The sequence below is a fragment of the Streptomyces sp. NBC_00249 genome (genome assembly GCF_026342355.1).
Classification (GTDB): Bacteria; Actinomycetota; Actinomycetes; order Streptomycetales; family Streptomycetaceae; genus Streptomyces.
In genome coordinates this window covers 112,525-168,884 of sequence record NZ_JAPEMV010000012.1, presented here as the reverse complement: position 1 = coordinate 168,884, position 56,360 = coordinate 112,525, and the positions used below count along the sequence as shown (strand labels likewise).

Below are 56,360 nucleotides of genomic sequence, written 5' to 3'. Positions count from 1 at the left end.
ATCCGGCACGGCGCGAAGCTGCTGTACGCGTACTGCAACGCGACCGTCCCGCGGATCTCGCTGGTGCTGCGCAAGGCCTACGGCGGCGCGTACATCGTGATGGACTCCCGCTCCATCGGCACCGACATCGCCCTCGCCTGGCCGACCAACGAGATCGCGGTCATGGGCGCCGAGGGCGCGGCCAACGTCGTCTTCCGGCGGGAGATCGCCGCCTCCGACGACCCCGAGGCCACCCGCGCGGCGCGGATCGAGGAGTACCGCGAGGAACTGATGCACCCGTACTACGCGGCCGAGCGCGGCCTCGTCGACGACGTCATCGACCCCGCCGACACCCGAGCCGCCCTCATCGGCGCCCTCGAGGTGCTGCGCGGCAAGCACGCCCCCCTGCCCAGCCGTAAGCACGGCAACCAGCCTCAGTAGGACGGAGACCCCGATGGCGCTACGAGCGGTGCCCGACACCGGACACGACACCGGGCGGCAGACCTCGTCGGAGATCCTCTCCGCCCCGGCCTGGCGCATCACCAACGGCAACCCCGACGCGCACGAGGTGGCCGCCGTCGCGGTGGCCCTCTCCGCGGTCCTCGCGGCCCGTACGGCCGAGGCGATCCGCGCGGCCGAGGAGGAACAGGCACAGGCGGCCGCCCGCTGGACCCCCTCGGCGGCCCGCCGCCGCGCGGCCACCTCCTGGGCCGCCGGCGCACAGCCCACCTGGCGCAACGCGTCCTGAGGGCCTGCGCCCCGCACGAAGACCGGGCCCCGGTCCCACCGCTCAGGCGGCGGGACCGGGGCCCGGTCGTGCTGCGGGCGCGGGCCCGGATCAGGCGCGGACGCGGTCCGCGTCCACCGCGCGCGGCGCCGCCACCGGGGCCGGCCCCGCGGCGGCCGGCGCGGCCTGCGGCTGCTCCCCGGCCGTCCGCCCCCGGCGTCCCAGCGCCAGGGCGGCCAGGGTCACCGCGATCAGCGCCAGCGCCACGTACGACATGGCGTCCACCGGCGAGGCCGGCGGGTTGACCCAGCCGTTCAGGTACACCCACGCCATCGCCGCCCCGCCCAGCACCGCCGCCAGGTACGACAGCGGCCGGCGCGCCCGCTCCCGGACCAGCAGCACCACGTGCGCCGCGCAGATCAGCACGTACGGGAACACCCACAGGTACACGATCAGGGTCGCCAGCGCCGAGTACACCGACAGCAGCGAGTCCGGGTAGGCGATCACGGCGACCGCCAGCACCACGAAACCGATGACCGACAGGGTCGCCACCGCCGTCGCGGGCGAACCGTGCTTCGGATCCAGCCGCCCCACCCGGCGCGGCAGCAGGCCGTCGTCGGACAGGGTCGCCACGAACCGCGAACCGAAGTTGACGAAGCCGATCAGCCCGGCGAAGGTCGCCACCGCCAGCACCAGGTCGGTGGCGCTCGCGAAGGTCTCGCCCAGACCGGCGTTCAGGGCCAGCGCCGCCGCGGGCGACATCCCCTGCGCGAGGTTGTCCGCCGACGCGAACAGGCCCGGCACCTGAAGGACCGTCGCCACCAGGTACACCACACCGAGCAGCACCGGGATGCCCAGCACCGCGAACGGCACGTCGCGCTTGGGGTCCTTGGTCTCCTGCGCCAGCGCGGCGCAGCTCTCGAAGCCCATCAGGAAGGTGGCCCCGGCCGCCATGCCCTGGAAGACACCGCTGGAGGAGAAACCGCCCTCGAAGGAGAACTGCTCGGCCAGGTGCAGCCCCGTCGTGGTGGCGCTGGCCACCACGACCACGCCGACGACCGGGATCGCGACGGCCATCAGCACCACCGCGGCGCGCACCGACACGTCGACACCGCGCCGCGCGAAGAACACCGCGATCAGCAGGGCCACGGCGTACACCGCGAGCTGCACCGGCAGTTCCAGGCCGCCCGAGTACCCCTGCGAGAGCAGGAAGCTGCCGACGTACACGCCGATGACCATCGTGATGCCGGCGATCATCGCCGCGTAGCCGAGCAGCAGCGCGGCCGCCGCCACCAGCCGCGCCCACGGGCCGAAGACCAGCGAAAGGTACGAGTAGAGCGAGCCGTTGGCGACGTGCCGCCGCGCGAACGTGATGACCGACAGGCCGACGAAGGTGGTGACGGCAGCCGACAGCAGCGCCGACAGCCAGCTGGCGTTCCCGGCCGAGACGAACATCAGGGCCGGCACCGCGGCCAGCCCGACCGCGGGAATCATGCTGGCCACGGCCAGACCGACGATCTGACCTCTGGTCAGCTGCCGGGGTCCGGCTTCTGGGGTGGACGTACTTGACATGAGGACGGTCCTCCAAGGGAGGGAGCAGGAGAGGGGGAAGAGGCGCGCCGGAACCGGCGCGGAAGAGGGAGCGCGGGGAGTGGCGAGAAACGGATGAAGTCTGGCCAGGCCTTCTCACGGCACGGTAACCCGACGCCCACCGCCCGCTCGGGCCCGCGCCCCCACAACCGGACCACGCCGTCTGGACTTGCCGTCCGGTCCGTCTCGACCGCCGGTCCAGCGGCTCGACGGACTCTGGAAACCGAGTCGACAAGACGCTGAAGGAGAGAAGACACATGGCCAGTGACTGGTTTCGGAGGTTCGGTCCGGCACCCGACAGCGACACCCGTCTGATCTGCTTCCCCCACGCCGGCGGCGCCGCCAGCGCCTACCTCGCGCTGTCTCAGGAGCTGACCCCGGAGTTCGACGTCGTGTCCGTCCAGTACCCGGGACGCCAGGACCGTCGTATGGAGCCCGCCGTGGACGACATCGGCCGGCTCGTCGGAGCCCTCGCCGACGAGCTCGCCGCGGAGCTCGGGCCGGGGGGCGACGGGCGACCGTACGCTTTCTTCGGGCACAGCATGGGCGCGGTCATCGCCTACGAGCTCGCCCGTGAACTCGCCCGGCGCGAACTGCCCGCCCCCGAGCGGCTCTTCCTCTCCGGCCGGTTCGCGCCGACCCCGCTGGGCAGTGCCAGCGACCGGCTCGACACCGACGCGAAGGTGATCGCCATGATCCGCAAGCTCGGCGGCACGGTGGGCAAGGTCTTCGACGACCCGGACCTGCTGGAGATGGTGATGCCGCCGCTGCGCGCCGACTACAAGGCGATCGGCTCCTACGCCTGGCAGCCCGGCCGGCCCCTGGACATCCCCTTCACCGTGCTCGTCGGCGACCGCGACCCCGTCGTCCCCGTCGAGGACGCGGCCGCCTGGCGGGTGCACACCACCGCCCGGAGCGACCTGAGGATCATGCCCGGCGGACACTTCTACCTCGACCAGAGCGTCCCGCAGGTGGCCGGCGTCGTCCGCGCCGCCCTGCGCCGCGCCGGCGTCGACGTTCTGGGAGCGGCCTGATGCCGACAGGCCCCGGCAGGCTGCTGGCCATCAGCGACCTGCACGTCCGCCACGACGAGAACAAGAAGGTCGTCGACGGCCTGCGGCCCGAGACGCCCGACGACTGGCTGCTCCTCGCCGGCGACGTCAGCGAATCGGCCGAGGACTTCGAGTGGACCCTCGCCCTGCTCCGCGACCGCTTCGCCAAGGTGGTCTGGGCGCCGGGCAACCACGAGCTGTGGACCACCCCCGACGACCCGCTCCAGCTGCGCGGTGAGGCCCGCTACCGGCATTTCGTCGACATCTGCCGGCGCCTGGGCGTCACCACCCCCGAGGACCCCTACCCGGTGTGGGAGGGAGAGGGCGGCCCCGTCGCCGTGGCCCCGCTCTTCCTCCTCTACGACTACACCTTCCGGCCCGCCGGAGCGCGCAGCCACCAGGAGGCGATGGACATCGCCGACCGGGCCGGCGTCGTGTGCACCGACGAGTTCTACCTGCACCCCGACCCCTACCCCAGCCGCCAGGCCTGGTCCCGGGCCCGCGTCGAACACACCGCGGCGCGGCTCGCCGAGATCCCCCACGATCTCAAGACCGTCCTGGTCAACCACTATCCGCTGGTCCGCGAACCCACCCGGATCCTGCGGTTCCCCGAGTTCGCCCTGTGGTGCGGCACCGAGGCCACCGAGGACTGGCCGGTACGCTTCCGCGCGGCGGCCGTCGTCTACGGACACCTGCACATCCCCCGCCTCATCCACCAGGACGGGGTCCCGCACCACGAGGTCTCCCTCGGGTACCCGCGGGAGTGGAAGCAGCGCCCGGCCGCCCCGGCCGGCGCCGTACGGATTCTCGCGGAGCGCCCATGATCGAGGAACTGCTGGCCCCCGGGGCCGTCGCCGTCGAGTCCTTCGGCGACGACCCCGGCGCCCTCGGCGACCTCTTCCCCGAGGAACTGCTCCTGGTCGAAGGCGCCCAGGAGACCCGCCGCGGGGAGTTCGCCACCGTACGCCGCTGCGCGCGCGAGGCCCTCGGCAAGCTCGGCGCCGAACCGGCCCCGATCCTGCGCGACCCCAAGGGCGCCCCGCGCTGGCCCGCCGGGTTCGTCGGCGCCATGACCCACTGCGAGGGCTACCGGGCGGCCGTGGTGGCGCCCGCCGACCGGATCGCGGCCATCGGCATCGACGCCGAACCCAACCGGCCGCTGCGCAGCGCCGGCGTCGCCGACCTCGTCACCGTGGAGGCGGAGCGCGCCTGGCTGCCGGGACTGGCCGCCCGCAGGCCCGAAGTGCACTGGGAACGGCTGGTGTTCAGCGCCAAGGAGAGCGTCTACAAGGTCTGGTACCCGCTCACCGGGCGCTGGCTGGACTTCGCGGACGCCGAGATCACCGTCGACCCCGCCTGGTCCACCTTCCGGGCGCGCCTGCTGGTGCCGGGACCGGTCGTCGGCGGAGTGCGGCTGGACTCCTTCAACGGCAGCTGGCTGGTGCGCGACGGGCTCATCGTCACCGCCATCACCGTCGCGGCCCCGTCCGCCCCGGCGGGCTGAGCCCGGGCCCCGCCGGGCGGCGCCGGCGGTTGCCCGGCGGTGACCGGGCGGTGGGCGTCCCGGGGAACCATTCCGAAAGCCGCGCGCAAACCCGTACGCCCGCCGCGCGACCACCGCGCCCGGCCCCTCAGGCTGCGGCGCGCACACCCCCCGGCCGGCGCCGCGCGGCCCTCCCCGAGCCCCCGAGCCCAGGAGTTGACGGAGCAATGCCCGCCCCCGCGCACATCGGCGTCACCGGCCTCGCCGTGATGGGCCGCAACCTCGCCCGCAACCTGGCCCGCAACGGTTTCACCGTCGCCGTCCACAACCGCACGCCGGCCCGCACCGACGCCCTGCTGGAGGAGTTCGGCGCCGAGGGCGACTTCGTCCCCGCCCGCAGCGCCCGCGAACTGGTGGCCGCGCTCGCCCGCCCCCGCCGCCTCGTGATCATGGTGCAGGCCGGGGCCCCCACCGACGCCGTCATCGACGAGCTCACCCCGCTGCTGGAGCCCGGCGACGTCCTCGTCGACGGCGGCAACGCCCACTTCGCCGACACCCGCCGCCGCGAAGCCGCCCTGCGCGCCCTCGGCATCCACTTCGTCGGCGCCGGCGTCTCCGGCGGCGAGGAGGGCGCCCTGCACGGACCGAGCCTGATGCCCGGCGGCTCGAAGGAGGCGTACGCGGCGCTGGCCCCCGTCCTGGAGACCATCGCCGCCAAGGCCCCCGACGGCACCCCGACCGTCGCCCACATCGGCCCCGACGGCGCCGGACACTTCGTCAAGATGGTGCACAACGGCATCGAGTACGCCGACATGCAGCTCATCGCCGAGGCCTACGACCTGCTGCGCGGCGTCGCCGGCTTCGAACCCGCCGAGATCGCCGAGACCTTCCGCACCTGGAACAAGGGCCGCCTCGACTCCTACCTGATGGAGATCACCGCGGAGGTCCTCGCCCACACCGACGCCGCCACCGGACGCCCCTTCGTCGACGTCGTCGAGGACCGCGCGGGCCAGAAGGGCACCGGCCGCTGGACCGTACAGACCGCCCTCGACCTGGGCGTGCCCGTCTCCGGCATCGCCGAGGCGGTCTTCGCCCGCACCGTGTCCGGCCACACCGCGCTGCGCGAGGCCGCCCGCTCCCTGCCGGGCCCCGGGCGCACCGAGCTGCACCCCGAGGACGCGGCACGTTTCGCCGTACAGGTCGAACAGGCCCTGTACGCCTCCAAGGTGGCCGCCTACGCCCAGGGCTGGGACATGATGCGCGCGGCCGGCGAGGAGTACGGCTGGGACCTCGACCTCGGCGCCGTCGCCGCGATCTGGCGGGCCGGCTCCATCGTGCGGGCCGCCTTCCTCGACCGGATCACCGAGGCCTACCGGGCCGACCCGGACCTGCCCGGCCTGCCGGCGGACGAGCGGTTCGGCCGGGAGCTGGGCGAGGCCCAGTCCGCCTGGCGCACCGTGGTCGCCGCAGCCGCCCGCGCCGGCGTCCCCGTACCCGGCTTCGGCGCCGCCCTCGCCTACTACGACTCGCTCAGGGCCGAGCGACTGCCCGCCGCCCTCATCCAGGGCCAGCGGGACTACTTCGGTGCCCACACCTACCGGCGCACCGACCGCGAAGGGGCCTTCCACACCCGGTGGGCCGCCGACCGCGCTGAACAACCCGGCGCATGACGCAGAAGCGACCGCCGCAGCCGCACCCGCAGAAGAGGAAGAGGTAGCCGACGATGCCGTCGACACCCCGCACTGACCCCACCACGGCCTCCTGGCTCGCCACGCTGGAGGAGGACATCCAGCGCCGCAACCCCGGTGAGCCCGAGTTCCACCAGGCCGTGCGCGAGGTCATCGAAACCCTCGCCCCGGTCTTCGCGGCCCGCCCCGAGCTGCGCGAGGCCAAGGTGGCGGAGCGGATCGCCGAGCCGGAGCGGCAGATCATCTTCCGGGTGCCGTGGACGGACGACCGCGGCGCCGTCCAGGTCAACCGCGGCTTCCGGGTGGAGTTCAACAGCGCGCTCGGCCCGTACAAGGGCGGCCTGCGCTTCCACCCGTCGGTGAACCTCGGCATCGTGAAGTTCCTGGGCTTCGAGCAGATCTTCAAGAACGCCCTGACGGGGCTCGGCATCGGCGGCGGCAAGGGCGGCAGCGACTTCGACCCGCGCGGACGCTCGGACGCCGAGGTCATGCGCTTCTGCCAGTCCTTCATGACCGAGCTGTACCGCCACCTGGGCGAGCACACCGACGTCCCGGCCGGCGACATCGGCGTCGGCGGGCGCGAGATCGGCTACCTCTTCGGCCAGTACCGGCGCATCACCAACCGCTGGGAGGCCGGCGTCCTCACCGGCAAGGGCACCGGCTGGGGCGGCTCGCACGCCCGCACCGAGGCCACCGGCTACGGCAACGTCCTCTTCACCTCCGAGATGCTGAAGAAGCGCGGGGAGGACCTGGCCGGACAGCAGGTCACCGTCTCCGGATCCGGCAACGTCGCCCTGTACACGGTGGAGAAGGCGCAGGCGCTCGGCGCGCACGTACTGACCGTGTCCGACTCCGGCGGCTACGTCGTCGACGAGAAGGGTCTCGACCTCGCACTGCTCAAGCAGATCAAGGAGGTCGAGCGCGGCCGCGTCAGCGAGTACGCCGAGCGGCGCGGCGGCTCCGCCCGCTACGTCACCGGCGGCAGCGTGTGGGACGTCCCCACCGACGTCGCCCTGCCCTCCGCCACCCAGAACGAGCTGACCGAGGCGGACGCGCTGACCCTGGTGCGCGCCGGCGTCAAGGCGGTCTCCGAAGGCGCCAACATGCCCACCACCCCGGGCGCCGTACGGGTCCTGCGCGAAGCCGGCGTCGCCTTCGGCCCGGCCAAGGCGGCCAACGCGGGCGGAGTGGCGACCAGCGCCCTGGAGATGAGCCAGAACGCCGCCCGCACCTCGTGGCCCTTCGCCCGCGTCGAGGAGGAGCTCGCGCAGGTCATGCGCCGCATCCACGACACCGCGTACGAGACGGCGGAACGCTACGGCGCCCCCGGCGACTACGTGACGGGCGCCAACATCGCCGGCTTCGAACGCGTCGCCGACGCCATGCTGGCCCAGGGCCTCGTCTGACGCACGCGCGCGTGTCCCCCCGCCGGGGCGGCCCGGGTCAGGGAGCCGCGGCGTGGGGGACGTAGGCGGCCATCGTCATCTCGACGGTGACGCCGCCGTCGTTGCGGTACCCGTGCGGGACGTCGGCGGTCACCGCCGCCGAGCACCCGGCCGGCACGGGATGGCTCTCCCCGTCGACGACGAGCGTCAGTTCACCCGCTGTGACGTGGAGGAGCTCGGTGGTTCCAGGGGGGTGGGGGGTGGAGGTGCTCACGTCACCGGGCTCGATGCGCCAGAGCCACAGCTCGAAGGCGCCCTGGTCGCAGCGCCCCGTCAGGAGCGTGCTGGAGCTCCCGGCGTCCGTCGACCACACGCGCACGGCCCGCTCCCGGGAGGTGACCCGCACGCGCGGCGCGTGGTCGCAGTCGAGCAGGGCCGTCATGTCGATGCTGAGCGCGTCCGCGAGTCTGACCATGGTCTCCAGGCTGGGATTGGTGCGCGCCTGCTCGACCTGGATCACCATGCCCCGGCTGAGCCCGGCCCGGGCGGCCAGCCCGTCGAGGGTCAGTCCGCGCAGCGTGCGCCAGTGCCGGAGGTTGCGCGCGAGCGATTGTGCGAGCTGTTCGATGTCCACTGCGTGTCTCGTCCAATCCGTTAGACGGAGGAGTTCACTGGCGTGGTCTATGCTCTGGTGTACTGGAACGTTCAACTCAGTGTACTTCATGGCCAGTTGACCTCCCGGAGCCTGTGGCGGCCGGGGGACTCACGGGGAGTATCAGTGGCGATTCAGCAGCGAGCCGCACGGACGAGACAGATCATCCTGAGGGCGGCGGCCGGTGAGTTCGACGAGGACGGCTACGAGCGGACGTCGCTGAGCCGGATCGGCGCGCGCGCCGAGGTGACGACGGGCGCCGTGGTGTTCCACTTCGGGACGAAGGCCGACCTGGCCGAAGCCGTCCGGCAGATGTCCCGCAGGGTGACCCGCACGGCCGTCGAGACGGCGGCGAACGAGCAGTCGGGCGCCGTGTGCAAGCTGATGGCCGTCACCCACACCCTGATCAGCCTCTTCGAGAGCGACGAGGTGGTGCGCGCCGGCGAACGCCTGTCGCGGGAACTGAAACCGCAAGCGGCCGCCGAGCAGGAGTGTCCCTGGCGCCGCGAGGTCGCACGGCTGTCACGGGCGGTGGGCGACGAGGGCTTCCTGCGCCCGGGCGCGGACCCCACCGCACTGGCCGCGCTGGTCAGCTACGTGGTCAGCGGGGTCGAACTGGCCATGCGCCGCCCCCGCCTGCCCGCCGACGAACCCTGGCTCGGCGAAGCCGGCTCCCTGGACGGCGCGGCCCAACTGCGCCTGGAACGCATCTGGGACCTCCTCCTCCCCCTCCTGGGCGTACCGCTGCACGCCATGGGGGTCTAGGCCGTTCCTTCCGGCCACGTCCGATCAGTTCCGGGCCGGGTCCAGGAGGTTGCGGGCCAGCAGGGACAGGGCCGCCGCGATGCGTTCCTGCGGGATGCCCAGGGTCTGGCGCTGGTGGTGGTACAGCTCGGGGGCCAGGGGGCCCAGGGCGATGTCGGCGAGCGCGTCCGGGTCGTGGGCGCCGCCGGCCGCGAGGAGGGTGCGTACGTGCAGGCGCCAGAAGCCGTACGCACCGGTGACGTAGCGGGCGCGCCCGGTCTCCGCGCCCAGGGCGAGCGGCAGGTGCTGCTCCAGCAGTCCCAGTGAGGCCATGTAGAAGGCGGCCAGCCGTTCGGCGGGCGGCGCACCGGGCCCCAGGGGCGGGGGGCCGTAGATCATCTGGCCCTGCAGGCGCTTCTCGTGCTCGTCCAGCAGGGCGGTGGCCACGGCGGGCGGGTCGGGGAAGCAGCGGTAGAGGGTCGCGCGGCCGACGCCCGCCGCCTTGGCGATCTGGTCCATGGTGACGGCGCGCGGGTCCTGCGCGGCGAAGAGCTGTTCGGCGGCGGAGAGGATCTGGGCGCGGTTGCGCACCGCGTCGGCGCGCTGCCGGGGCCGGGGAGCGGCCTGCAGATCACCTCGCAGGACGACGGGCGGTGCGGGGTTTTCGGCGCCGTGGTTCATGAGGGTCACCCTACTTTCCCGACATCAAGTGGACGGCTTGTCCACTTAGGACGCTTGGGGTTATCTTAAGTGGGATGACTGTCCGTTTGAAGGGTGGGAGAACGCGATGAACGCTGCGCTGCTGGCGGCAGCACTCCTGGTCGGGTGCCTCCTGGCCGTCCAGGCGTCGGTGAACCTTCAGCTCAACAAGGCCGTGGGCACCCCCTACGGCGCCTCCACCGTCCAGCTGAGCGTGGCCACCGGCCTGCTGCTGGTCATTGCGGCGGTGACCGGCTCGCTCGGCGCATTGGGCAAACTCCCCGACGTCGAGTGGTGGCACCTGCTGGGCGGCCTGGCCAGCCCCCTCTACATCACCAGCGGCATCCTGCTCTTCCCGCGGCTGGGCGCCCTGGCCTCCGTCGGGCTGTTCGTGACCGGGCAGATGTTCTCCTCCCTGGTCCTCGACCTCGGCGGCTTCTTCGGCCTGGAGAAGAAGGGCCTCAGCCCCGGCATCGCGCTGGGCGCCGTCGCCGTCCTCGCCGGCATCATCGTGATCATCAAGGGCCAGAAGGCCTCCGCCCCGCCCGGAGCCCCGGCGATGTCCGGCGCCGGCCGGGCCGGCTGGGTCGCGCTGGGGATCGTCGCGGGCGGCGTCCTGCCCGTCCAGGGCGCGGTCAACGCCAAGCTCCGCCACGGCCTGGGCGCCCCGATCACGGTGGCCGCGTTCAGCTTCACGGTCGCCACCCTCACCATCGCCGTCGTCCTGCTGGTGCTGCGCCTGACGGGCCGGACCCCCAAGCCGCAGCTGACCCCGCTGAAGGCCATGCCCTGGTGGGGCTGGCTCGGCGGAGCCTGCGCGGCGGGCTACGTCACCGGCACCTTCCTGCTCATCCCGGAGATCGGCGCCGCGGTGACCGTCGGACTGACCGTGACCGGCCAGCAGCTCACCTCCGCCCTGATCGACCACCGGGGCATGTTCCGGCTGCCGACCCGGCTGCTGACGGCGCCCCGGCTGTCGGGACTGGGCCTGCTGCTCGCCGGATCGCTGGCCATCCAGCTCGTCTGACCGCGCCCTCGGCCGAGCCCCCGACCTCGCCCTCGACCTCTACAGGAAAGGCTGCTGACGGTGCTGAAGACCTACACGGCGGGACCGGAACTGCACGTCCTGCCCTCCGAACTGCCCATACCCGACCTCGGCCGGCAGCCGGTCAACGCCTATCTGCTGCGGGGCGAACAGCCGGTGCTGGTGGACACGGGGATGCCCGTCGACCGGGAGGCCTTCGAAGAGGCCCTGTGGTCCCTGGTCGACCCCGGGGACCTGCGGTGGGTCGTCGTCACCCACGACGACCGCGACCACACCGGAAGCCTCACCCGGATACTCGACCGCGCTCCGCACGCGAAGCTCGTCACGAACGGGATATCGCTCACCCGCCTCTCCGAGGAATTCGACATACCCGCCGACCGGGCGGTGACGGTCAACCCCGGGAGCCGGCTGTCGACCGGTGACCGGATTCTCAGCTTCCACCGGCCGCCCACCTTCGATTCCCCCGGAACTCTGGCGGTGTTCGACCACACCGACGGTACGCTTTTCAGCTCGGACAGTTTCGGTACCGTACTGGGCGAAACCGTCCAGCACTTCGGTGAAGCCGACTTTCGGGAATTCTTCGAAGGATTCGACGTCCTGAACCGGGCCATAGCCCCGTGGACCGCCCTCGTGGATCCCGTGAAATTCCACCGGACCGTCCAGGGCGTGGCCTCGCTCTCCGCCGCCCGGCTGCTGTCCGCGCACGGGCCCACGGTCGAGGGCCGCATGGTCACCTCCCTGATGGAGGCCATGGCCCGCATCCCCTCCCTGCCCGCCTGGCTTCCCGGCGCGGACATCGACCTCGAAGCCGCCCTGGACGCCCACGGAGTGCCGAGCGCCTGAGGCGCCGTACGCACCCCGCCCGCCCCACGCCCCACGAGAATCGGAGCCCCCGTTGAACGATGCATCCCTGACCCCGCCCCCCGGCGTCATCGTCGTCTTCTCGGACATCTGGTGTTCCTTCGCGCACATCGGCATCCACCGCCTGCACACCACCCGCGCCCGCCTCGGGCTGGAGAACCAGGTCAGCTTCGACCTGCGGGCCTTCCCCCTGGAACTGCTCAACGACGCGCCCAGCCCCCGCCCCGGCACCGACAGCGAGGTGGGCCGGATGGCCAGCCTGGCCCCGGCGGCCGGCTGGCAGCTGTGGCAGGCCAAGGACTGGCTCTACCCCTCCACGATGCTGCCGGCGCTCGAAGCGGTCCAGGCCGTCAAGGAGCAGTCCCTCGCCGCCTCCGAACAGCTCGACCTGGGCCTGCGCAGGGCGTTCTGGGCGGAGTCGCGGTCGGTGAGCAACCGCAAGGTCATCCTGGACGTCGCCGCGGAGACCGGGGTGGTCGACGTCGCGGCGCTCGCGAGCGCCCTGGACGACGGCCGGGCCCGCCGGACCCTCTCCGACCAGGCCGCCGTCGCCCGTACGGAACGGGTCAACTGCAGCCCGCACCTCTTCCTGCCCGACGGCAGCGACCACCCCAACCCCGGCATCGAGGTCCGCTGGGAAGGCGCCTACGGCGTCGGATTCCCGGTGATCGAATTCGACGACCCGAAGATCTACGAGGAAATCCTTCTGAAGGCCGCCACCGGGTGAATTGAGCCAGACCGACCGAGCTCCGCCGAGAGGTGGCCGGTAATCCCCGCACCACGGGATTACCGGCCACTTTTTTTGTGCCACACAAAACATTGCGGTGATTATTTTCCGCCCTGCTCCGAGGTAAAAGCATTACGGTGATTATTGAGTTCGTGACACGTGCGTGATCCGTGTAGCCGTGCGATTTCTGTAGTGTTTCTCCAGTGTTCTGAAAGGCAATTTCCAGCCCATGGACGGAGAATTCTCATGCCGGAGAACGCGGCCACCGCGAGCGCTGCCACGAAGGCGGACGTCAGCACGTTCGTCGACCTCACCCAGCACGAGATCGAGGCGCTGAAGACCCGCTACAACCTCGCCGACGCGCACACCCACCAGCGCCAGTCCCCCACCCAGGACCAGATCGTGGCCCGGCTCCCCGAGCTGTGGCACGAGTCGGAGACCAAGCAGCAGGCCCACTTCGAGACCACGTTCCTGGACGCCTTCTTCCGGCTGCACCGCCAGCCCACCGCCCGCGCGATGGGCCGCACCCTGCTGTCGTACTCCGCCAGCGTCGCCACCATGGTCGCCGGCATGTACCTCAAGAAGCGCGAGATGTCCGTCGCCCTCGTCGAACCCTGCTTCGACAACCTCGTCGACCTGCTGCGCAACATGCAGGTGCCCATAGCCCCCCTGCCCGAACAGGCGCTGCACGAGACGGCCACGATCTACGACCGGCTCGTGGAGAACGTCACGGCCGACGCGATCTACCTCGTCGACCCCAACAACCCCACCGGCTTCACCCTGCTCGCGCAGAAGCTGGAGGGCTTCCGCGAGGTGGTCCGCTACTGCGTCGACCACGACAAGGTCCTGGTCATGGACTTCTGCTTCGCCTCCTTCGCGCTGTGCGACCCCGAGATCGGCCGGGTCGACATCTACGAGCTGCTGGAGGAGTCGGGCGTCACCTACATGGTGATGGAGGACACCGGCAAGACCTGGCCGATCCAGGACGCCAAGTGCGCCATGATCACCGCCAGCCGGGACATCCACGAGGAGGTCTACAACCTCCACACCAGCGTCCTGCTGAACGTCTCGCCGTTCGTCCTGAACATGGTCACCCAGTACGTCGAGGACTCCATCACCGACGACTTCTCCTCCGTCCGCGAGATCATCACCACCAACGGCGCCGCGGCCCGCGAGGCCATGGCCGGCACCGTCCTCGCCTTCCAGGAGCCGGTGGTGCACACCTCCGTGGCCTGGTTCGAGATCCTCGACGAGAACCTCACCGCCACCGCCCTCCAGGCCGCCCTCTTCGACGAGGAGGTCTACGTCCTGCCCGGCACCTTCTTCTACTGGGACACCCCCGCCCGCGGCGAGCGGTACGTCCGCCTGGCACTGGCCCGCAACCCCGAGGTCTTCGCCGGGGCCATGGACCGCATGCGGAAGGTGCTCGAGCGCTATGCCCGCTGACCCGTCGCGCGTCTTCATGGACGCCACCGTCTTCATGGGCATGCACAGTTCGGACCAGGCCGTCCGGCGGGCGTGCAAGCAGTTCTTCACCAGCCGGATCAACGGCCGCGTCACCATGAGCTGGGAACAGGTGGGCCGCTGCGACGACCTCGTGTGGGGCTACGGCAGGGAGGTCCAGGACGCCTACTACCCGTTCATGGACACCCTGCACACCGACATGACCATCGCCCGGGTCGGCTACACCGAGGAAGACACCCGCCGCGCCTTCACCACCCCCGAACTGGCCGGCCTGCCCAGCCACGAACGCCTCCTGCTCGGCCAGGTCCTCTCCCACTCCGGGGTGCTGTACACGGCGAGCCCCCGCCTGACCGGCCGCGCCGACCTCCCCGTCGCCACCGTCCCGGCCGCCGACGCCGAGGACCTCTTCCCCGGCAGTCTCGAACAGCTCTACCAGGACTCCCTGGTCCTGACCGTCGCGTCCCACACGCTGTGAGGAGTCCGGCCATGTCTTCCACGCATTCCACGCACCCCAGGTACTCCGGCACCATCGTCCCCCTGATCACCCCCCTCAACGAGGACCAGAGCGTCGACGGGGCAAGCGTCAGCCGCCTCATCGAGCACGTCCGCGGCGAGGTCACCGCCCTGATGCCGGCCCTGACCTCCGGCGAGGGCTGGAAACTCGACGAACGCCAGTGGACGGACGTCGTCACCCACACCGTCCGCCACAGCGGCGGCCTGCCCGTCCTCGCCGGGATCCAGCTCCCCGAGACCGCACAGGTCGTCGCCCGCGCGCTGCGCGCCGCCGAACTCGGCGTCGACGCGGTGGTGGTCACCACCCCCTTCGGCGACGACGTCACCCAGGACGGCATCGTCGAGCACTACCGCGCGCTGCGCGCCGCCACCGACGTCCCGATCTTCCTCTACAACGAGGAAGCCCTCTCGGGCAACCGCATCGAGTACGACACCCTGCTGACCCTGTGCCGGATACCCGGCATCGTCGGCATCAAGGAGTCCAGCGGCGACGCGGCCTTCACCCGCAAGACCGCCGAGGCGGCGACCGGCGTACCCGTCTTCGAGGGCTGGGAGAACCTCATCTCCGCCGCCACCGGCATCGACGGCTTCATCGGCCCCCTCGCCAACCTCGAACCCGCCCTGTGCAACGCGATCCTCGTCGACCCCACCCGCGAACGCCAGGCCGAGGTCGACGCGACCTGCGAGAAATACGGGGTGTTCAAGGACGACTGGTACCGCTGGGTGAAGAAGGAACTCCACCACCGCGGCATCATCTCCACCCCCGAGGTCCACGAGGCCCTGCGATGAACCCGGCCGTGGTCGCCGCCCGGCTGCACCGGGCCACCTCCCACAAGGAGCTGTACGGCCTCTACCAGCAGGTTCCCGACGTCGGACGCTACGCGGCCATGGTCGGCCACGAGGAGCGGTGGATCGTCCCCCTCGCCCGCGACCACGAGGCCTCCGCCCCCGCCTTCGCCTCCGCCCACGAGCTCCTGGACGCGCTGAAGGACTTCCTGGCCGCCGAGGAGGCGGAGCTCTCCGACAACCACCGCTTCCTGGCGAACGAGGCCGGCCCCGCCCAGTTCAGGTCCCTGGTGGCGGAGTTCGCCCTCGACGGGCTGACCGAGTCCGAATCGCTCCTGCCGGTCGTGCCCCGCCTGCCCTACCGCTCCGGCATGGCCGTCTTCCGCGTCCTGATCGACGAACTGGGCTGCGGCAACGACGAGAAGTCCCACTCCCAGCTCTACCGCGACCTCCTCGACGAGCTGGGCATGAGCACCGACCCGGACTCCTACCTCGACGCCACCCCGCCCGAGATCTACGCCTACGTCAACATGTTCCACTGGCTGGCCAGCCGCGCCCCCTCGCCCCAGTACTTCCTGGGCGCCTACGCCTACTTCGAGTCCAGCGTCCTGTACGGGTTCCAGAGCTTCGCCCGCGCCGCCAAGCGCCTCGGCATCAGCAAGGACGCCTACTACACCGAGCACCTCTACATCGACGCCTACCACAGCACCCACATGAAGACCGCGATCCGGTCGCTGGAGGAGCCCGACCTGGCGAAGATCTGGGCCGGCGTCCGGCTGGCCAGCGACATCGTGGGCACCGCCACCGAGTCGGCCATCACCCGGGCCCGGAGAGTGACCTGATGGCCTCCGACGGATCGATCCGGGAGGTCAGCGAGGACCTCGTGCTCATCGAGCTCGCCGGCCGCAAGGTCCTGGCCGCCGCCCGGTGCCCGCACCGGCAGGGCAAGCTGAAGTTCGCCCACCTCGACGGGGGCCGGCTGCGCGTCAGGTGCCCGCTGCACCAGGCCACGTTCGACCTGACCAGCGGGGAACGCACCTCCGGCCCGGCCTGCGGCTCCCTGCGCATCGTCGACGCCCTCCCGCACGCGGACGACGACGAGGCCGGGGTATGAGCCTCCTCCACAAGGGCGCGGCGGCCGACGCCCCGCACCGCCCGCCGCACCCCGCCGTCGACGGCATCGAACCGGTCCCCGAGGCCGAGCGCACCTCCCGGCCCGCGGACTTCGGATGGATCTGGCCCTCGGCCCAGTTCTCCTTCGGCACCGTGGTCCTGGGCGCCCTGCCCGTCGTCTTCGGCCTGGGCTGGTGGGCCTCGGTCGGCGCCATCCTGGCCGGGGTCGCCGTCGGCACCGTCCTGCTGGCCCCCCTCGCCCGCTTCGGCGCCCGCACCGGAACCAACGACCCCATGTCGTCCGGCGCCCACTTCGGGGTGCGCGGGCGGGTCGTCGGCAACCTCATCACGATCGTCACCGCGCTCGGCTTCTTCTCCATCGCGGTGTGGACCGGCGGCAGCGCCGTCATGGTCGCCGCCCACCGGCTGCTGGGCACCCCCCAGGGCCCCGGCGCGCTCACCGCGGCCATGGCCGTCACCGCCGCCGTGGTGGCCCTCGTCGCGGTGCGCGGGCACACCGTCCTGGTCCGCACCTACCGCGTCACCGCGGTCCTCGGCGCCGTGGTGCTGGCCGGCACGGTCCTCGTCCTGTGGCCCCGCTTCGACGCCGGGTACGCGGGCGGCGACCTCGCCCTCGGCAGCCCGCTCCAGACCTGGCTGCTCGCGGCGACCGCCTCCGCGACGGTCCCCCTCTCGTACGCCGCCTTCCAGGGCGACTACACCCGCTACATGCCCTCCGCGACCCCGCCGCGGAAGCTGGTCTGGTACTCGGGCACGGCGATGTTCCTCAGCAGCGTCGCCGCCCTGGGCACGGGCGCCTACGTCAGCACCCTGCTCGCCGGCCCGCAGGCCCCCTGGCTGCAAGGACTCACCGACGCGGTGCCCGGCTGGTTCGCCGTCGTCGTGGTCCTCTTCGGCTTCGCCGGCACCGTCCCGCAGGGAGCCCTGTGCCTGTACGCGGCCGGCCTGTCGGCGAACTCCGTCTTCTGGCGCGCCTCGCGCTCCGCCGTCACCGCCGCGGTCGCCGCCCTGGCCCTCGTCGTGCTGTACCTGGGCGCGGTGGTCTACGACGCCATGGACTCCATGGGCGCCTTCGTGACGCTGCTGCTGACCGTCGTCGCCCCCTGGGCCGCCGTCCTCCTGGTCGGCCACCGCCTCCACCGGGGCGACTACCGGCCCCAGGACCTGCGGGCCTTCACCGTCGGCGGGGGAGGGCTCTACTGGTACACCCGCGGGGTCAACCTCCGCGCGCTGGCCGCCTTCACCGCCGGAGCCGTCACGGGGGCCCTGTGGGTCGACAACCCCCTCTACACGGGCCCGCTGACCCGCACCACCGGCGGCTTCGACCTCAGCCTGCCCGTCTCCTTCGCCGTGAGCGCGGCCCTCTACGCCCTGCTCTGCCGCAGGTGGCCCGAACCGGGCCAGTCCCGTCCGCCCCGCTGATTCATTCGCGCCACGTCCGAAAACCCGTGACTCCAGGCCCAGTTGGATGCCAGGATCGGCTGCCCGCACCGCACGGCGGGGAATGCGCCGACCCCTGACACCAGACGAGGACGCGTCACATGACCCCGAACCAGGCCCCCAGACCCAGCGACACGGCCGCCGCCACCGCCACCGGACCGACCACCGTCCTGCTCACCCTCTCCACCGTCCTCGTGGGCCTGATGGCAGGCCTCTTCTTCGCCTTCGACGTCTCCGTCATGCCCGGCCTCGCCGACACCGGCGACGACCGCACCTACGTCACCGCCATGCGCGCCTTCAACTCCGCCATCGACGGCAACGCCCTCTTCGGCAGCGCCTTCCTCGTCGCCCTGCTCGCCCCCGCCACCGCCGCCGTCCTGGAGTTCCGCCGGGGCCGCCGCGCCACCGCCCTGTGGACCGCGGCCGCGGCCGCCGCCTACCTCGTCGTCCTCGTCGTCACCTTCACCGTCAACATCCCGCTGAACAACGAGCTCGCCGCCGGCGGGGCCGTGGAGCAGCTCACCGACCTCTCCGTCGTGGACCGCTTCAAGGGCACCTGGGTCGCCACCAACATCCTGCGCACCGTGCTCTGCACGGCCGCCCTCACCGCCCTGTCCCGCGCGCTGCTCCTGCACGGCCGCACGACCGCTCGTACGCCCTCCCACTAGGCCGGACGCCGCAGCTCCTCCTCCGGGTCGACGGGCGCCGCCGGTCGTTCCCGCGGCCCTGAGGAGAACGTAGGAGCTCGGCTTCACTTGAGGTCGAGGGGCGTTCCCCGCTCCGCCCGGACCCGGGTGAAGAGCCGCCCCGCGAGGTCGGCCCCGATGATCGCGCCGGCCGCGTCGCGGGTGAAGAACCCGCGCTGTCCGGCCAGGCCGCCGCCGGTCACGATGTACTCGTCGCCGTCCCCGGGCAGCAGGCCCAGGGGGGCCGGCGCGAGGTCCGGCGGCAGCTCGGTGCCGGACGCCGCGCGGACCTCCGGCTTGATGACGACGCCCAGGGTCAGCGCCTGGCCGTCGGTGGCGATGGTGACCGTCATGGCGTCGACCTCGTAGTCCCCGGCGGCCTCCAGGGCCCGCCCGTGGTCGTACGGCAGCGGCTCCGGGTCCGCGTCCACCACGCCGAGGTAGTGCTCCAGGGCCCAGCGGACGACGGCCCGGTTGAGGAGCAGCCCGCTGTCGGGCCCGGCGTTGGACATCACGACGACGGCGAAGTCCCGCTCGGGCACGGTCAGCAGCTCGGCGAACTGGCCGATGCCGGAACCGCCGTGCCCGACCGTGCGCACCCCGTCCACGTCGCGCAGGAACCAGCAGACGCCGAAGGCGTCGCCGAGCGAGCTGCCGCGCAGTTGGACCGTCGGCTCCTTCATCCGCTCCAGGAGCCCGGCCGGCAGCAGGCGTTCGCCGCCCTCCGCGCGCCCGTCGCCGAGGTGGAAGCGGGCCCAGCGCAGCTGGTCCGCCACCGAGGAGGCAAGGCCCCCGCCGGGGTTGTTCGCGCGGCTGCCCGCCCATTCCCGGGCCACGGTCAGGACGCCGTCCTTGCCGGTGTCGTGCCCCACGGAGAAGCGCCGGGTGATGGCCTCGGCGGGCCCGAACACGCTGTTCGTGAGCCCGAGCGGTGCGAGGACGAGCGAGGCGACGGCCCGCTCGTACGTCAGACCGGTGACGTTCTCCAGGATCCGCCCGGCCAGGTTGAAGCCGGCCTGGCTGTACGAGGCCCGGGCGCCGGGCTCCCCGATCATCGGCAGTCCGGCCATCCCCGCCACGAAGGCGGCCAGGGCGTCGTCGCCGGCGCCGGTGTCGGCGACGAGGTTCCAGTCCAGCCCGGCGGTGTGGTTGAGCAGGTTCAGTACGGTGATCCCGGCGGCGGCCCCCTCGTCGGGGAGCACGAGCTCGGGCACGTAGCGGCGTACCGGCGCGTCGAGGTCCACCCGCCCGTCGGCGACCAGCCGCATCAGGGCGGTCGCCGTGACGGTCTTGGTGACCGAGCCGAGGGTGAACATCGTGTCCCGGTCCACGGGCAGCGGGTTGTCCACGCTGGTCACCCCGTGGCAGGCGAACACCTCCCGGCCGTCCGCCCACACCCCGACGGCGACCCCGGGCACCCCGGCCTTCGCGGCGGCCGCTCCGACGAACTCGGCCAGCGTGTTGTGCGACATGGTTCTTCTCCCTCGAGTCACTTGCACTTTGTTCAAGCAGAACGTTAGGGGCGACTTGAACAAAGTGCAAGTGCAGGGCGCGGTGAACCCTCCCCGAGCCGGGGAGGGTTGCCGGACCGGACGCTAGTGCTGTGACCGGAAAGGTTCACCGTGTCGCGGCGCCCGGCACGGCACCTCGCCGCGTTGTCGGGCCACCCGAGTACGTCCAGTACACGCGGCGGCCCTCCGCCTTGCGAGGTACCGCACCGGACACCGCGACCCGGCAAACCTTCCCGGCCACAGCACTAGGCGGGCAGGTTGCCGTTCAGGACCAGTGCCCAGGCCAGCAGCCCCGTCGCCACCGTGCACAGCAGCGTGCGCCACACGTTGGCCCGGACCCACGGCCCCTCGAACGCACCGCGCACCGCCGCCGGATCCGCGATCCGGTCCACCGGGCCGGCCTTCTCCAGGGCGTTGTTGAGCGGGATGTTCACCCGCCCCGTGACCACCATCGCCAGGACGTACGCCACGAACGCCCCGATCAGCGGCGGCAGCACCGCGCGCCCGTCGGCCGGGAGGTGCAGGGCCAGGGCGAGCCCGGTGAACACGAGCGCGCCGAGGTAGCCGAGCAGGAACCAGCCGTTGAGGATGGCGACGTTGATGCGCTGCATCACCTCGACGACCGTCCGGTCGCCCGTGCCGCGCAGGCCGGGCATGACGGCCACCGAGAAGCCGTAGAACAGGCCGCTGACCAGGCCCATGGTGATCGTCGCCGCGATCAGTGATGCGAACCGTGCCGTTTCCATGAAGGTGTCCCCCGCCGGTTGGTCGTCGCGCCCGGGCCGATCCTACGGGCGGACCCCGGCCGTGTCCCGGCAGAAACGGCTTCGCCAAATCCGGCCCCGCCGGCGTTTGAGGCGCGGGGTCTGGGGCGGAGCCCCAGGTCTGTGAGCCGCGCCGGCGCTTGAGGCGGGAACGGAGGAAGGGCGGGGCGGGGAGCAGCTCCGCGCAGCGGCACCCCCGCCCCATCCCCGCCCCCACTCCCACCCATCCGCACCCGGCACGGGCCCGGCCCCCGCCCAGCCCCGGCCGGAAACCCCCCGCGTAGCCTTGGCCTCCCACCACCGAAAGGGAGTTGCCGCGTGCTGACCGCCCTGGACGGGACGTACGGCGACCGCGCGGACGCCATCGGCGTCGCCGGCCGTACCGCCTCGTACGAGCAACTGCTGGGCGCGGCGAGCGCAGTGGCCGCCGACATCGCCGGCGCCCCCGCCTTCGCCGTCACCGCGACCGCCTCCCTCGAGACGGTCGCCGCCGTCGTCGGCGGACTCCTCGCCGGGGTGCCCTTCGTACCGCTGCCCCCCGACGCCGGCCCCGCCGAACGCGCCCACATCCTCCGGGACTCCGGCGCGACCGAGATCCCGGTCGACTTCACCCGCCGAGCCCCCACCCCGGCCACCCCCGCCACCCCCACCCGGCAGTCCGCCCAGGACCCGGCCCTGATCCTGTACACCTCCGGCACCACCGGCCCCCCCAAGGGCGTGCTCCTGACCGCCGACGCCCTCGCCGCCGACCTCGACGCCCTCGCCGACGCCTGGCAGTGGACCGCCGAGGACACCCTCGTGCACGGGCTCCCGCTCTTCCACGTGCACGGCCTCGTCCTCGGCGTGCTCGGCGCCCTGCGCACCGGCAGCCGCCTCGTGCACACGGGCCGCCCCACCCCACAGGCCTACGCGGCGGCGGGCGGCAGCCTCTACTTCGGGGTGCCGACCGTCTGGTCCCGGATCGCCGCCGAACCGCCGTCCGCCATCGCCCTGTCCGGGGCCCGCCTGCTGGTCTCCGGCAGCGCCGCCCTGCCCGCGCCCGTCTTCCGGGACCTGGAGCGCCTCACGGGCCACCGCCCCGTCGAGCGGTACGGGATGACCGAGACCCTGATCACCGTCAGCGGCCGGGCCGGCGGAGAGGTCCGCCCCGGCACCGTCGGCACCCCGCTCCCCGGCGTCCGTACCCGGATCGCCGCCGAGCCGGGCGCGGAGATCGGCGAACTCCAGCTGACCGGCCCCACCCTGTTCTCCGGGTACCTGGGCCGCCCGGAGGCCACCGCGGCCGCGTACACCGAGGACGGCTGGTTCCGTACGGGCGACATCGCCGCCGTCGACCCGGACGACGGCGTGCACCGCATCGTCGGCCGCGCCTCCATCGACATGATCAAGTCCGGTGGCTACCGGATCGGCGCGGGCGAGATCGAGAACGCCCTCCTCGACCACCCCAAGGTGAGCGAGGCGGCCGTCGTCGGCGTCCCCGACGCCGACCTCGGGCAGCGGATCGTCGCCTTCGTCGTCGCAGAGGGGGTGACGGGCGCCGAACTGACCGAGTTCGTCGCCACGCACCTGTCGGTGCACAAGCGCCCGCGCGAGGTCCGCTTCATCGCGGCCGTGCCGCGCAACGCCATGGGCAAGCCGCAGAAGAAGCTGCTCCTCGCCGACGAGCCCGGAGACCAGGGATGACCACCGCACGCACCGCACACCCCGCCCCCGACCCCGCCGGCCTGCGCCAGAGCCCCTGGCTGCGCCGCTTCCACCAGCCGGAGCACCCACGGCCGCAGGCCGCGCCGGTCCTCGTCGTCTGTCCGCACGCCGGCGGCAACGCCTCCTTCTACTTCCAGCTGTCCAGGAGCCTGGCCGCGCACGCCGAGGTGCTCACCGTCCAGTACCCGGGCCGCCAGGAGCGGTTCGGGGAGCCGGTACCGCCGACGCTCGCCGCCTTCGTCGAGGGCCTGGAGCAGGCGTTGGCGCCGTGGCGGGAACAGGGCCGCCCCCTGGTGCTGTTCGGGCACAGCATGGGCGCGCTGATCGCCTTCGAGCTGGCGCGCAGGCTGGAACGGGCGGGCGAGCCGGCGCGCGGCCTCGTCCTGTCCGGGCGCCGCACGCCGCTGATCGAGCGCGAGGAGAACCTCCACGCCCTGGGCGACGAGGCCCTGATCGCCCACCTGAGCGAGCTGGCCGGGACCGAGCCGGACCTGCTCGGCAGCCCGGAGATGCGGGAACTGATCCTGCCGGCGCTGCGCGGCGACTACCGGGCCGTGGAGACCTACCGCTACGAGCCGGGACCGGTGCTGGGAACTCCCGTGAGCGTGCTGTGCGGGGAGTCCGACCCGCGGGCGGGCGCGGCCGAGGTCATGGGGTGGCGGGAGCTGACGGACGCGGCCTTCACCTTCCGCAGCTTCCCCGGCGGGCACTTCTACCTGGTCGAGCAGCACGAGGCCGTGGTCAGGGCGGTCATCGAGGACCTGACCGTCTTCACGGGGGCCTGAGCGGCCTGAGCCGCCGGGCCGCCGGGCCGCCTGAGCGGCCGGGCCGCCTGGGCCGTCGGTGCGGTCCGGGCCGTCAGTGCGGTCCGCGCACGGCCAGGTGCCGGGCGAGCACCTCGAGCGCGTCCCGTACCTCGGCCAGGCTCCCGGCGTCCTCCTCGCCCAGCGCCCGGGCGAGGGCCTCCTCCACCTTGGAGGCGCCCGCGGCCCGTACGGCGGCCACGCGCGCGGAGGCCCCGGGCGCCTGGCGGACCAGGGTGCGGCGCCGGTCGGCGGGGTCGGGCGCCGTCACCACGGAGCCGGCCTCGCGCAGCCGGGCGACCGCGCCCGAGACCTGACTCTGCGGCAGGCCCGTCCGCTGCGCCGTCTCGCCGACGGTGGTGTCCGGGTGCGCGGCGACGTCCCCGGCGACGATGACGACCGAGCGGGTGCCGCCCGCGTACTGTCCGGAGCCGCCCGGGGGTTCGGGGAGGGCTTCCTCGCCGAGCTTCATCAGGGCCCGGCCCAGCAGGAACAGTTCGATTCCATCCACCCGCCCCACGCTACATCACAATTGATTCATCGAAATCGATCCATCACTCTTGATGGATCGATTTCGATGGAATAGGCTGGTCGCAGAGCAGCGGACGAAGGGCCCGCGCCGAGCGTACGAAGGAGAGTCACCATGTCCGGCCTCATGTCCACCCTCACGGTCCCCGGCGCCACGCTGCACTACCAGCTCATGGGCTCCGGACCGCTGTTGCTCGTCTCGCAGAGCGGCGACGGCAACGCCGACCGCACCGTGGACCTCGTCCCGCACCTCACCGACGAGTTCACGGTCCTGACCTACGACCGGCGCGGCCTCTCCCGCAGCCGGCCGGCGGAGAGCGGCCGGACCACCTCGCTCGCCGAGCACGCCGAGGACGTCCACCGGCTGCTGGCCGCCGTCACCGACGAGCCCGCCCTCATGCTCGGGTGCAGCCTCGGCGCGGTTATCGGCCTGCACCTGGCCGTCCGGCACCCCGGGCAGCTGTCCACCCTCGTCGCCCACGAGCCCGTCGCCCCGCGCCTGTTGCCCGAGGCCGAGCGCCTGCGGCACGAGGCGGAGCTCGCCCACCTCCGCGACCTCTACCGCACGGCGGGCCTGGCCGCCGCCCTCCCCGAGGTCGCCCGGTCGCTCGGCATCGACCCCGCCCGCCAGGAGACCGAGCCGGGGCTCACCCCGCAGCCGATGGACGAGCAGCGCCGGGCCGACTTCGGCTACTTCATGGAGCACGACGTCCTGGCGATCCTCCAGGACACCATCGACCCGGCCGACCTGCGCCGCACCGCGACCCGCATCATCCCGGCCGTCGGCGAGAGCACCCCGGCCACCGTCTTCGACCACGGGTGCGTCATGGGGCTGGCGGACCTCCTGGGCGAAGGGATACGGACCTTCCCCGGCGGGCACAACGGCAACACCACCCACCCCCGCGCCTACGCCGCCCGCCTGCGCGCCCTGCTCTCGAACCGTTCCTAATCAGTGAGCAGCAGTGAGTCTTGGACCCACTGCCCGGCACTGCGCGCATCCCGAACGGTTTTGGATGCGCTGGTCTCCCGCGTTCCCTTTTGGTGACCCGGTCGGCGGCGTGCATCGTGTGCACGCTCCGTGACGGGTGGGCGGGTTTCCTCACGCTCCCGGTCACCTGGTCCGGCCTGGACGGTCCGATGCCCAGCACCATCACTCTGGTGATGCCGGGGCGGTGCCGTCCGTCGCCGGATCGGGTGTCCGAGGGCGCGTCGCCCGATCGCGATACCAGCGGCATCGTGACGGGACATCTTTCGGCGCGGGGCGGTCAGCGGCTTGCGCCAGTGCTGATCGCCCCACATCGAGGTGTAGGCCGGGTCCACGGCCACGATGGACATGTCGCTCTCGGCGGCCATCGACACGAGCCGGGTTTTGAGTTTGCCGGTGGGGATGCCGGAGATGAGCTGCCGGAAGCGCTTCTTGCGTCCGTGCTTCTCGCGGGTCTTCTCGGCGGTGAAGTCGAGGTCCTCGATCGCGATGGCAGCCACACCGCAGGACTTGGCCCAGTGCAGGACTTGGGTGATGGCGTGCCGGATCTGTGCGTCGCGGTGGTTCGCCGAACCACTGAGGTCGTAGGGGAAGCGGTGCGGGTCGCCGATCGGGTTGCCGTGGGCGTCGAGGCGGTAGGCGGCGAAGTGGTCGGCGTTCGTGTCCACGCCGATCACGCCCTTGGCGCGGGCCGTGGCCAGCGGCATGGTCTGGACGACGGGGCGTTGCCAGGACGCGGTGAGGTACCAGCGCCCGCGTTCCACGTCGAGGTGGATGCGGTAGGCGACGGCCCGGTTCGCTTCCACACGGTCGGCCCACTCCTCGCCCCGGTGCGCGAACGCGGTCTTCGAGGCCAGGGCATACCGGCCGTGCTTGGCGTTCGCCAGGTGCGCGAGCGGCGCGGGCAGCTTGATGCTGACCTCGCCGGCGGCCGTGACGCGGATGGTCTCGTTCCCGAACGGCTTTCCAGACTCGCCGTCGGCGGCGAGGAACCAGCGCTCGGCTTCCCACCGTTCCCGCCACTCGGGCTCGGTGAGCTGCGCGGCGGACAGGTTGTGCCGGGTGTTGAGCAACTTCCGGCTACCGCGCACGACGTGCACGACTGCGGCCTCACGTTCAGCGCGAGCGACATCGAGGCGGTGTTCCAGCGTTGCCAGGCGTCGGGTTTTCTGGAACCACTCGCCCTTGGAGCGGTAGCCGCCCGCAGCGCGCTTGGTGCCCTTCTCCCCGAGCGGGAGGGACAGACGGTGCATCAGGGTCCGCACACCGGCTTCGAGGTTCTGGATGTGGGCGAGCTGGCACCGGCGCGAGAGCGCCCACTGATCGTGGGAGGTCTTCGTGATCGACCCGGCCCACCGCGACGACGAGGCGGCGGTCAGGCCCTGCTTCCGGGCCGCCCACGTATCGGTGGAGTGGTCGCTGCCGTCACGGCAGCGGGACGCCAGATCGCGGGATGCCAGGGAGCCGAGGTGCTCGCCGACCAGGCGCAGCACCTTGTCGTCCTCGGGTGTGAGGTGCTTGAGGCGGTCGCGTATCGCGACACCGGACGGACCGAGGGCGACGAACGGCGCGTCGATGGTGCGGAGCTGCTTCTTCTTCGGCTCAGTCATCGGCGGCAGCCGCCTCAAGAGCCTTCATTGCCCGGTTCTTCGCGGAGCGGCGCCCGTACAGGCGGGCACAGAACGAGGTCAGGACATCCACGATGTCCTGCACCAGGTCGTCATCGACTTCGCCTTCGTCCAGGACGACCAGGCGGCGTCCGGTCGCGGACAGCGCGGCCTCGACCAGCTCGACGTTCATCCGGCCGAGCCGGTCTTTGTGCTCCACCACCACGGTGGTCACAGCCGGGTCGGCCAGCAGACGACGGGCCTTCGTACGGCCGCCGTTCATACCCGAGGCGATCTCGGATTCGATCCGCACCACCCGGTGACCGGCCTTCGCCGCCCACTCGGACAGCCGGGCCGTCTGACGTTCCAGGTCGGCCTTCTGATCGTGGGAGGAGACGCGGGCATACAGACCCACACCGCCAGTCACAACCGGTGACGAGTTCGCCTCGATGTTCACCAGGATCGTGCGCGGCCCGACCCGCTCAGCGGGGACCGGCAACGTGCCCTCACGGAACCAGCGGTACGCGGTATGCGGATGCACACCGTTCACTTTCGCCCACTCCTTGAGGTTCGCGCAGCGATCGTAATACCCACTCAAAGGCGCCAAAGCACACTAGAGTTGACCTAATCTGGAGCAGTTCCGTACCCCTGAAGCCCGGTCAGCGCGCGCCGCGGCCCGCGAGTTCGGCTTCCAGCCCGCCCAGCAGCATCTGGAGACCGAACTCGAAGGTCCGCTCCGGACCGGAGGCGTACTCCAGGGACTCCGGGGCCTCCAGCCGGGCCCGTAGACGCGGGAAGCGCTGCGCGACCTCCGTCGCCTTCGCCATGGTCTGCGCGATCAGCTCGTCCGGGTCGCCCCCGTCCCGGCCCAGGCGCCGGTTCAGAGAGGCCGTCGCGGCGGAGCCCAGGGCGCTGCCGAGGACGAAGGTGAAGACGGTCGCCGCGGCCCGGTCCGCCTCGGGGCCCGTGAAGCCGGCCTCCTCGTAGACGGCGAGGCACAGGTCGTCGTAGCGCGCCTTGCCGGGACCGTAGAAGAGGTAGGTGCCGAAGGCCGGGACGAGCCAGGGGTGCCGGCCGAGCATCGCGTGCAGGCCGGTGGCGAGCGTCGTGGCGGCCGCGCGCCAGCCGACCGCCGCCGGGTCGGGCAGCGCGACCTCGTGCCACACGTGGTCGCCGCAGAGCAGGACCAGGTTGTCCTTGTTCTTGACGTGCCAGTAGACCGCTGTCGCCGCCGAGTTCAGGCGCTTGCCCAGGCTGCGCATGTTCAGCCCTTCGAGACCCTCCTCGTCGAGCAGTTCGATCGCGGTCAGGACGATGTGTTCCTGCGTCAGTGTGTCGCGTGCCATGGCCCTCACGATAGGCGGCCAACCTCGTCTTGCACAAAGTTCAGGAGGTTACTTGCACTTAGTTCAAGTCCCGGCCTACAGTCCTCTTGCACTGAGTGAAAGCCGAGGGCGCCGCAGGGCGCCGTACGAGGGGGAACCCGGTCATGAACGCTCTTGTCGCCCTGCTGCACCTGCTGGTCGCCACCGCCTTCCTGAGCATCCCGCTGGTGCGCCACCGCTTCGGCGCCGCCGCCACGCGGGCCGCCGAGGCGGAGCTGCGCGGCCAGGGCGTACGGCCGGGCGTGCTCGCCGAGAACGGCATGCGCTTCGACGCCGGAGGTCACGAGACCTGGGCCCCCGTCGCGATCGCCGCGACGATGGCGGTCGCGGCAGGCCTCAACCTCTCCGGCAGCTCCTGGGCCGCCACCGCGACCTGGATCCTCCAGTCGGCCGTCCTGCTCGTCAACTGCGTGATCCTCTACAGCAACCTGACCGCCGTGCCCTCCGTGACCGCCGCCTTCGCCCGCAAGGGCGACGAGGAACTGGCCCGGATCGACGTGGCCGCCCTGCTCAAGGCCGCCGAAGAGGGCTTCCCCGCCTGGGTCTGGATCCTGCAGAACGTCCGCCATGTGGTGGTCTTCGGCGCTTCGACAGCCGCCCTCGGCCTCACCGCCCTCGCCTGACCCCGGCCCCTGCACCCGGCCGCCCGGGCAACTCGTACGGGTGGTCGGTACGTTGGACCGATCCGCCGCCGCCGGGGCGCACCGGTCCACCTGTGAGGCACGCATGAGCAGCAGCACCAGCACCAGCACCGACGCCGTCGCCCGGCTCCGACGGGGCACCGCCTTCCGGGACCTGCACGCCGGCCCCCGCCCCTTCGTCGTCCCCAACCCCTGGGACGCCGGCACCGCCCGGATCCTGGCCTCCTTCGGCTTCGCCGCCCTCGCCACCACCGGCGCCGGCCTCGCCCACAGCCTCGGCCGCCCCGACGGCGCGAACCGGGTCAGCCGCGCCGAGATCCTCGCCAACGCCGCCGCGATCGTCGAAGCCACCGGCCTGCCCGTCACCGCCGACCTGGAGAGCGGCTTCGGCGAGCGGCCCGAGGACATCGCCGAGACCATCCGGCTCGCCGCCGGGGCGGGACTCGTGGGCGGCTCGATCGAGGACTCCACCGGCCGTGACGAGGACCCCCTGCGGCCCGTCGAGGAGGCCGTCGAGCGGGTCGCCGCCGCCGTCGAGGCGGCCAAGGGGCTCGGCTTCCCCTTCACCGTCACCGCCCGCGCCGAGAACTTCTTCCAGGGCCGCCCCGACCTCGACGACACCATCCGCCGCCTCCAGGCGTACGAGGCCGCCGGAGCCGACGTGCTCTACGCCCCTGCCCTCCCCGACGCCGAGGCGATCCGCGCCGTCTGCGCCGCCGTCGACCGGCCCGTCAACGTCCTGATGACCGGCGCCCTCAAACTGACCGTCGCCGACCTCGGGGCCCTCGGGGTACGCCGGATCAGCACCGGCTCCGCCCTCTCCCGCGCCGCGCTCGGCGCCCTCTCCCGCGCCGCCCGCGAGATCATCGGGTCGGGCACCTTCGACTTCGGGGCGGACGCCCTCCCGTACGCCGAGGCCAACGCCCTCCTGGCCCCCGCCCCCGAGCACTGACCCCGGGGGGCGGGGCCGGGCGTCAACCCCGACACCTGCCGCTCATCACTCGGGAGGGGGAATTCGAGGGGCTTCGGGTTCGGCGTGGCGGCGTACCGCCGCGCAGGTCACGCGTGTGTCCCCGGCCGCGCCGCCGCCGTCTTCGCCGGACCGCGCAGGGCAGGCTGGAAACACCACCGAGACCCCCCGCCTACCGCCCTCCGGCGAACACCCGCATTCCTGTTTTCTGAACCGCGACCAGGCGTAGGGGCCCGGCATCCCGACGCCTTCAGACAGGACACCCGCACGATGTCGGACACCACCCACCTCTGGATGCGGCACGAGGCCCGCCCCACCGAACGCCGCGCCCCCCTCACCCCCGAGGACGCCGCCCGCCTGGTGGGAGGCGGCATCCGGATCACCGTCGAGGACTCGCACCAGCGCGTGTTCCCCCTCGCCGACTACGCCGCCGCCGGCTGCGCCACCGCCCCCACCGGCTCCTGGCACGAACAGGCCCCCGCCGACGCCTACGTCCTCGGCCTCAAGGAACTCCCCGGCGGACCCGGCGCCCCCGCCCTGCGCCACCGCCACATCTACTTCGGCCACGCCTACAAGGGCCAGGCCGGCGCCGCCGAACTGCTCTCCCGCTTCGCCGCGGGCGGCGGGGCCCTCCTCGACATGGAGTACCTCACCGACGAAGCCGGCCGCCGCGTCGCCGCGTTCGGCTACTGGGCCGGCTACGTCGGCGCCGCCCTCGCCGTCCTGCACCACCGCGGCGCCCTGGCCGCCCCGCTGCGCCCCACGGACCGTCCCGCCCTCGACGCCCTGCTCGCCTCCGGCGCCGACGCCGTGGACCCCACCGCCGCCCTCGTCGTCGGCGCGCTCGGCCGCAGCGGCCGCGGCGCCTGCGACGCGCTCGTCCAGGCCGGACTGGAGCCCGCCCGCTGGGACCTCGCCGAGACCCGCGCCCTGGACCGTCCCGCCCTCCTCGGCCACGACCTGCTGGTCAACGCCGTCCTGACCACCACGCCCGTACCGCCGTTCCTGACCAAGGCCGACCTCGACGACCCCGCCCGCCGGCTCTCCCTCGTCTCCGACGTCACCTGCGACGTCACCTCCGACTGCAACGTCCTGCCGGTCTACGAGGAGACCACCACCTGGGACGAGCCCGTCCGCACGCTGCGCGCCGGCGGCAACCCCCTCGACCTGATCGCCATCGACAACCTCCCCTCCCTGCTGCCCGTCGAGGCCAGCACGGCCTTCTCCGCCGAACTCGCCCCGCAGCTGCGGAGTCTCGCCGCCTGGGACGGCGTCTGGGAGCGCGCCCTGCGCACCTACCGCACGGCCGCCGCGGCGCAGGAGCCCCCGCGCGTCCGCTGACACCGACGCCGACGCGCGCGGCCGCCGACCGCCCCCGGGGCGCCGGCGGCCGGCCGGCGCCGCCGCCCGCTCAGGGGATGTGGGCGACCGCGACCCTCGCCTCGAAGACGGGTGCCTCGTCCTGCGCGGCCGTCACCCGCAGCCCCTTGTCGCGGCCCTCGGCCTGCGGCGGGACCGGCTCGGCGGTGATCCAGCACGGGCTGGTGAACTCGACGTAGCGGCGGAAGGTGACGTTCATCGACGCGGGCCACCAGGCGCCGCCGTCGGGGGCGCTGGCGTGGGCGGCCTGCCGCGCCGCCTCCAGGAGCAGCATCCCGGGGACGTGGTCGACGGGGTGGTCGAACAGCACCGGGTGCGCGGTGTCGACGCGCAGCCGCCAGCGGTCCGCATCGGGGGTGGGGGAGAGGACCACGTCGTCCGGCCTGTCCCGCCCGCACCGTCCGGGGGGTAAGCCGGGGGTCGGCTCGGGCAGCCCCCAGAACTCCCGCGTCCCCGCCCGCCCTGCCCTCAGCCGTTGGTAGACGGCCGGGGTGTGGCAGTGGAAGACGGTGCTGGCCACGGCCAGCAGGGATTCCCCGCGGGTGACCTCGTAGTGCATGGACAGGGTCACCGGCAGTCCGCGCCGGTAGGTGATGTTCGTGCAGTTCACGTGGAGCTGGAGCTCGGCGGGGGTGCGCTCGACGCGCATCGCGTGCGGGTTGACCGCGTAGCGCAGCCGCGACCAGCTCAGCTGGTGCCCGATCGGCACCCCGTAGGCGGTGTGGGTCAGGAGCGGCAGCGTCTGGCGGATGGTCTCGCACAGCAGCATGGGGTCGTACAGGCCTCGGTCGCAGACGTAGAAGCCGTGGCAGCGGGGCCACTGCGCATCGATCGTGAACGCATCGGGCTCGTCCGGAGTGCATCCCGTGAGGAAGACGTCGGACAGGGCGGCGCGATGGACGTATTCCTTCGCAACGGTGGTGGTCAGTGCGCTGCGTGCAGGTGCGGGGAGTTCAGTCGATGTGAGCATGCCAATCCCCTCTGGCGTGCGTATGAGTGGCCATGTATGGCCTGGTCGGCCATCGGCGCGGACTGTAAAATAAAGTGCGTTCGCTTTGTTTGTCGAGAGGGGATGCACGAATGGTGGAGCCGCAGTTGAAGCAGGAGCGCGCGGTGAAGACCCGCCAGGCGATCATCTCGGCGGCCGCCGAGGTCTTCGACGAGAGCGGATACCTCGGCGCCAGCATGCGCGAGATCATGAAGCGCGCGGGAGTGACGCTCGGCGCGGTGTACTTCCACTTCCCCAACAAGGAAGCCCTGGCCACGGCGGTGATGAACTCCCAGCCGGAGACCATCATGCCGAGGCTGGCCTCGGACGGGCTCCAGCGCCTGGTCGACCTCACCCTCGTCTGGTCGCACCAGCTCCAGGTGGACAAGATCCTGCGCGCGGGCGTCCGGCTCGCCGTCGAGCAGACCGGCGCCGGGCTGCACGACCCCGGGTCGTTCCACGAATGGCAGCGGATCATGGAGGAATGCCTGCTGGTGGCCCGCGAGCGGGGGGAGCTCGACAGCGCCGCGGACGTGGTCAAGATCGCGGAATTCGTCGTCGGCGCGTGCACCGGCATGCAGCTGTACTCCGACCTGGTGACCAACCGCTCCGACCTGCCCCGCCGCACCGTCGCCATGTGGGAACTCCTCATCCCCTCCATCGCGAGCGAGAGCGGCCGGAAGTCGGTGCGGGTCAGCGTCCGCCGTGCCGCCGTCCTCATCGCGTAGGGGCCGGCGCGCGCGGGGGCCGCGGGGGCCGGCGGCCGGGTCCCGGACGGCGCCGGGCTGCGTAGAAGGGCGGCACCGATCGACGTAGCCGGACGGCACCCGACGGCGTAGGCGGTGTACGCCCCCTCCCGAGGGGGCGAGGCGTTGTGATAGAACGCCTCGACTCCAGGAGAACGCATGACCGGTTCCACTGGGACGCCGTGATTCCGCCGACTCGTCAGCCCCTCCGCTGCTCTGCCGAAGGAACGTCATGAGCGACTTACGCATGCTGGAGAACAAGGTCATCATGATCACCGGCGCGTCGAGCGGCATCGGAGCCGCCGCCGCCCGGCTGTTCGCCGCCGAGGGCGCCGCCGTGGTGGTGACGGCCCGCCGGGAGGGGCACCTCGAAGCGCTGGCCGAGGAGATCCGCCGGCGGGGCGGTCAGGCGACGGCCGTCGCCGGGGACGTCGCCCGGTGCGCGGACGTGGCCCAGGTGGTGGCCCGCGCGGTCGCGGAGTACGGACGGCTCGACGGCGCCCTCAACAACGCGGGCTGGGCCACGGCCGGAACGCGCATCCACGAGACCGACGGCGCCGTCTTCGACCAGATCGTCGACGTCAACCTGCGCGGCGTGTGGAACTGCCTCCAGCACCAGCTCCACGCCATGCTCGCGGCCGGCTGCGGCGGATCCATCGTGAACACGGCCAGCGTGGCCGGAGTGCTCGCCACCGGCGCCAACGCCTCCTACGTCGCCGCCAAGCACGCGGTGATCGGCCTGACGAAGGCGGCCGCCCAGGAGTACGCGCCGGACGGCGTACGGGTCAACTCCCTGGTGGTGGGCAGCACCAGGACCGAGCTGATGACCGACATCCTCACGCAGACCCCCTCGCTGGAGGAGTGCTTCACCGGGCGCTCCCTCCAGAAGCGCATGGCCGACCCCGTCGAGGTCGCCCAGGCCGCGGCGTGGCTGTGCAGCGACCGGTCCTCCTTCGTCACCGGTACGGCGCTGCCCGTGGACGGCGGCTGGACGGCCGCCTAGCGCTGTGACCTGTGCCGAAGGGACGAACCGGGCCGGGACGGCGGCCCGGGCCGGGGCGACGGACTAGCCGGCGCCCCGGACGGGATCCCACCGGGTGACGTCGCCGACGGTCTCCCGGTCGGCCAGTATCCCGACGAGGATCAGCCGCCAGGTGTTCTCCAGCAGCGCGACCGCGCCCTCCACCGACCAGGACGGCCCCGCGGGACGCCGCGAGGCCATCTCGGTCGCCGAGACCAGGCTCACCACCAGGGCGGTCACCGCCTCCGCGTCCGTCTCCCCGAACAGCCCGCCGTCGTCCCGGGCCTGCCGCAGCAGTTCGCGGGCGGTCGGCAGCCAGGTCGCGGACCACGGCTGCGCCCCGGGCCGCTCCCGCTCCAGCCGGATGGTGGCCCGGACCGCCGCGTTCCTGCCGATCTGGCGCGCCAGTTCCAGCGTCAGGTCGACGAGCTGGCGCAGCGCGGGTCCCGGCCGGCCGCGTACGCGTTCCAGGGCCGCCCGGGTGTCGGCGCGGCCCACCTTCTCGACGGCCTCGGCCAGTTCGGCCTTGGACTTGAAGTGGAAGGTCAGTCCGCCCACCGAGATCCCGGCCGACTTGCTGATCTGTGACAACGAGGTACCGGCGTAGCCGTCCTGGTCGAAGTGCGAGGCGGCTGCCCGCACGAGGGCGTCACGGCTCCTGACCGCCCTCTGCTGATTCGCCATGGGTTCTCCGAAAGCGCGTCGGGAGGTGCCCGGCCCGATCGGTGCGCTGTCCCAGGCACCTCATGCATGTGCGTCGTTGCGATCCGTCACAGTTTCCGCATGATCAGGTCGCCGGGGCAACGCAGAGTTGCCGAAGTCGCCCCGTCGGGGCCGCCGTGGGGACGGGTCCGTTCCGCCTACTGGAAAAAAAACGAACGATCGCTATGCTGTTTCGGAGCGGCTGGACGACCGATGGAGGAGGGATCGTGCCATGGCGGCGACCGACGTGAACCTCGCCCAAGCACCCGTCTCGGTGATGACGGAACAGCTCTTCGGGCACCTGCCCCGGGCGGACCAGCGCTACTGGGCGCAGGCCTATCTCCAGGGGCTGCTGACCACCGAGGGCAAGAAGTCCATCCGGCGGATCGCCGCCGCGGTCTCCGACTCCCCGACCGCCCCGCAGTCCATGCACCAGTTCGTCAACGCCAGCCCCTGGGACTGGGAGTTCGCCCGCGCCGAGCTGACCCGCTGGGTGGAACGCAGGCTGGAACCCCAGGCATGGGTGCTCGACACGGCCGTCCTGCGCAAGCGCGGCGAGCACTCCTGCGGGGTGCACCGCCGCTTCGTGCCCGCCACCGGACGCTCCGTCAACTGCCAGGTCGGTCTCGGCGCCTTCCTCGCCACCGAGACCGACGCCTTCCCCACCGACTGGGGCCTGCTCCTCCCGGGGGCCTGGGCCGGCGACGAACAGCGCCGCTCCCGGGCCAGGATCCCCGAGGGCGTCACCCACCGCCCCGTCGAACAGCACGCCCTCGACCTCGCGGACACCCTCGCGCGGCACACCCGCGCCGGCGCCCCGCCGATCGTCGCCGACCTCACCTCCTGCCCCGGCGCCGCCGCACTGGTCCGGGCCCTGAGCGCGCGCGGCCGCGACTTCGTCATGGCGGTCCCCGCCCGCATACCGGTCGTACCCGGCGTACGCGGCAACGGCCGGGCGGCATACGTGGGCGGCGGCGGCCTGCCGGCCGCCATGGAGGCCCGGCGCTTCTTCGAGCTCAAGCCCGAGAGCCACTTCCGCCTCGACACCCTCGGCGGCCACGAGGGACACACCGGCCGCACCTCCGTGGTCACCGGCCTGGTCCGGCTGCCCGAGCTGCGCACCGCCCGGCAGAACCCGCACCACACCTACCGGCTGTTCGCCGTACGCCAGCAGGCGGGCCGGCGCTCGCCCCAGCTGTGGCTCACCAACATGGTGTACCGCCGCTCCGACGAACTCGTCGCGCTGGCGCAGCTCCACCGCAGGGCGGCCATCACCGTCCAGCGCCTGGAGGAAGACTTCGGCCTGCTCGACTTCGAGGGCCGCTCCTACCCCGGCTGGCACCACCACATGACCCTCGTGTCGGCGGCCTACGCGTACAGCCGCCTCGCCCTCCCCGCGGGCCGTACGGCCTGACCCGCGAGGACCCCCCTCCCCGGGTCCGAGCCCCCCGCCCCTCCGCCTCACCCACCCCCGCGGCGGAGGGGCGGGGTTTTACGCGCGCGCGGGCGCGCGGCCCGGCCGCCGGACATGCCGGAGCCCGTACGGACCGGAGCCCGTACGGACCGGAGCCCGTACGGACCGGAGTCCGTACGGGCACAGAGGCAGGCGACCCGGCCTCAGCCGGTGACCGCGGGCCCCGCCGGCAGGGGCGGCGGCATCAGGTGGCGCCGGGCGGCCACGGCGAGCAGCGCGTACCCGCCCGCCAGCAGCGCGAAGGTGAAGATCCACTCGTAGGACCCCCCGGGCCGGTAGACCCGCCCCGGGTTGCCCACGTCCACGGCGGCCGCCGCCCGCCCCATGCCGAGGGAGCCGCGCCCCGTCCCGTACAGCTTGACGTTCTCCCGCAGCCCCGTCCCGTCGGCGGCGCGGAAGGTCCCCGACCACTCGCAGGTCTCGTGCCCGGGATGCCGGATGCACGACAGCCGGCTCGCGGTGAACGTGCCCGCGACCCCGTCGGCCGTCGCCGACCGCAGCGCGTTGCCGACGTTGGGCAGCGACAGGTAGAGCAGCAGCGCGCCGGCCAGCAGCACCAGCAGCGAGACGAACCCCGACGGCCTGCGGACGGACCGCGCGGCAGGTGCGGGCGCGGCCGCAGCGGGTGCGGGCGCGGCCGTCAGGGTCATGACGCCAGGGCGCAGTCGCAGCGGGCCGAGGCGTTGTCGGCGTTGGCCCGCGTGTGCAGCACCATCGCGACGATCATCGGGATGGTGACGATCGCGTTGTAGAAGAGGTGCAGCTCCACGCGCGGCGCCAGCAGCTGGATGATGCTCGTCGGCACCGTCTTGCCGAACAGGAAGGTGGCGGTCAGCGCCTGGAGCAGGAGCAGCAGGTGCTCGAAGTGGTGCCACACCTGGATGCCCAGGGTGAGGTTCCACCAGGTGCGGGAGCGGCCGGTGAACCCGCGCCGCAGCAGCAGGAACCCGACCAGCATCAGCAGGGCGTACCCGTAGTGCATCCACTCGGACTTCACCAGCCACGGGAACGGCACCCCGAGGACCCCCCGCGCCTCCGGCAGCGGCCAGCCCAGGACGTAGATCTGCGCGGCCTGCGTCAGGTGCTCGGCCCAGTGCGCCAGGACGACGACCAGGAAGACCCGTAACGCGGTCTTGTGGTAGCGGGTGTTGAGCGCGTCGATCAGTCCGGTCGTCTGCCGGGTCGCGGGGTGGGTTGTTCCAGCGGCCATCACGACACACCTCCATCGGTTGCGGATCCGCGCACCATCCCACCACCGGCGGCGGCGGGCGGTCTTCTTCCGGATTGCGCAACCGGCACCCGCCGGCCCGGACGGGTCCTTTCACGCAACCCTCCCGGTTACGGTGGGCCGCATGCTGCCACGGACGTACGAAGGCCAGGACTGCTCCCTCGCCCGCTCCCTGGAGGTGATCGGCGAACGCTGGAGCCTGCTGATCGTGCGCTCGGCGCTCCTCGGGGTGAAGCGCTTCGACGGCTTCCTGGGCAGCCTCCAGATCGCCCGCAACGTCCTCACCAACCGGCTGGCCCGGCTCGTCGACCTCGGGATCCTCGAACGCGTCCCCTACCAGGACAAGCCCGTGCGCTACGAGTACCCCCTCACCCCCATGGGCCGGGACCTGACCACGGCCGTGATCGCCCTGATGCAGTGGGGCGACCGCAACCTGCCCACCGCCGACGGCCCGCCGCGCCGGGCCGAGCACATCGGCTGCGACGGACACGTCCACGTCCGGCTCGGCTGCGACGGCTGCGCCCGCGAGGTGCACGACGAGGAGGTCGCGGTCCGCCGCGCCCGCTGACCCCACGCACCCCCGCCGCGAAACCCCAGCCGAGCCTGAACGGCCCCTGCCCGTAAGGCCGTTGCGCACACCCGAAGATGCCGCGCCCGAGCCCCCGCACCGACCCTGGGGCCCTTCGCCACCACCCCCGGTGGCTGCGCCGAGGAGGCACCGCGTGGCAACGGCACTGGGTTCACTGCGCAGGCTTCTCATGGCCCCGTCCCTGCGGGACGTCAGCTTCGCCGGCCGTGGCTTCCCCGTCACCGAGACGGCCGCCACGCGGCAGCTCGAGACCATCCCGCAGGCCGTCGTCAGCGGCTTCGAATGGGGCATCGAAGCCCGCGACCTGTGGGAGACCGAGCGCAGGCTGTCGCTGGTCGACGCCGAGCTGCGCGGCTTCGCCTACGAGGGCGCCACCATGGCCTGCGTCATCCGCGACACCATGGGCCCCGGCCGCGGCACCCGCACCGCGGACCTGCTCCAGGGCGGCGGCCGGCCGCACATCTTCCTCAACTACATCGGCATCGGCTTCGCCATGTCCAAGCTGCCCCGGCCGCTGTGGAAGAAGGTCGTGCCCGACCTCGAGGGCGAGGAGTTCTACCCGCCCATGACCTGGCTCGCGGTCGACGGCTACGGCTTCGACAAGGCCTACTTCGACACCCGCCGCTGGATCGACGAGCAGCGCCTCGACACCCCCTACCCGTGGGACGGACACCCCGCGTACTTCCAGCGGGCCGTCGACCAGGGCATCGGCCGCGCCCTGTGGTTCGTGAACGGCGCCCGCGTCGAACAGGTCGCCGCCGCCGTCCGCCGCTTCGCCACCGACCGGCAGCCCGACCTGTGGGCCGGAGTCGGACTCGCCGCCACCTTCGCCGGCTGCTCCACCGCCGAGGACCTCGCCGCCCTCGGCGCCGCCGCCGGCGGGCTGCGCGACCACGTGGCCCAGGGCTCCGTGTTCGCCGCGAAGGCCCGCCACTTCTCGCGGACCGTCCCGGAGCACACCCGTACCGCCGTGCACGCGCTGGCCGGCCTCACCGTGGAGTCCGCCGCAGCCCTCGCCGACGACAGCGCCCCCGCCCCGAGCGCCGCGGGCGAGGTCCCCACGTACGAGCACTGGCGCCGCGCCGTACGCGAAAAGGTGCTCGTCAATTCCGTATGAGCATTCTTGAAGTGGACCGTTCGACAGGGCACTTGGCAGATTCGAATTGAGTAGTGAATTCCAGGAGCAGAAACGAGGGGCGGTTACAACGTGTCCACCTTGCGTGCGCTGAGGCGCCGAGTCCTCACGCCCAATGTCCGGGAAACGCAGCTGGAAACGCGCGGATTCCACGTCAAGAACCCGGCGGCCAAGCACCAGCTGGAAACCGTCGGCGCGACCTTCCTCCAGGGGTACGCCTACGCGGTCGAGGCCCGGTCCGCGGCCCAGGCCGAGGAGTGGCTGGAGACCGTCCCCCTCGCCTACCGAGGCTTCGCCTACGAGGGCGCCGGCATGGGCGCCGTCATGCTCGACTCCCTCACCGGCGGGAACAAGCGGCTCACCGGCCTCCTCCAGGGCGAGGGCCGCCGCCACGACTACATGATCTACGTCGGGATCGGCTGGGCCATGGCCCGCCTCCCGCGCTTCCTGTGGCCCGACGTGAGCCGCTTCGACCCGGTCCTGCGCTGGCTGATCCTGGACGGGTACGGCTTCCACCAGGCGTACTTCCACACCGACGGCTACGTCCGCGACCCGCACGCCGACCACCCCTTCCACTGGAAGGGCGGCCCCGACGCCTACAGCGCCCGCGTCATCGACCAGGGCATCGGCCGCGCCCTGTGGTTCGTCGGAGGCACCGACCCCGACGTGGTCGCCGCCCTGATCGCGGCCTACCCCGAGCACCGCCACGGCGACCTCTACGCCGGATCCGGCCTGGCCTGCACCTACGCGGGCAGCGCCGACGAGGACGAGCTGCGCCGCTTCGCCGGCCTCGCCGGCCGCCACCTGCCGAACCTGGCCCAGGGCTCCGCGTTCGCCGCCGAGGCCCGCGTCAGGGCCGGCACCGTCATCGACCACACCGTCATGGCGACCCGTGTGCTGTGCGGCGGCCGCACCCCCGAGGAGGCCTCCCGGGTGTGCCTGGAACTGCGCCCCGCCCACTGCGACGGCGGTGAGGTCCCGGCCTTCGAGACCTGGCGGCAGCAGATCGCGGAGAAGATCACCTCCCCGCTCATCTTCCAGAAGGGGGTCAGCGCATGACGCACCCCATTTCCTGGATACGCCGGCAGGCTCCGGGAATTGTCGCGCTCACCCTGATGGTGAGCCTGTTCTACGCCGTGAAACCCGCGTCCCAGGCCGTTGCCGACGACGCGGAACTCGCGCGGGATTTCACCTTCGTGCCGATGTCGATCGCCATGCCCGCCGGATACCGGCAGCAGACCGTCCGCAAGGTGAACAAGGCCTACAAGCACATCGAGGGCTGGATCTCCTCGGTCGGCGCCGGCGTCGCCATGAACGACATCGACGCCGACGGACTGCCCAACGACCTGTGCATCACCGACCCCCGCATCGACCAGGCCGTGGTCACCCCCGCGCCGGTCCCCGGCCGCAAGAGCCAGGTGTACCAGCCCTTCGTGCTGGACCCGGCGCCGCTGCCGAAGAACGAGATCACCGCGCCGATCGGCTGCGTCCCCGGCGACTTCAACGAGGACGGCGCCACCGACCTCCTCGTCTACTACTGGGGCCGCACCCCCGTCATCTTCCAGGCCAAGAAGGAGGCCCGCGCGGACAAGGCACCGCTGGGCCCCGACAGCTTCGTCCCCGTCGAACTGGTGCCCGGCATCGGCGGCGCCGTCTACTCCGGCCCGCTGTGGAACTCCGACGCCGCGACCGTCGCCGACTTCGACGGCGACGGCCACCAGGACATCTACATCGGGAACTACTTCCCCGACAGCCCCGTCCTGGACGACACCGTCGACGGCGGCGTCACCATGAACGACTCCCTGTCCCACGCCCAGAACGGCGGCGGCGGCCACTTCTTCCGCTGGACCCCCAAGGGCTTCGAAGAGGTACCGGGCGTCCTGCCCGAGGGCCTCTCCAAGGGCTGGACCCTCGCCGTCTCCGCCACCGACCTCGACGGCGACCTCAAGCCCGAGCTGTACCTGGCGCACGACTTCGGCACCTCCGCCCTGCTCTACAACAAGTCCCGCCCGGGGAAGTTCGAGTTCGCCGAGGTCAAGGCCGCCCACACCGGGCTGACCCCGAAGTCCAAGGAAATGGGCCGCAGCTCCTTCAAGGGCATGGGCGTCGACTTCGCAGACCTGGACGGCGACGGCCTCTACGACGCCTTCGTCTCCAACATCACCACCTCCTTCGGCATCCAGGAATCCAACTTCGCCTTCATCAACTCGGCCCGCGACCAGGCCGACCTCAAGACCCGCCTCGGCTCCGGCGAAGCCCCCTTCACCGACCGCAGCGCCCCCCTGAACCTCGCCTGGTCCGGCTGGGGCTGGGACGTGAAGACCGGCGACTTCGACAACGACGGCACGCAGGAGATCACCCAGGCCACCGGCTTCCTCAAGGGCAAGCGCAACCGCTGGCCCCAGCTCCAGGAGCTGGCCACCGCCAACGACGAACTCGTCAAGCACCCCTACTTCTGGCCCAACGTCGAAGAGGGCGACGACCTCGCCGGCGACCAGTTCCTGCGCTTCTTCGCCAAGAACAAGGACGGCGCCTACAGCAACCTGTCCAAGCAGCTCGGCCTGGGCGTCCCCGTCCCCACCCGCGGCATCGCCACCGGCGACGCCGACGGCGACGGCCGCCTCGACCTCGTCGTGGCCCGCCAGTGGGACGCCCCCGTCTTCTACTGCAACATGAGCGGCTCCGAAGGCGCCTTCCTCGGACTGCGGCTCACCGACGAGAACGGCTCACCCCTCATCGGCGCCCAGGCCACCGCCCGCGGACCCGGCGGGAAGACCCTGCTGGGCCGCGTCGACGGCGGCAGCGGGCACTCCGGCAAGCGCAGCCACGAGATCCACTTCGGGCTCGGCTCCGCCGCCGGCCCCGTCCCCGTGCACCTCAGCTGGCGCGACCGCACCGGCCAGGTACGCACCCAGGACCTTCAGCTGACCCCCGGCTGGCACTCGCTCCAGCTCGGCGCCGAGGCCAAGGAGAAGTGACCGTGACCACCACACCGCAAGCCGCGCCCCCACGCCACGACGCGAAGGTGATCAAGGCGCTCCAACGGTTCGCCGTCTCCATCTCCGTCCTCAACATCCTCGGGTACACGGTCCTCGGCTTCGAACAGGCCTGGCTGTGGCCGTTCGTCGCGCTCGCCACCGGATACACCACGGAGATCGTCCTGGAGGCGATCGGCGCCCGCGCCGAAGGCCGCGCGCCCCGCTACGCCGGACGCGGCCGCAAGGGCCTCGTGGAGTTCCTCCTCCCGGCGCACATCACCTCCCTCGCCGTGAACATGCTCACCTACGTCAACGACCGCATCTGGGTCATGATCTTCGGCGTCGTCGTCGCCGTCGCCACCAAGTGGGTGCTGCGCTCCCCCCTCAAGGGACGCATGCGGCACTACATGAACCCGTCGAACTTCGGCATCGCGGTCATCCTGATGCTCTTCCCCTGGGCCAGCATCGCCCCGCCGTACCACTTCACCGAGTACCTCCACGGCCCCGGCGACTGGGTCCTGCCGGCGATCATCATCACCCTCGGCACCCTGCTCAACGCCAAGCTGACCGGCCGCATGTGGCTCATCACGGCCTGGCTCGTCGGCTTCGCCCTCCAGGCCGTCGTCCGCGGCCTGCTGCTGGGCACCGCCATCCCGTCGGCGCTCGGCATGATGACCGGCACCGCCTTCGTGCTCTTCACCAACTACATGGTCACCGACCCCGGGACCTCCCCCTCCAAGCGCTCCTCCCAGATCGTCTTCGGAGCCGGCGTCGCCGCGATGTACGGCCTGCTGACCGCCGTCGGCATCGCCTACGGCATCTTCTTCGCCACCGCCCTGGTCTGCCTGATCCGCGGCGGCTACCTGTGGGGCCTGCACCACCTCGACAAGCGGCGCGCCGACGCCAACGGAGCGTCCGCGGCCCCCGCCCCGCGCCCCGCCGAGGGACTCACCGTCCTGCCCACCGCGGCCCCGGCCCCGGCGTCGGCACTGACGGCCGCCCCTCCGCCGCCCCCGGCCCTCGCGCCGGCCGGCGCACCCGCCCCGGCCGCCACCGCGGTCCTCGCGGTCCCGGCCCCGGCCGACGCCTGCGCCGCCGGCACCTGCCAGCACGGCAAGTGCGCCTCGATGCGGGCGGCCAGGGAGAAGAAAGAGGTCTCCGTATGACCAGAATCGCCATCGTCGGCATGGCGGCCCGCTACCCCGACGCCACCAGCCACCGGGAACTGTGGGAGAACGCGATCGCCGGACGCCGCGCCTTCCGCCGGCTGCCGGCCGTACGCATGAACCTCGACGACTACTACGACCCCGACCCGACGGTCCCCGACCGGTTCTACGCCCGCAACGCCGCCGTCATCGACGGCTACCGCTTCGACCGCGTCGCCCACCGCATCGCCGGCAGCACCTACCGGTCCACCGACCTGACGCACTGGCTCGCCCTGGACACCGCCACCGCCGCCCTGTCCGACGCAGGCTTCCGGGCCGGCGAGGGACTGCCCCGGCCGCGCACCGGAGTCGTCGTCGGCAACACCCTCACCGGAGAGTTCTCCCGCGCCAACGTGATGCGGCTGCGCTGGCCGTACGTACGGCGCGTGCTCGCCGCCGCCCTCAAGGGCCAGGACTGGGAGGACGAACGCCTCGCCGACTTCCTCGACGGGGTCGAGGACGCCTACAAAAAGCCCTTCCCGGCCATCGACGAGGACACCCTCGCCGGCGGCCTCTCCAACACCATCGCCGGCCGCATCTGCAACCACTTCGACCTGGGCGGCGGCGGCTACACCGTCGACGGGGCCTGCTCCTCCTCGCTCCTGTCGGTCACCACCGCCGCCGGATCCCTCGTCGGCGGAGACCTCGACGTCGTCGTGGCGGGCGGCGTCGACCTGTCCATCGACCCCTTCGAGATCATCGGGTTCGCCAAGACCGGCGCCCTCGCCAGGAAGGAGATGCGGCTCTACGACCGCGGCTCCAACGGCTTCTGGCCCGGCGAGGGCTGCGGCATGGTCGTCCTGATGCGCGAGGAGGACGCCCTCGCCCAGGGCCGCCGCGTCTACGCGACCGTCGCGGGCTGGGGCATCGCCTCCGACGGCCAGGGCGGCATCACCCGCCCCGAGGTCAGCGGCTACCAGCTGGCCATGAGCCGCGCCTACGACCGGGCCGGCTTCGGCGTCGGGACCGTCCCGCTCTTCGAGGGCCACGGCACCGGCACCGCCGTCGGCGACGCCACCGAACTCCGGGCGATCATGGGCGCCCGCGCCGCGGACGACCCCACCGCCCCCCACGCCGCCATCACCTCCGTCAAGGGCATGATCGGGCACACCAAGGCCGCCGCCGGCATCGCCGGACTCATCAAGGCCACCATGGCCGTCGACGCGGGCGTCCTGCCCCCCGCCATCGGCTGCGTCGACCCGCACGAGCTCCTCACCGCCGACGGGGCCAACCTGCGCGTGCTGCGCAAGGCCGAGGCCTGGCCCGACGGCGCACCCCTGCGCGCGGCCGTCACCGCCATGGGCTTCGGTGGCATCAACACCCACGTGGTCCTCGACAAGACCCCGCCCAAGCGGCGCACCGCACCCAGCCGGCGCACCACGACCCTCGCGGGCTCCCTCCAGGACGCCGAACTGCTCCTGCTGGACGGCGACTCCCCGCAGGCCCTGCGCGCCCGCGCAGCCGAGGTCGGCGCCTTCGCCGCCGGACTGTCCTACGCCCAGCTCGGCGACCTCGCCGCCACCCTCCAGCGCGAACTGCGCGAACTGCCCTACCGCGCGGCCGTGGTCACCACCTCCCCCGACGACGCCGAACTACGGCTGCGCCACATCGTCGAAGCCCTCGACGAGGGCGCCCTCACCCTCCCCGCCGGCGACGGCCGCACCCTGCTCGGCAGGGCCACCGACACGCCCCGCATCGGCTTCCTCTTCCCCGGCCAGGGCTCCGGCCACGGCACCGGCGGAGGCGCGCTGCGCCGCCGCTTCACCGAGGCCGCCGAGGTGTACGAGCGGGCCGCACTGCCCGCCGCCGGCGACATGGTGGCGACCGGCGTGGCCCAGCCGCGCATCGTCACCGGCTCCACGGCGGGCCTGCGCGTCCTGGAATCCCTCGGCATCGAGGCCGACGTCGCCGTCGGCCACAGCCTCGGCGAACTCTCCGCCCTGCACTGGGCGGGCGCCCTCGACGCCCCCGCCCTGCTGGAGGTCGCCCGGGTCCGCGGCCGCACCATGGCCGAACACAGCGCCTCCGGCACCATGGCCTCGATCGCCGCCGCCCCCGACACGGCCACCTCCCTCGCCGAAGGCCTGCCCGTCGTCATCGCCGGGTTCAACAGCCCCGGCCAGACCGTCCTGGCCGGACCCGTCGACGCCGTCGAGGCCGTCGCCGGGCGCGCCGCACGGGCCGGGGTCACCTGCACCCGCCTCGCCGTCTCGCACGCCTTCCACTCGCCGCTGGTCGCCCCGGCCGCCGACTCCTTCGGGGACTGGATCACCGGCGTCCCCTTCGGCGCCGTGGACCGCCGCATCGTCTCCACCGTCACCGGCGAGGACCTGCGCGCCGACAGCGACCTCCCCAAACTGCTGCACCGCCAGATCACCGACCCCGTGCTGTTCGCCCAGGCCGTCAAGGCCGCCGCCGAGGACGTCGACCTGTTCGTCGAGGTCGGCCCCGGCCGGGTGCTGAGCGCCCTCACCGCCGCCGGCGCGGACGTACCCGCCGTCGCCCTCGACACCGACTCCGAGTCCCTGCGCCCACTGCTCCAGGTCGTCGGCGCCGCCTACGTCGCGGGGGCCCCGCTGATCCACGAACGGCTCTTCAACGACCGGCTCACCCGGCCCCTGGAGATCGGCGCCACCTTCGACTTCCTGTCCAGCCCCTGCGAGCAGGCCCCCGAGGTCACCCTGCCCGCCGGCCGCCCCCGCGCGGCCACGGCGGCCGAGGACACTCCCGACGCCGCCGCCACCCCGGACGGCGCCGCCGGCGGATCGGCCCTCGACGTCCTGCGCGCCCTCGTCGCCGAACGCGCCGAACTGCCGCCCGAACTCGTCGGCGACGACATCAGCCTCATCGACGAACTCCACATGAGCTCCATCACCGTCGGCCAGCTCGTCAACCAGGCCGCCGGGCGGCTCGGCATCGCCGCCGCCCACGTCCCCACCAACTTCGCCACCGCGACCCTGATCCAGCTCGCCGAAGCCCTGGAGACCCTCGCCGACACCGCAGGCTCCGGACCCGCGGGCCCCACCGCCCTCGTCACCGGCGCCGCCCCCTGGGCCCGGCCCTTCGCCGTCGACCTGGAACCCGTACCCCTGCCCCCGCCCCCGCCCGCCGGGAGCGACGGCGCCTGGGAGCTGTACGCCCCGCGGGAACACCCGTACGCCCAGACCCTGCGCCAGGAACTGGAACGCTCCGGGACCGGAGCCGGCGTCCTGGTCTGGCTGCCGTCGCCCTGCCCGCCCGAAGCCCTCGAACAGGCCCTGACCGCCGCCCGGTCCGCCCTCGCCGGGGACCGCGCACGCCGCTTCGTCCTCGTCCAGGACGGCCCCGGCGCCGCCGGACTCGCCAAGAGCCTGCACCTGGAGGCCCCGCACCTGCGGACCACCGTCGTCCACACCCCCGCCACCGCGGACAGCGTCGCCCGCGTCCTCGCGGAGGTCGCCGCCACCACCGTCTTCACCGAGGTCCACTACGACACCGACGGCACCCGCCGCGTCCCCACCCTGAGCGTGCTGCCCTACGAGCCCGCCCGCACCGAACAGGTCCTGGACGCCTCGGACGTCCTCCTCGTCACCGGCGGCGCCAAGGGCATCACCGCCGAGTGCGCCCTCGCCCTGGCCAAGGAGACCGGCGCCCGCCTGGCCCTGATCGGCCGCTCCGACCCCGCCGAGGACCCGGACGTCGCCGCGAACCTGCGCCGCATGACCGACAGCGGGATCACCGTCGGCTACGCCCGCGCCGACGTCACCGACCCCGCCGCGACCGCCGAGGCCGTCGCCGCCCTCACCGGCGAACTCGGCCCCGTCACCGCCGTCCTGCACGGAGCCGGACGCAACGAACCCGCCGCCCTCACCGCCCTGACCGCCGACGACTTCCGCCGCACCTTCGCACCCAAGGTCGGCGGACTGCACGCCGTGCTCGGCGCCGTGGACCAGGGAGCGCTGAAGCTGCTCGTCACCTTCGGCAGCATCATCGGCCGCGCCGGACTGCGCGGCGAGGCCCACTACGCCACCGCCAACGAGTGGCTGGCCGCCGCCACCGAACAGGTCGCCCGCGACCTGCCCCACTGCCGGGCCCTGTGCCTGGAATGGTCCGTGTGGTCCGGCGTCGGCATGGGCGAGAAACTGTCCGTCGTCGAATCCCTCACCCGCGAGGGCATCACCCCCGTCACCCCCGACCAGGGCATCGAGATCCTGCTGCGCCTGGTCCGCGACCCCGACGCCCCCGTGGTGAGCGTCGTCAGCGGCCGGACCGAAGGCATCGAGACCGTACGACGCGCCCTGCCGCCCCTGCCCCTGCTGCGGTTCACCGGCAACCCGCTGGTCCGCTACCACGGCGTGGAGCTGGTGACCGAGGTCGAACTCAACCCGGGAACCGACCTCTACCTCGCCGGCCACCTGCTCGACGGCAACCTGCTGCTGCCGGCGGTCCTCGGCATGGAGGCCATGGTCCAGGTCGCCTCCGCCGTCACCGGACGCGACAGCGTCCCCGTCATCGAGGACGTCCGCTTCCTGCGGCCCGTCGTCGTCCCGCCCGGCGGCTCCACCCGCATCCGCGTCGCCGCCACCGTCACCGGCCCGGACACCGTGGCCGTCGCCCTGCACTCGGCGGAGACCGGCTTCGCCGCCGAGCACTTCCGGGGACGGCTGCGCTACACCCGGGACCTCCCGGTCCCCGACGGACCACCGGCGCAGACCGCCCCGGGACTGCCAGACGTACCGCTGGACCCGGCCGGCGACCTGTACGGCGGGATCCTCTTCCAGGGCGAGCGCTTCCAGCGGCTGCGCACCTTCCACCGGGCCGCCGCCCGCCACGTCGACGCCGACGTCGCGATCGGCGCCCCCGGCGGCTGGTTCGCCGGCTTCCTGCCCGGCACCCTGCTGCTCGCCGACCCGGGCATGCGCGACGCCCTCATGCACGGCAACCAGGTGTGCGTCCCCGACGCCACCCTGCTGCCCTCCGGCATCGAACGGCTCTACCCGCTCGCCGCCGCCGCGGAGCTCACCGGCGAACTGCGCTACTGCGCCACCGAGCGGTACCGCGACGGCGACACGTACGTGTACGACATCGCCGTACGCACCCCGGACGGAACCGTCGTCGAACGCTGGGAAGGCCTCACCCTGCACGCCGTGCGCAAGACCGACGGCCAGGGCCCCTGGGTGGCGCCCCTGCTCGGCTCCTACCTCGAACGGACCGTGGAGGAGGTGCTCGGCACCCGCATCGCCATCGCCGTCGAACCGGACCCCGCCGGGCACGACCCCTCCGTCACCGGCCGGCGCGCGGCCACCGCCCTCGCCCTCGGACGGGCCCTCGGCGAAGCCACCGAGGTCCGCTACCGCCCCGACGGGCGACCGGAACTGCCCGCCGGCCCCCAGGTGTCGGCGGCGCACGGCGCGGGAGTGACCCTCGGCGCGGTCTCCGACCGGACCGTCGCCTGCGACGTCGAGGCCGTCGAGACGCGCACCGGGGACCAATGGGCGGGCCTGCTCGGGGAACACGCGGGCCTGGCCGCGCTGGTGGCCGAGGAGAGCGGGGAGGAACCCGACACGGCCGCGACCCGCGTCTGGAGCGCCGCCGAATGCCTGCGCAAGGCGGGGATCCTGTCCGGGGCGCCCCTCACAGCGGCGCCGGCCACCCGGGACAACTGGGTGACCTTCACCTCGGGCGGACTGCGGATCGCGACCTTCGCCACCACCCTGCGCGGGCTGCCCGCACCCGTCGTCCTCGCCTTCCTCACCGACGCCCCGGCCCCGGCACCGACCGGACCCTCCCCGTCATGACGGGCCCGGCGGACCGCTTCGAGCACCGGCACACCGTCGCCTTCGCGGAAACGGGCCTGTGCGGCACCGCGGACTACGTGAACTACCTGCACTGGCAGGGGCGCTGCCGGGAGATGTTCCTGCGCGGGGCCAGGCTCGAAGCGGCCGCCGACGGCGGCCCGTCCGAGGTACGGCTGTTCACGCTCCAGGTCGAATGCGAACTCCTCGAGGCCGTCGTGGCCCTCGACCGCCTGACCGTCCGGATGGGCGTGGCCGAACTGGGCCACACCCAGTTCGACCTGACCTTCGACTACGTCAAGGAGACGGCGGAGGGCGACGTACCCGTGGCCCGGGGCCGGCAGCGCGTCGCATGCCTGACCGGCCCCGACACGGCCCCGGTCCCCGCACTGATCCCCGAAGCGCTGGCGCACGCGCTGGCGCCCTACGCGGCCGCGACCCGGCCGCGGGCAGGGAGGCAGACATGACCTCGACGACCACCGTGCCCGTGGAACTCGTCGACATCGACGACGGAGCACAGCTGCGCGCGGCCTTCGGGGCCTTCCCCACCGGCGTCACCGTGGTGACCGTCGGCGGGCGGGCCCCGCGCGGGATGACGGCCAACTCGTACACCTCCGTCTCCCTCGCACCCCCGCTCGTACTGATCAGCGTGAACAAGGACGCCGTCATGCACGAGCGGCTCGACGCGGCCCCCGGCTTCTGCGTCTCGGTGCTCGGCGCCGGCCAGGAAGCCGTCGCACGGCACTTCGCCGACCGGTCCCGCCCCGACGGCGCCGGCCAGTTCGAGACCGTCGACTGGGCGCCCGGCCGGGCCCTCGACGCACCCCTGATCACCGGCGCCGTCGCACACCTCGAATGCGAGAAGTGGCGCGTGTACGACGGCGGCGACCACACCCTCTTCCTCGGCAAGGTGGTCACGGCGGCCCGCCGCCCGGGCGCCGAGGCCCTGCTCTTCTGCAACGGACGCTTCCGCGAGGCCCGCCCCGCGCACCCCGAAGGGAGGGCGGCATGAACGCCGTACCGCCGGGCCCGCCCCTGCGCGCGCTCCCCGGCCTGCTGCGCAAACTCGCCGTGGACCGCCTCGGACTCATGCGGGACGCGGCCGCGCTCGGCGACGCCGTCCGCGTCTCCATGGGACCCAAGAAGCTGTACATCTTCAACCGGCCCGACTACGCCAAGCACGTCCTGGCCGACAACAGCGACAACTACCACAAGGGCATCGGCCTCGTGCAGGCCCGCCGCGTCCTCGGCGACGGCCTCCTCACCAGCGACGGCGAGATCTGGCGCAACCAGCGCCGGATCGTGCAGCCGGCCTTCAAGCCGGGCCGCATCGCCGCACAGGCCGACGCCGTCGCCGAGGAGGCGGCCAAGCTCGTCGCCCTGCTGCGGGGACACGAGGGTGCGGGCCCCGTCGACATCCTGCACGAGGTCACCGGCCTCACCCTCGGAGTGCTCGGCCGCACCCTCCTCGACTCCGACCTCGCGGCCTACGACTCCATCGCGCACGCCTTCGAAGAGGTCCAGGACCAGGCCATGCTGGAGATGGTCACCCAGGGCATGACGCCCGGCTGGCTGCCCTTCCCGGCACAGGCCCGCTTCCGCCGGGCCCGCCGGGAACTGGGCCGCGTCGCCGACCGGCTCGTGGCCGGCCGCGCCGCCCGCCTCGCCGACGGCGAAGGCGCCGACGACGCCCTCGCCCGCATCGTGCGGGCCGCCCGGCAGCAGGAGAAGGACCCGCGCCGGGCCCGCAGGCGGCTCCGCGAGGAACTGGTGACCCTGCTCCTCGCCGGCCACGAGACCACCGCCAGCACCCTCGGCTGGACCCTGCACCTGCTGGCCACCCACCCCGAGGCGCACGCCAAGGTCCGCGAGGAGGCCAGGACCGTCCTGGGCGACCGGGTCCCGCGCGCCGACGACCTGCACGGGCTGACGTACACGACGAAGGTCGTCCAGGAGGCCATGCGCCTCTACCCGCCGGTGTGGGTGCTCCCGCGCGTCGCCCAGCAGGACGACGTGGTCGGCGGCTTCGAGGTGTCCGCCAAGGCGGACGTCCTGATCTGCCCCTACGTCATGCACCGCAACCCGGCGCTGTGGGAGGACCCCGAACGCTTCGACCCCGACCGCTTCGAACCGGAACGGGTCGCCAGCCGGCCCCGCTACGCGTACATCCCCTTCGGGGCGGGCCCCCGCTTCTGCGTCGGCAGCAACCTCGGCATGATGGAGGCCGTCTTCGTCACGGCCCTGGTCACCCGGGACCTCGACCTGATCCGGGCCCACGGCGCCCCCGCGGTGGCCGAACCCATGCTCTCCCTGCGGATGCGCGGCGGACTCCCCGTACGGGTGCGCTCGGCGAACTGAACGAAACGGGGGCGGGCCGCAGGTGATCACCTGCGGCCCGCCCCCGCTCCGTCGCGTACGCCGCCTCACGCGCCGCCCGCAGCCCGCCGCGCCCCGGCGCCCTCCCCGCCGAAGCGGGCCAGCAGCACCGGCGGGTCCAGCAGGTCCTGGGGGCGCAGCTCGATCTCCACCGGTCTCGGCAGCGCGTTCGGGTGCACGGTGACCGGCCCGTGCCGGCCGACCGAGAGCACGCCCGTGCTCCCGGAGTCGGCAGCGCTGTCGTGGTCGGGGGCCACCGAGTGGGCCAGGATGTGCCAGGTGCCGTCGGGGACGTCCCTCAGCTCGAAGGAGCCGGGGCCGTCCAGCATCGTCCAGCGCACCGGCCAGCCCTGGCGGACCCCGCTCGTGAAGAGCCCCACGAACACCGCACCCGGCTCCTCGCCCGGCGGCAGCACGACACGGCCGCGCAGCGACAGGCTCCGGACCACGGAAGCCGGCCGGCCCGCGACGGCCTGCGCCTTGGGCAGCACCCCGCCGAGCTGGCGGTAGGCACTCGGGGAGAGGCCGACGCACGCCTTGAAACGGGAACTGAACGTGCCCACGCTGCAGTACCCGACCTGGCTGCTGATATCGGCGACACTGAAATCCGTCAGCACCAGAAGGCGTTTCGCCTCCTGAATGCGCAGCGCGGACAGGAAACGCCCCGGCGAGGTCCCGGTGACGTCCCGGAATATCCGGGTGAAATGAAACTTGCTGAACATCGCCGTGCGCGCCATGTCGTCGATGGTGAGGTCCTGGCCGAGATTGACGTGCATATAGCCAATGGCGCGGCGGACAGCGTGCTCGATGGTCGTCGTGGTCACCGTATCTCCCTCGCGGTACGGGGCGTCAACGCCGAGTTGGCTGAGTGGTGTGCAGTTCCGGGACGTTCACCGCGCCGGTGTGCCGGCGCGCCGTCAGCTCCTCCGCGAAGCGCTTCCACGCCTCCGCGCAGTGCCGGGCGAGATCGGCCACGGCCTCCACCGAGTGCGGCGGTACGGCGTCCACCCGCTTGCGCCACGCCTCGTCCACGAGGAAGTGGGTGTGCAGCCAGCGGATGAACTCGCGCCCGGTGTCGGAGTGCCGCAGGGAAGGGTCGTTGGCCAGCCGCCGCAGGATGTCGAGCGGCAGCCGCGACCGGGGGGAGTACGCCGCCGCCCGCTCGGCCCCGGCGGGCGCCGGCAGCCGGTACCCGGCCGCCGGGACACCCCGGGCCCGCGCGGCGTCCGGCGCGGGTCCGGAAGCCCCGGACGGCCCGGACGGACCGTTCGCGGAGGCTCCCGGACCCTGCGCGCCCTGACGGCTCTGCGGCACCGGGTCCTCCCCCCGCAGCAGCCGTTGCCGCACGTCGTGCGCGGTGCCCAGGGACAGGCCCGTCCGCTCCACGACGGCCCGCAGCGGCAGCGCGGGATCCGTGGCCAGCAGTTCGGCCGCGTGCATCCGCTCGGCGGTCCGGTCCAGGGGGTGGGCCCTGCCGTCGGAGCCGGTGCGGGTGTTCAGCGGCGGAGAACCCGCGGCTGAACACACCCGGACCCCGGCGACGGTCTTGGCGTCGAGCCCCACGCGCGCGGCGACGGCCCGGTCCGACAGGCTCGGGTGCGAGGCGAGGATCCGGGCGGCGGCCGTCTTGCGGTCGGCCACCGACAGCGGCAGGCCGTGCGCCATGTTCGCCGCGACCGAGGTGAGGAAGACCTGGTCCTCGGCGCCGTCGAAGAAGCGCACCTCGATCGAGTCCAGGCCCTTCAGGGAGGCCGCGCTGATGCGGTGCATGCCGTCGACGACGCGCATCGTGGGGCGGTGGACGAGCACCGGCGGCAGGGACGTGAAGACCGCCGCGAGCCGGCGTACGTGGGAGGGGTCGATGCCCTTCAGCCGCGGTGAATCCGCGGGAACGAGTTCTTCGATCCGTACGCGGTGCGTGGGATGCGGCGGCCGGGCGCGGGCATCATCAGCACTTTTCATCTTTCCCCCAGAGCACCACGGCCCCGCCTCGGCAGGACGGATTGTCTTCGCAGAAGGAATGGCACGTGCGGGTGAGAAATGCGTTCAGGCCGGAGCCTAGTTACGGCCGGGGCCGCAAGCGGAGTCCGGCCTTTGAGATGCCGCGACTCCGGGCAGTCGGGTCCGCTCTCGCAGCGACTTTGGCTTGTTGCTTGAACGAGGGACCCGGACCTAGCTTTCTGCTCACGCCGCAAGGCGCCCACTCAGGACAACCGGAAAGGAGCCAGAATTGCGAAGCGAAGACTCGCGAGTGGCGCCTGATGACGAGCGCCGCACGATGACGCTGGAGGCATGGGCCGACACCATCGTCCCGGGGGAGAAGCGCGGCCCCTGGGACCGGGCCGTCGCCGGTGTCGCCACCGGCGGCGGAGCGGTCCAGGCCGGCGCGCTGGAACTCCTGCGGTGGGACGCGACCGGCATCCACGACGGCCTGGACGACCTCGCCCGGCTCGCCGACGAGCACGCCACCGCCTACGCCGCCGAGCAGGGCCTGACCCTCGACGCGGACGTCCCGCCCTTCGTGGCCCTCGACCACGACCACCGCGTCGCCCTGGTCCAGCGGCTGACCACCCCCGGCCACCCCGAGAAGGACTTCTGGGTGATGCTCTCCCTCTTCTGCAACATGGCCTTCGACTCCGCCGCGCACCTGCACACCGCGCAGGCCCTCGCCGACCGCCACCCCGGACTCGCCGCCATGGGCCTGTCCCACCCCGACGCCGACGGCCTCTGGCGCTTCAAGGACTTCGGCTACGGCCGCCGGCTGGCCCGCCTGCACCCGGACACCACCGCCACGGGGAGCCCCGCATGAGCGACACGCGCACGGTCGAACGTACGGAAGTCCTGGTCATCGGCAGCGGCTTCGGCGGTGCCATCGCCGCCTACCACCTGGCCGCCGGAGGAGCCCAGGTCACCGTCCTGGAACGCGGCCCCTGGCTGAAGAACGAGGACTTCGAGCACGACTACAGACTCGGCTCCTCCTACACCAGGGCCTTCGACTTCGTCGTCGGTGACGGCATGAGCATCCTCGGCGGCAACTGCGTCGGCGGCGGCAGCGTCGTCTACTTCGCCGCGATGCCCCGCGCCCCCCGCTTCGTCTTCGACCGCCACGGCTCCATCGGCCGCCGCATGTGGCCGGGCTCGGTCAGCCGCGACACCCTCGACCCCTGGTACGACCGGGTCGAGGAGTCCCTCTCGGTCACCCAGCAGACCTGGGAGGACGTCAGCTACGCCGGCGGCCTGTGGGCCGCGGCCTGCGACCACGCCGGACGCACCGCCAACCCCCTCGCCGTCGCCATCGACAACTCCAAGTGCGTCAACTGCAACTGGATGATGGCCGGCTGCCGCTTCGAGGCGAAACAGTCCCTCCTCGTCAACTACCTGCCGGCCGCCCTGGCACACGGAGCGGAGATCCGCCCCCTCCACGAGGTGCAGTACATCGCGCGGACCGCCGAAGGCGACTACCGCGTCCACTACAACGTCGTCCACGACGAGGACTACCGCCTCCAGGCCGGCAGCGGCGTCATCGAGGCCAAGATCGTGGTCATGGCCGCCGGAGCCGGCGCCACCCCGGTCATCCTCCAGCGCAGCGAACCGCACCTCGGCACCCTGCCCAGGGCCGTCGGCCGCTACTTCTCCGGCAACGGCGAACGGCTCAACACGGCCGTCATCAACGAGCAGAAGGCCGCCGAGCTCCTCGGCCTCGACCGCGGCGACGGCCTCGCCTACGCCGCCAACCAGATCGGCAAGGGGCCCACGGTCGCCAGCTGGGACCGCCTCGACGGCTCCCTGCCCGAGTACTCCCGCTACTCACTGGAACAGCTCTACTTCCCGCCCGGCCTCGGAACCATCCTCGCCCAGGTCCCCGGCGCCGTCGGACCGGCCTGGTTCGGCAAGCGGAAGAAGGAGATGCTGGAGCGCTGGACCTCCTGGCTGACCATCTTCTCGATGATCGAGGACGACAACGAAGGAGTGTTCGGACCACCCCCCGCCACCGGCAACGCCCACCGGATATCCCAGCAGATGCTCGGACGCGGCAACCTCAGGTACGACCCCACCGCCAACACCCTCGGCGCCTGGGCGAAGTCCGACGCCGAGGTGAAGGAGATCCTGGAGAAGGACGGCCTCGCCGAGGTCATGCCCTGGACCAACGACCTGGTGGGCGCCTACACGGTGCACCCGCTCTCCTCCTGCCGGATCGGCGACGACCCCCACACCTCCGCCCTCGACGACCGCAACGAACTGCGCGGCCACCCCGGCATCTTCGTCACCGACGGCTCGGCCGTCCCCGGAGCCCTCACCGTCAACCCGGCCATGACCATCGCCGCGCTCGCCGAACGCGCCGTACCCGGCATCGTGCGGGCCGCGCAGCGCAAGGGGATCTCCGTCACCTACGGGGCACCGGCCCCCGACGGCTCCCGCAGCGGCCGCAGGAACGTCCTGCCGCTGCTGCCCACCCTGACCCGCGGCTGACGCACCACCACGCCACCGTCCGACGGCGGACCCCCGCCGCGGGCGGACGCGTCCGGCGAGTGAGTTGTTTCAAGCAACCAGGCCGAACACGGGCCGGCACCCCCATCCACCCGGTCCGCGCCCACGGACCGCAGCGAAGGACGAGGACGATGACCGCGACGACCACCGACTACTTCGAGTACACCCACACCGTCGGATTCGAGGAGACCAACCTCGTCGGGAACGTGTACTACGTGAACTACCTCCGCTGGCAGGGCCGCTGCCGCGAGCTGTTCCTCAAGGAGAAGGCACCGGCGGTCCTCGCCGAGGTCCAAGGCGACCTCAAGCTCTTCACGCTCAAGGTCGACTGCGAGTACTTCGCCGAGATCACCGCCTTCGACGAGCTGTCCATCCGGATGCGTCTGATCGAAATGGCCCAGACCCAGCTGGAGTTCACCTTCGACTACGTCAAGACCGCCGCCGACGGCACCGAGACCCTCGTGGCCCGGGGCAGGCAGCGCATCGCCTGCATGCGCGGCCCCAACACCGCGACCGTCCCCTCCCTCATCCCCGAGGCCCTGGCCAAGGCGCTGGAGCCGTACTCCACCCGGGTCCGCTCCCTTTCCGGCCGGGCCGCCTGAGCCGCACCGCCCCCGCCGCCGCACCGCCCGCCCGCGCCCCCGTACGGCGCCGCGCCGCGTCCCCGGTGAGTTGCTTCACGCACCGCGCCGCGTCCCCGGTGAGTTGCTTCACGCAACCCGC

General features: G+C 72.6%; 54 protein-coding genes (1 of these 54 running past the window's edge). 39 read left to right on the top strand and 15 right to left on the bottom strand.

Annotated elements, in window-relative coordinates; translation table 11 throughout:
• Positions 1-420: the final stretch of an acyl-CoA carboxylase subunit beta gene (locus tag OOK31_RS37920; protein WP_267092006.1), read on the top strand. Its footprint begins 1,173 nt before the window's first position; 420 of the gene's 1,593 nt are visible here — the last part of the coding sequence; its start codon lies off the left edge, out of view; its stop codon occupies positions 418-420.
• A 13-nt stretch (positions 421-433) separates the two neighbouring features.
• Positions 434-727: a hypothetical protein gene (locus OOK31_RS37915; protein WP_267092005.1), complete on the top strand. Its 294-nt coding sequence runs from the start codon at positions 434-436 to the stop codon at positions 725-727.
• 90 nt (positions 728-817) lie between these two features.
• On the opposite strand, the gene OOK31_RS37910 is transcribed toward OOK31_RS37915, so the two are convergent.
• Positions 818-2,278 carry an APC family permease gene (locus OOK31_RS37910; RefSeq protein WP_267092004.1) on the bottom strand — a complete coding sequence of 487 codons (1,461 nt, stop codon included), beginning with the start codon at positions 2,276-2,278 and terminating at the stop codon, positions 818-820.
• Positions 2,279-2,553: 275 nt separating this feature from the next.
• On the opposite strand from OOK31_RS37910, the gene OOK31_RS37905 reads away from it, so the two are divergent.
• The 5 genes from OOK31_RS37905 to gdhA all read left to right on the top strand — a co-directional run bounded on the left by OOK31_RS37905 (position 2,554) and on the right by gdhA (position 7,925).
• Complete coding sequence (locus tag OOK31_RS37905) at positions 2,554-3,330, top strand: thioesterase II family protein (protein ID WP_267092003.1); 777 nt, start codon at positions 2,554-2,556, stop codon at positions 3,328-3,330.
• A complete protein-coding gene (locus OOK31_RS37900; protein ID WP_267092002.1) occupies positions 3,330-4,172 on the top strand; it encodes a metallophosphoesterase in 843 nt (280 codons plus the stop codon). Before OOK31_RS37905 ends, OOK31_RS37900 begins: the two co-directional genes overlap by 1 nt.
• Entirely contained in the window at positions 4,169-4,852 is a 684-nt protein-coding gene (locus tag OOK31_RS37895) for a 4'-phosphopantetheinyl transferase (protein WP_267092001.1), read from the top strand. The genes OOK31_RS37900 and OOK31_RS37895 overlap by 4 nt, the downstream gene beginning before the upstream one ends.
• A 206-nt stretch (positions 4,853-5,058) precedes the next feature.
• Positions 5,059-6,501, top strand: a complete 1,443-nt coding sequence (gene gndA / locus OOK31_RS37890) for an NADP-dependent phosphogluconate dehydrogenase (protein WP_267092000.1) — start codon at positions 5,059-5,061, stop codon at positions 6,499-6,501.
• A gap of 53 nt (positions 6,502-6,554) precedes the next feature.
• Entirely contained in the window at positions 6,555-7,925 is a 1,371-nt protein-coding gene (gdhA, locus tag OOK31_RS37885; RefSeq protein WP_267091999.1) for an NADP-specific glutamate dehydrogenase, read from the top strand.
• A gap of 37 nt (positions 7,926-7,962) precedes the next feature.
• Here gdhA and OOK31_RS37880 read toward each other — a convergent pair whose 3' ends face one another.
• A complete protein-coding gene (locus tag OOK31_RS37880) occupies positions 7,963-8,538 on the bottom strand; it encodes a helix-turn-helix domain-containing protein (RefSeq protein ID WP_267091998.1) in 576 nt (191 codons plus the stop codon).
• A gap of 144 nt (positions 8,539-8,682) precedes the next feature.
• On the opposite strand from OOK31_RS37880, the gene OOK31_RS37875 reads away from it, so the two are divergent.
• Positions 8,683-9,321: a TetR family transcriptional regulator gene (locus OOK31_RS37875; protein WP_267091997.1), complete on the top strand. Its 639-nt coding sequence runs from the start codon at positions 8,683-8,685 to the stop codon at positions 9,319-9,321.
• 24 nt (positions 9,322-9,345) lie between these two features.
• Here OOK31_RS37875 and OOK31_RS37870 read toward each other — a convergent pair whose 3' ends face one another.
• Positions 9,346-9,981, bottom strand: coding sequence for a TetR/AcrR family transcriptional regulator (locus OOK31_RS37870; protein WP_267091996.1), 636 nt, complete (start codon positions 9,979-9,981; stop codon positions 9,346-9,348).
• A 106-nt stretch (positions 9,982-10,087) separates the two neighbouring features.
• On the opposite strand from OOK31_RS37870, the gene OOK31_RS37865 reads away from it, so the two are divergent.
• From OOK31_RS37865 to OOK31_RS37820, 10 genes are all read left to right on the top strand, one after another.
• A complete protein-coding gene (locus tag OOK31_RS37865; RefSeq protein ID WP_267091995.1) occupies positions 10,088-11,026 on the top strand; it encodes a DMT family transporter in 939 nt (312 codons plus the stop codon).
• Between the two features lie 60 nt (positions 11,027-11,086).
• Positions 11,087-11,887 carry an MBL fold metallo-hydrolase gene (locus OOK31_RS37860; RefSeq protein ID WP_267091994.1) on the top strand — a complete coding sequence of 267 codons (801 nt, stop codon included), beginning with the start codon at positions 11,087-11,089 and terminating at the stop codon, positions 11,885-11,887.
• 52 nt (positions 11,888-11,939) lie between these two features.
• Positions 11,940-12,632: a DsbA family protein gene (locus OOK31_RS37855; RefSeq protein WP_267091993.1), complete on the top strand. Its 693-nt coding sequence runs from the start codon at positions 11,940-11,942 to the stop codon at positions 12,630-12,632.
• A gap of 246 nt (positions 12,633-12,878) precedes the next feature.
• Positions 12,879-14,078 (top strand): aminotransferase class I/II-fold pyridoxal phosphate-dependent enzyme, encoded by a 1,200-nt coding sequence (locus tag OOK31_RS37850; RefSeq protein WP_267091992.1) that lies wholly within the window; start codon positions 12,879-12,881, stop codon positions 14,076-14,078.
• Positions 14,068-14,571, top strand: a complete 504-nt coding sequence (locus tag OOK31_RS37845; protein WP_267091991.1) for a DUF6190 family protein — start codon at positions 14,068-14,070, stop codon at positions 14,569-14,571. Before OOK31_RS37850 ends, OOK31_RS37845 begins: the two co-directional genes overlap by 11 nt.
• An 11-nt stretch (positions 14,572-14,582) precedes the next feature.
• Positions 14,583-15,398: a dihydrodipicolinate synthase family protein gene (locus OOK31_RS37840; protein ID WP_267091990.1), complete on the top strand. Its 816-nt coding sequence runs from the start codon at positions 14,583-14,585 to the stop codon at positions 15,396-15,398.
• Positions 15,395-16,237, top strand: a complete 843-nt coding sequence (locus OOK31_RS37835) for an iron-containing redox enzyme family protein (protein WP_267091989.1) — start codon at positions 15,395-15,397, stop codon at positions 16,235-16,237. The genes OOK31_RS37840 and OOK31_RS37835 overlap by 4 nt, the downstream gene beginning before the upstream one ends.
• Positions 16,237-16,509, top strand: coding sequence for a Rieske (2Fe-2S) protein (locus tag OOK31_RS37830; protein ID WP_267091988.1), 273 nt, complete (start codon positions 16,237-16,239; stop codon positions 16,507-16,509). Before OOK31_RS37835 ends, OOK31_RS37830 begins: the two co-directional genes overlap by 1 nt.
• A complete protein-coding gene (locus tag OOK31_RS37825; protein WP_267091987.1) occupies positions 16,506-17,951 on the top strand; it encodes a cytosine permease in 1,446 nt (481 codons plus the stop codon). Before OOK31_RS37830 ends, OOK31_RS37825 begins: the two co-directional genes overlap by 4 nt.
• 119 nt (positions 17,952-18,070) lie before the next feature.
• Complete coding sequence (locus tag OOK31_RS37820; RefSeq protein WP_267091986.1) at positions 18,071-18,637, top strand: DUF1772 domain-containing protein; 567 nt, start codon at positions 18,071-18,073, stop codon at positions 18,635-18,637.
• A gap of 83 nt (positions 18,638-18,720) precedes the next feature.
• On the opposite strand, the gene OOK31_RS37815 is transcribed toward OOK31_RS37820, so the two are convergent.
• Complete coding sequence (locus OOK31_RS37815; protein WP_267091985.1) at positions 18,721-20,127, bottom strand: serine hydrolase; 1,407 nt, start codon at positions 20,125-20,127, stop codon at positions 18,721-18,723.
• Between the two features lie 284 nt (positions 20,128-20,411).
• Positions 20,412-20,912: a DUF1772 domain-containing protein gene (locus OOK31_RS37810; protein ID WP_267091984.1), complete on the bottom strand. Its 501-nt coding sequence runs from the start codon at positions 20,910-20,912 to the stop codon at positions 20,412-20,414.
• 336 nt (positions 20,913-21,248) lie between these two features.
• On the opposite strand from OOK31_RS37810, the gene OOK31_RS37805 reads away from it, so the two are divergent.
• Both OOK31_RS37805 and OOK31_RS37800 read left to right on the top strand, forming a co-directional pair.
• On the top strand, positions 21,249-22,613 hold the full coding sequence (locus OOK31_RS37805) for an AMP-binding protein (protein ID WP_267091983.1): 1,365 nt from the start codon (positions 21,249-21,251) through the stop codon (positions 22,611-22,613).
• Positions 22,610-23,419, top strand: coding sequence for a thioesterase II family protein (locus tag OOK31_RS37800; RefSeq protein ID WP_267091982.1), 810 nt, complete (start codon positions 22,610-22,612; stop codon positions 23,417-23,419). Before OOK31_RS37805 ends, OOK31_RS37800 begins: the two co-directional genes overlap by 4 nt.
• A gap of 73 nt (positions 23,420-23,492) precedes the next feature.
• Here the strand turns inward: OOK31_RS37800 and OOK31_RS37795 are convergent, their stop codons facing one another.
• The gene (locus OOK31_RS37795) at positions 23,493-23,948 is read right to left on the bottom strand and encodes a MarR family transcriptional regulator (protein WP_267091981.1); all 456 of its coding nucleotides are present in this window, start codon (positions 23,946-23,948) and stop codon (positions 23,493-23,495) included.
• A 132-nt stretch (positions 23,949-24,080) separates the two neighbouring features.
• On the opposite strand from OOK31_RS37795, the gene OOK31_RS37790 reads away from it, so the two are divergent.
• Positions 24,081-24,914: an alpha/beta fold hydrolase gene (locus OOK31_RS37790; protein ID WP_267091980.1), complete on the top strand. Its 834-nt coding sequence runs from the start codon at positions 24,081-24,083 to the stop codon at positions 24,912-24,914.
• Here OOK31_RS37790 and OOK31_RS37785 read toward each other — a convergent pair.
• From OOK31_RS37785 to OOK31_RS37775, 3 genes are all read right to left on the bottom strand, one after another.
• On the bottom strand, positions 24,911-26,560 hold the full coding sequence (locus OOK31_RS37785) for a transposase (protein WP_267011417.1): 1,650 nt from the start codon (positions 26,558-26,560) through the stop codon (positions 24,911-24,913). The two genes, OOK31_RS37790 and OOK31_RS37785, sit on opposite strands and share 4 nt — an antisense overlap.
• On the bottom strand, positions 26,553-27,155 hold the full coding sequence (locus OOK31_RS37780; protein WP_267091979.1) for an IS607 family transposase: 603 nt from the start codon (positions 27,153-27,155) through the stop codon (positions 26,553-26,555). Before OOK31_RS37780 ends, OOK31_RS37785 begins: the two co-directional genes overlap by 8 nt.
• 61 nt (positions 27,156-27,216) lie before the next feature.
• Positions 27,217-27,903, bottom strand: coding sequence for a TetR/AcrR family transcriptional regulator C-terminal domain-containing protein (locus OOK31_RS37775; RefSeq protein WP_267091978.1), 687 nt, complete (start codon positions 27,901-27,903; stop codon positions 27,217-27,219).
• Between the two features lie 143 nt (positions 27,904-28,046).
• Here OOK31_RS37775 and OOK31_RS37770 point away from each other — a divergent pair, with 143 nt between their 5' ends.
• The 3 genes from OOK31_RS37770 to OOK31_RS37760 all read left to right on the top strand — a co-directional run bounded on the left by OOK31_RS37770 (position 28,047) and on the right by OOK31_RS37760 (position 30,894).
• Entirely contained in the window at positions 28,047-28,565 is a 519-nt protein-coding gene (locus OOK31_RS37770; RefSeq protein ID WP_267091977.1) for a hypothetical protein, read from the top strand.
• A gap of 103 nt (positions 28,566-28,668) precedes the next feature.
• A complete protein-coding gene (locus OOK31_RS37765) occupies positions 28,669-29,535 on the top strand; it encodes an oxaloacetate decarboxylase (protein WP_267091976.1) in 867 nt (288 codons plus the stop codon).
• 288 nt (positions 29,536-29,823) lie between these two features.
• Complete coding sequence (locus OOK31_RS37760; RefSeq protein WP_267091975.1) at positions 29,824-30,894, top strand: saccharopine dehydrogenase; 1,071 nt, start codon at positions 29,824-29,826, stop codon at positions 30,892-30,894.
• Positions 30,895-30,964: 70 nt separating this feature from the next.
• Here the strand turns inward: OOK31_RS37760 and OOK31_RS37755 are convergent, their stop codons facing one another.
• On the bottom strand, positions 30,965-31,903 hold the full coding sequence (locus OOK31_RS37755; protein ID WP_267091974.1) for a ScbA/BarX family gamma-butyrolactone biosynthesis protein: 939 nt from the start codon (positions 31,901-31,903) through the stop codon (positions 30,965-30,967).
• 110 nt (positions 31,904-32,013) lie between these two features.
• Between OOK31_RS37755 and OOK31_RS37750 the strand changes: the two genes are divergently transcribed.
• Positions 32,014-32,649, top strand: a complete 636-nt coding sequence (locus tag OOK31_RS37750) for a ScbR family autoregulator-binding transcription factor (RefSeq protein WP_267091973.1) — start codon at positions 32,014-32,016, stop codon at positions 32,647-32,649.
• A 250-nt stretch (positions 32,650-32,899) separates the two neighbouring features.
• Positions 32,900-33,670 (top strand): SDR family NAD(P)-dependent oxidoreductase, encoded by a 771-nt coding sequence (locus OOK31_RS37745; RefSeq protein WP_267091972.1) that lies wholly within the window; start codon positions 32,900-32,902, stop codon positions 33,668-33,670.
• A 63-nt stretch (positions 33,671-33,733) separates the two neighbouring features.
• On the opposite strand, the gene OOK31_RS37740 is transcribed toward OOK31_RS37745, so the two are convergent.
• Positions 33,734-34,372, bottom strand: a complete 639-nt coding sequence (locus OOK31_RS37740; protein WP_267091971.1) for a TetR/AcrR family transcriptional regulator — start codon at positions 34,370-34,372, stop codon at positions 33,734-33,736.
• Between the two features lie 250 nt (positions 34,373-34,622).
• Between OOK31_RS37740 and OOK31_RS37735 the strand changes: the two genes are divergently transcribed.
• Positions 34,623-35,804, top strand: a complete 1,182-nt coding sequence (locus OOK31_RS37735; protein ID WP_267091970.1) for a transposase — start codon at positions 34,623-34,625, stop codon at positions 35,802-35,804.
• 203 nt (positions 35,805-36,007) lie between these two features.
• Here the strand turns inward: OOK31_RS37735 and OOK31_RS37730 are convergent, their stop codons facing one another.
• Positions 36,008-36,514: a hypothetical protein gene (locus OOK31_RS37730; RefSeq protein WP_267091969.1), complete on the bottom strand. Its 507-nt coding sequence runs from the start codon at positions 36,512-36,514 to the stop codon at positions 36,008-36,010.
• The gene (locus OOK31_RS37725) at positions 36,511-37,074 is read right to left on the bottom strand and encodes a hypothetical protein (protein ID WP_267091968.1); all 564 of its coding nucleotides are present in this window, start codon (positions 37,072-37,074) and stop codon (positions 36,511-36,513) included. Before OOK31_RS37725 ends, OOK31_RS37730 begins: the two co-directional genes overlap by 4 nt.
• Positions 37,075-37,216: 142 nt before the next feature.
• Here OOK31_RS37725 and OOK31_RS37720 point away from each other — a divergent pair, with 142 nt between their 5' ends.
• From OOK31_RS37720 to OOK31_RS37680, 9 genes are all read left to right on the top strand, one after another.
• The gene (locus OOK31_RS37720) at positions 37,217-37,660 is read left to right on the top strand and encodes a helix-turn-helix domain-containing protein (protein ID WP_267091967.1); all 444 of its coding nucleotides are present in this window, start codon (positions 37,217-37,219) and stop codon (positions 37,658-37,660) included.
• A 154-nt stretch (positions 37,661-37,814) separates the two neighbouring features.
• The gene (locus tag OOK31_RS37715; protein ID WP_267091966.1) at positions 37,815-38,798 is read left to right on the top strand and encodes a DUF1702 family protein; all 984 of its coding nucleotides are present in this window, start codon (positions 37,815-37,817) and stop codon (positions 38,796-38,798) included.
• Positions 38,799-38,888: 90 nt separating this feature from the next.
• A complete protein-coding gene (locus tag OOK31_RS37710; protein ID WP_267091965.1) occupies positions 38,889-39,875 on the top strand; it encodes a DUF1702 family protein in 987 nt (328 codons plus the stop codon).
• The gene (locus tag OOK31_RS37705) at positions 39,872-41,794 is read left to right on the top strand and encodes a CRTAC1 family protein (RefSeq protein ID WP_267091964.1); all 1,923 of its coding nucleotides are present in this window, start codon (positions 39,872-39,874) and stop codon (positions 41,792-41,794) included. The genes OOK31_RS37710 and OOK31_RS37705 overlap by 4 nt, the downstream gene beginning before the upstream one ends.
• A 2-nt stretch (positions 41,795-41,796) precedes the next feature.
• Positions 41,797-42,960, top strand: a complete 1,164-nt coding sequence (locus tag OOK31_RS37700) for an enediyne biosynthesis protein (RefSeq protein WP_267091963.1) — start codon at positions 41,797-41,799, stop codon at positions 42,958-42,960.
• Positions 42,957-48,776 carry a type I polyketide synthase gene (locus tag OOK31_RS37695; protein ID WP_267091962.1) on the top strand — a complete coding sequence of 1,940 codons (5,820 nt, stop codon included), beginning with the start codon at positions 42,957-42,959 and terminating at the stop codon, positions 48,774-48,776. The genes OOK31_RS37700 and OOK31_RS37695 overlap by 4 nt, the downstream gene beginning before the upstream one ends.
• Positions 48,773-49,240: an acyl-CoA thioesterase gene (locus OOK31_RS37690; RefSeq protein WP_267091961.1), complete on the top strand. Its 468-nt coding sequence runs from the start codon at positions 48,773-48,775 to the stop codon at positions 49,238-49,240. The genes OOK31_RS37695 and OOK31_RS37690 overlap by 4 nt, the downstream gene beginning before the upstream one ends.
• Positions 49,237-49,785: a flavin reductase family protein gene (locus tag OOK31_RS37685; RefSeq protein ID WP_267091960.1), complete on the top strand. Its 549-nt coding sequence runs from the start codon at positions 49,237-49,239 to the stop codon at positions 49,783-49,785. Before OOK31_RS37690 ends, OOK31_RS37685 begins: the two co-directional genes overlap by 4 nt.
• Entirely contained in the window at positions 49,782-51,131 is a 1,350-nt protein-coding gene (locus OOK31_RS37680; protein ID WP_267091959.1) for a cytochrome P450, read from the top strand. Before OOK31_RS37685 ends, OOK31_RS37680 begins: the two co-directional genes overlap by 4 nt.
• A 65-nt stretch (positions 51,132-51,196) precedes the next feature.
• On the opposite strand, the gene OOK31_RS37675 is transcribed toward OOK31_RS37680, so the two are convergent.
• Both OOK31_RS37675 and OOK31_RS37670 read right to left on the bottom strand, forming a co-directional pair.
• A complete protein-coding gene (locus OOK31_RS37675; protein WP_267091958.1) occupies positions 51,197-51,973 on the bottom strand; it encodes a helix-turn-helix domain-containing protein in 777 nt (258 codons plus the stop codon).
• Between the two features lie 25 nt (positions 51,974-51,998).
• A complete protein-coding gene (locus tag OOK31_RS37670; RefSeq protein ID WP_267091957.1) occupies positions 51,999-53,111 on the bottom strand; it encodes a transcriptional regulator in 1,113 nt (370 codons plus the stop codon).
• A gap of 316 nt (positions 53,112-53,427) precedes the next feature.
• On the opposite strand from OOK31_RS37670, the gene OOK31_RS37665 reads away from it, so the two are divergent.
• From OOK31_RS37665 to OOK31_RS37655, 3 genes are all read left to right on the top strand, one after another.
• Complete coding sequence (locus tag OOK31_RS37665; protein WP_267092016.1) at positions 53,428-53,958, top strand: DUF5987 family protein; 531 nt, start codon at positions 53,428-53,430, stop codon at positions 53,956-53,958.
• Positions 53,955-55,619, top strand: coding sequence for an FAD-dependent oxidoreductase (locus OOK31_RS37660; RefSeq protein ID WP_267091956.1), 1,665 nt, complete (start codon positions 53,955-53,957; stop codon positions 55,617-55,619). The genes OOK31_RS37665 and OOK31_RS37660 overlap by 4 nt, the downstream gene beginning before the upstream one ends.
• Before the next feature lie 149 nt (positions 55,620-55,768).
• Positions 55,769-56,239 carry a thioesterase family protein gene (locus OOK31_RS37655; protein WP_267091955.1) on the top strand — a complete coding sequence of 157 codons (471 nt, stop codon included), beginning with the start codon at positions 55,769-55,771 and terminating at the stop codon, positions 56,237-56,239.
• The last annotated feature ends 121 nt before the right edge of the window (positions 56,240-56,360 follow it).

Coding starts and splice junctions, on each gene's coding strand:
- OOK31_RS37915 (WP_267092005.1), top strand. CDS start 434: ATGGCGCTACGAGCGGTGCCCGACACCGGACACGACACCGGGCGGCAG.
- OOK31_RS37910 (WP_267092004.1), bottom strand. CDS start 2,278: ATGTCAAGTACGTCCACCCCAGAAGCCGGACCCCGGCAGCTGACCAGA.
- OOK31_RS37905 (WP_267092003.1), top strand. CDS start 2,554: ATGGCCAGTGACTGGTTTCGGAGGTTCGGTCCGGCACCCGACAGCGAC.
- OOK31_RS37900 (WP_267092002.1), top strand. CDS start 3,330: ATGCCGACAGGCCCCGGCAGGCTGCTGGCCATCAGCGACCTGCACGTC.
- OOK31_RS37895 (WP_267092001.1), top strand. CDS start 4,169: ATGATCGAGGAACTGCTGGCCCCCGGGGCCGTCGCCGTCGAGTCCTTC.
- gndA (WP_267092000.1), top strand. CDS start 5,059: ATGCCCGCCCCCGCGCACATCGGCGTCACCGGCCTCGCCGTGATGGGC.
- gdhA (WP_267091999.1), top strand. CDS start 6,555: ATGCCGTCGACACCCCGCACTGACCCCACCACGGCCTCCTGGCTCGCC.
- OOK31_RS37870 (WP_267091996.1), bottom strand. CDS start 9,981: ATGAACCACGGCGCCGAAAACCCCGCACCGCCCGTCGTCCTGCGAGGT.
- OOK31_RS37865 (WP_267091995.1), top strand. CDS start 10,088: ATGAACGCTGCGCTGCTGGCGGCAGCACTCCTGGTCGGGTGCCTCCTG.
- OOK31_RS37850 (WP_267091992.1), top strand. CDS start 12,879: ATGCCGGAGAACGCGGCCACCGCGAGCGCTGCCACGAAGGCGGACGTC.
- OOK31_RS37845 (WP_267091991.1), top strand. CDS start 14,068: ATGCCCGCTGACCCGTCGCGCGTCTTCATGGACGCCACCGTCTTCATG.
- OOK31_RS37840 (WP_267091990.1), top strand. CDS start 14,583: ATGTCTTCCACGCATTCCACGCACCCCAGGTACTCCGGCACCATCGTC.
- OOK31_RS37835 (WP_267091989.1), top strand. CDS start 15,395: ATGAACCCGGCCGTGGTCGCCGCCCGGCTGCACCGGGCCACCTCCCAC.
- OOK31_RS37830 (WP_267091988.1), top strand. CDS start 16,237: ATGGCCTCCGACGGATCGATCCGGGAGGTCAGCGAGGACCTCGTGCTC.
- OOK31_RS37825 (WP_267091987.1), top strand. CDS start 16,506: ATGAGCCTCCTCCACAAGGGCGCGGCGGCCGACGCCCCGCACCGCCCG.
- OOK31_RS37820 (WP_267091986.1), top strand. CDS start 18,071: ATGACCCCGAACCAGGCCCCCAGACCCAGCGACACGGCCGCCGCCACC.
- OOK31_RS37815 (WP_267091985.1), bottom strand. CDS start 20,127: ATGTCGCACAACACGCTGGCCGAGTTCGTCGGAGCGGCCGCCGCGAAG.
- OOK31_RS37810 (WP_267091984.1), bottom strand. CDS start 20,912: ATGGAAACGGCACGGTTCGCATCACTGATCGCGGCGACGATCACCATG.
- OOK31_RS37800 (WP_267091982.1), top strand. CDS start 22,610: ATGACCACCGCACGCACCGCACACCCCGCCCCCGACCCCGCCGGCCTG.
- OOK31_RS37790 (WP_267091980.1), top strand. CDS start 24,081: ATGTCCGGCCTCATGTCCACCCTCACGGTCCCCGGCGCCACGCTGCAC.
- OOK31_RS37785 (WP_267011417.1), bottom strand. CDS start 26,560: ATGACTGAGCCGAAGAAGAAGCAGCTCCGCACCATCGACGCGCCGTTC.
- OOK31_RS37775 (WP_267091978.1), bottom strand. CDS start 27,903: ATGGCACGCGACACACTGACGCAGGAACACATCGTCCTGACCGCGATC.
- OOK31_RS37770 (WP_267091977.1), top strand. CDS start 28,047: ATGAACGCTCTTGTCGCCCTGCTGCACCTGCTGGTCGCCACCGCCTTC.
- OOK31_RS37765 (WP_267091976.1), top strand. CDS start 28,669: ATGAGCAGCAGCACCAGCACCAGCACCGACGCCGTCGCCCGGCTCCGA.
- OOK31_RS37760 (WP_267091975.1), top strand. CDS start 29,824: ATGTCGGACACCACCCACCTCTGGATGCGGCACGAGGCCCGCCCCACC.
- OOK31_RS37755 (WP_267091974.1), bottom strand. CDS start 31,903: ATGCTCACATCGACTGAACTCCCCGCACCTGCACGCAGCGCACTGACC.
- OOK31_RS37750 (WP_267091973.1), top strand. CDS start 32,014: ATGGTGGAGCCGCAGTTGAAGCAGGAGCGCGCGGTGAAGACCCGCCAG.
- OOK31_RS37745 (WP_267091972.1), top strand. CDS start 32,900: ATGAGCGACTTACGCATGCTGGAGAACAAGGTCATCATGATCACCGGC.
- OOK31_RS37740 (WP_267091971.1), bottom strand. CDS start 34,372: ATGGCGAATCAGCAGAGGGCGGTCAGGAGCCGTGACGCCCTCGTGCGG.
- OOK31_RS37735 (WP_267091970.1), top strand. CDS start 34,623: ATGGCGGCGACCGACGTGAACCTCGCCCAAGCACCCGTCTCGGTGATG.
- OOK31_RS37730 (WP_267091969.1), bottom strand. CDS start 36,514: ATGACCCTGACGGCCGCGCCCGCACCCGCTGCGGCCGCGCCCGCACCT.
- OOK31_RS37725 (WP_267091968.1), bottom strand. CDS start 37,074: ATGGCCGCTGGAACAACCCACCCCGCGACCCGGCAGACGACCGGACTG.
- OOK31_RS37720 (WP_267091967.1), top strand. CDS start 37,217: ATGCTGCCACGGACGTACGAAGGCCAGGACTGCTCCCTCGCCCGCTCC.
- OOK31_RS37705 (WP_267091964.1), top strand. CDS start 39,872: ATGACGCACCCCATTTCCTGGATACGCCGGCAGGCTCCGGGAATTGTC.
- OOK31_RS37695 (WP_267091962.1), top strand. CDS start 42,957: ATGACCAGAATCGCCATCGTCGGCATGGCGGCCCGCTACCCCGACGCC.
- OOK31_RS37690 (WP_267091961.1), top strand. CDS start 48,773: ATGACGGGCCCGGCGGACCGCTTCGAGCACCGGCACACCGTCGCCTTC.
- OOK31_RS37685 (WP_267091960.1), top strand. CDS start 49,237: ATGACCTCGACGACCACCGTGCCCGTGGAACTCGTCGACATCGACGAC.
- OOK31_RS37680 (WP_267091959.1), top strand. CDS start 49,782: ATGAACGCCGTACCGCCGGGCCCGCCCCTGCGCGCGCTCCCCGGCCTG.
- OOK31_RS37670 (WP_267091957.1), bottom strand. CDS start 53,111: ATGAAAAGTGCTGATGATGCCCGCGCCCGGCCGCCGCATCCCACGCAC.
- OOK31_RS37665 (WP_267092016.1), top strand. CDS start 53,428: ATGACGCTGGAGGCATGGGCCGACACCATCGTCCCGGGGGAGAAGCGC.
- OOK31_RS37660 (WP_267091956.1), top strand. CDS start 53,955: ATGAGCGACACGCGCACGGTCGAACGTACGGAAGTCCTGGTCATCGGC.
- OOK31_RS37655 (WP_267091955.1), top strand. CDS start 55,769: ATGACCGCGACGACCACCGACTACTTCGAGTACACCCACACCGTCGGA.